Annotated in this window: 51 protein-coding genes (2 of these 51 only partly in view); 29 read left to right on the top strand and 22 right to left on the bottom strand. The window is 70.6% G+C overall.

Annotated features, from left to right (window positions below; genetic code table 11):
- From ACIQWX_RS25505 to ACIQWX_RS25490, 4 genes are all read left to right on the top strand, one after another.
- Positions 1 to 479 carry the 3' portion of a TetR/AcrR family transcriptional regulator gene (locus tag ACIQWX_RS25505; RefSeq protein WP_400875747.1) on the top strand. The gene continues 118 nt to the left of window position 1, outside the view, so 479 of the gene's 597 nt are visible here — the last part of the coding sequence; its start codon lies off the left edge, out of view; the stop codon is at positions 477 to 479.
- Between the two features lie 10 nt (positions 480 to 489).
- Entirely contained in the window at positions 490 to 1,287 is a 798-nt protein-coding gene (locus ACIQWX_RS25500; protein WP_400875744.1) for a thymidylate synthase, read from the top strand.
- Positions 1,284 to 1,742, top strand: a complete 459-nt coding sequence (locus ACIQWX_RS25495; protein WP_400875741.1) for a dihydrofolate reductase — start codon at positions 1,284 to 1,286, stop codon at positions 1,740 to 1,742. The genes ACIQWX_RS25500 and ACIQWX_RS25495 overlap by 4 nt, the downstream gene beginning before the upstream one ends.
- 111 nt (positions 1,743 to 1,853) lie before the next feature.
- The gene (locus ACIQWX_RS25490; RefSeq protein WP_400875738.1) at positions 1,854 to 3,728 is read left to right on the top strand and encodes a glycoside hydrolase family 27 protein; all 1,875 of its coding nucleotides are present in this window, start codon (positions 1,854 to 1,856) and stop codon (positions 3,726 to 3,728) included.
- A 1-nt stretch (position 3,729) separates the two neighbouring features.
- Here ACIQWX_RS25490 and ACIQWX_RS25485 read toward each other — a convergent pair whose 3' ends face one another.
- Positions 3,730 to 4,761, bottom strand: coding sequence for a LacI family DNA-binding transcriptional regulator (locus ACIQWX_RS25485; RefSeq protein ID WP_400875736.1), 1,032 nt, complete (start codon positions 4,759 to 4,761; stop codon positions 3,730 to 3,732).
- A gap of 121 nt (positions 4,762 to 4,882) precedes the next feature.
- Here ACIQWX_RS25485 and ACIQWX_RS25480 point away from each other — a divergent pair, with 121 nt between their 5' ends.
- The 8 genes from ACIQWX_RS25480 (at position 4,883) to ACIQWX_RS25445 (ending at position 17,244) form a co-directional block, all read left to right on the top strand.
- The gene (locus ACIQWX_RS25480; protein WP_400875733.1) at positions 4,883 to 6,175 is read left to right on the top strand and encodes an ABC transporter substrate-binding protein; all 1,293 of its coding nucleotides are present in this window, start codon (positions 4,883 to 4,885) and stop codon (positions 6,173 to 6,175) included.
- A 2-nt stretch (positions 6,176 to 6,177) separates the two neighbouring features.
- The gene (locus tag ACIQWX_RS25475; protein ID WP_400875730.1) at positions 6,178 to 7,107 is read left to right on the top strand and encodes a carbohydrate ABC transporter permease; all 930 of its coding nucleotides are present in this window, start codon (positions 6,178 to 6,180) and stop codon (positions 7,105 to 7,107) included.
- A complete protein-coding gene (locus ACIQWX_RS25470) occupies positions 7,104 to 7,901 on the top strand; it encodes a carbohydrate ABC transporter permease (RefSeq protein ID WP_400875728.1) in 798 nt (265 codons plus the stop codon). The genes ACIQWX_RS25475 and ACIQWX_RS25470 overlap by 4 nt, the downstream gene beginning before the upstream one ends.
- 29 nt (positions 7,902 to 7,930) lie before the next feature.
- A complete protein-coding gene (locus ACIQWX_RS25465) occupies positions 7,931 to 9,805 on the top strand; it encodes a glycoside hydrolase family 127 protein (protein WP_400875725.1) in 1,875 nt (624 codons plus the stop codon).
- Positions 9,806 to 9,836: 31 nt separating this feature from the next.
- A complete protein-coding gene (locus ACIQWX_RS25460; RefSeq protein ID WP_400875722.1) occupies positions 9,837 to 11,507 on the top strand; it encodes a carbohydrate-binding protein in 1,671 nt (556 codons plus the stop codon).
- A 106-nt stretch (positions 11,508 to 11,613) separates the two neighbouring features.
- Complete coding sequence (locus ACIQWX_RS25455) at positions 11,614 to 12,696, top strand: RICIN domain-containing protein (RefSeq protein ID WP_400875719.1); 1,083 nt, start codon at positions 11,614 to 11,616, stop codon at positions 12,694 to 12,696.
- 14 nt (positions 12,697 to 12,710) lie between these two features.
- Positions 12,711 to 15,386, top strand: coding sequence for an RICIN domain-containing protein (locus ACIQWX_RS25450; RefSeq protein ID WP_400875717.1), 2,676 nt, complete (start codon positions 12,711 to 12,713; stop codon positions 15,384 to 15,386).
- A 25-nt stretch (positions 15,387 to 15,411) separates the two neighbouring features.
- Positions 15,412 to 17,244 carry a beta-L-arabinofuranosidase domain-containing protein gene (locus tag ACIQWX_RS25445; protein WP_400875714.1) on the top strand — a complete coding sequence of 611 codons (1,833 nt, stop codon included), beginning with the start codon at positions 15,412 to 15,414 and terminating at the stop codon, positions 17,242 to 17,244.
- 6 nt (positions 17,245 to 17,250) lie between these two features.
- On the opposite strand, the gene ACIQWX_RS25440 is transcribed toward ACIQWX_RS25445, so the two are convergent.
- The 4 genes from ACIQWX_RS25440 to ACIQWX_RS25425 all read right to left on the bottom strand — a co-directional run bounded on the left by ACIQWX_RS25440 (position 17,251) and on the right by ACIQWX_RS25425 (position 21,251).
- Positions 17,251 to 18,294, bottom strand: coding sequence for a family 43 glycosylhydrolase (locus tag ACIQWX_RS25440; RefSeq protein WP_400875711.1), 1,044 nt, complete (start codon positions 18,292 to 18,294; stop codon positions 17,251 to 17,253).
- Between the two features lie 137 nt (positions 18,295 to 18,431).
- A complete protein-coding gene (locus ACIQWX_RS25435; protein ID WP_400875708.1) occupies positions 18,432 to 19,520 on the bottom strand; it encodes an alpha/beta hydrolase family protein in 1,089 nt (362 codons plus the stop codon).
- 67 nt (positions 19,521 to 19,587) lie between these two features.
- Positions 19,588 to 20,652 (bottom strand): P1 family peptidase, encoded by a 1,065-nt coding sequence (locus ACIQWX_RS25430; RefSeq protein WP_400875705.1) that lies wholly within the window; start codon positions 20,650 to 20,652, stop codon positions 19,588 to 19,590.
- Positions 20,649 to 21,251 (bottom strand): TetR/AcrR family transcriptional regulator, encoded by a 603-nt coding sequence (locus ACIQWX_RS25425; protein ID WP_400875702.1) that lies wholly within the window; start codon positions 21,249 to 21,251, stop codon positions 20,649 to 20,651. The genes ACIQWX_RS25430 and ACIQWX_RS25425 overlap by 4 nt, the downstream gene beginning before the upstream one ends.
- A 120-nt stretch (positions 21,252 to 21,371) precedes the next feature.
- On the opposite strand from ACIQWX_RS25425, the gene ACIQWX_RS25420 reads away from it, so the two are divergent.
- Together ACIQWX_RS25420 and ACIQWX_RS25415 are read left to right on the top strand one after the other, a co-directional pair.
- Entirely contained in the window at positions 21,372 to 22,748 is a 1,377-nt protein-coding gene (locus ACIQWX_RS25420) for an APC family permease (protein WP_400875699.1), read from the top strand.
- A 120-nt stretch (positions 22,749 to 22,868) separates the two neighbouring features.
- A complete protein-coding gene (locus ACIQWX_RS25415) occupies positions 22,869 to 24,548 on the top strand; it encodes an SIR2 family protein (RefSeq protein WP_400875696.1) in 1,680 nt (559 codons plus the stop codon).
- A 2-nt stretch (positions 24,549 to 24,550) separates the two neighbouring features.
- On the opposite strand, the gene ACIQWX_RS25410 is transcribed toward ACIQWX_RS25415, so the two are convergent.
- From ACIQWX_RS25410 to ACIQWX_RS25390, 5 genes are all read right to left on the bottom strand, one after another.
- Complete coding sequence (locus ACIQWX_RS25410; protein WP_400875693.1) at positions 24,551 to 24,712, bottom strand: hypothetical protein; 162 nt, start codon at positions 24,710 to 24,712, stop codon at positions 24,551 to 24,553.
- Positions 24,713 to 24,923: 211 nt separating this feature from the next.
- A complete protein-coding gene (locus tag ACIQWX_RS25405; protein WP_400875690.1) occupies positions 24,924 to 25,484 on the bottom strand; it encodes a snapalysin family zinc-dependent metalloprotease in 561 nt (186 codons plus the stop codon).
- A 125-nt stretch (positions 25,485 to 25,609) separates the two neighbouring features.
- Complete coding sequence (locus ACIQWX_RS25400) at positions 25,610 to 26,182, bottom strand: TetR/AcrR family transcriptional regulator (protein WP_400875687.1); 573 nt, start codon at positions 26,180 to 26,182, stop codon at positions 25,610 to 25,612.
- 2 nt (positions 26,183 to 26,184) lie between these two features.
- The gene (locus ACIQWX_RS25395) at positions 26,185 to 27,672 is read right to left on the bottom strand and encodes an MFS transporter (RefSeq protein ID WP_400875684.1); all 1,488 of its coding nucleotides are present in this window, start codon (positions 27,670 to 27,672) and stop codon (positions 26,185 to 26,187) included.
- 70 nt (positions 27,673 to 27,742) lie between these two features.
- Positions 27,743 to 28,006, bottom strand: coding sequence for a hypothetical protein (locus ACIQWX_RS25390; protein ID WP_400875681.1), 264 nt, complete (start codon positions 28,004 to 28,006; stop codon positions 27,743 to 27,745).
- Positions 28,007 to 28,229: 223 nt separating this feature from the next.
- Between ACIQWX_RS25390 and ACIQWX_RS25385 the strand changes: the two genes are divergently transcribed.
- Entirely contained in the window at positions 28,230 to 28,460 is a 231-nt protein-coding gene (locus ACIQWX_RS25385; RefSeq protein WP_400875679.1) for a hypothetical protein, read from the top strand.
- Between the two features lie 378 nt (positions 28,461 to 28,838).
- On the opposite strand, the gene ACIQWX_RS25380 is transcribed toward ACIQWX_RS25385, so the two are convergent.
- Positions 28,839 to 30,080 (bottom strand): ROK family protein, encoded by a 1,242-nt coding sequence (locus ACIQWX_RS25380; protein ID WP_400875916.1) that lies wholly within the window; start codon positions 30,078 to 30,080, stop codon positions 28,839 to 28,841.
- A 138-nt stretch (positions 30,081 to 30,218) separates the two neighbouring features.
- Between ACIQWX_RS25380 and ACIQWX_RS25375 the strand changes: the two genes are divergently transcribed.
- Genes ACIQWX_RS25375 through ACIQWX_RS25365 form a run of 3 tightly spaced genes read left to right on the top strand, consistent with a single transcriptional unit; the run spans position 30,219 to position 35,355 of the window.
- Positions 30,219 to 31,649 carry an APC family permease gene (locus ACIQWX_RS25375; RefSeq protein ID WP_400875676.1) on the top strand — a complete coding sequence of 477 codons (1,431 nt, stop codon included), beginning with the start codon at positions 30,219 to 30,221 and terminating at the stop codon, positions 31,647 to 31,649.
- Positions 31,646 to 34,468: a glycosyl hydrolase 2 galactose-binding domain-containing protein gene (locus ACIQWX_RS25370; RefSeq protein WP_400875673.1), complete on the top strand. Its 2,823-nt coding sequence runs from the start codon at positions 31,646 to 31,648 to the stop codon at positions 34,466 to 34,468. The genes ACIQWX_RS25375 and ACIQWX_RS25370 overlap by 4 nt, the downstream gene beginning before the upstream one ends.
- Complete coding sequence (locus tag ACIQWX_RS25365) at positions 34,465 to 35,355, top strand: ROK family protein (RefSeq protein ID WP_400875670.1); 891 nt, start codon at positions 34,465 to 34,467, stop codon at positions 35,353 to 35,355. The genes ACIQWX_RS25370 and ACIQWX_RS25365 overlap by 4 nt, the downstream gene beginning before the upstream one ends.
- Positions 35,356 to 35,402: 47 nt before the next feature.
- On the opposite strand, the gene ACIQWX_RS25360 is transcribed toward ACIQWX_RS25365, so the two are convergent.
- The gene (locus tag ACIQWX_RS25360; RefSeq protein WP_400875667.1) at positions 35,403 to 36,614 is read right to left on the bottom strand and encodes an MFS transporter; all 1,212 of its coding nucleotides are present in this window, start codon (positions 36,612 to 36,614) and stop codon (positions 35,403 to 35,405) included.
- Positions 36,615 to 36,682: 68 nt separating this feature from the next.
- On the opposite strand from ACIQWX_RS25360, the gene ACIQWX_RS25355 reads away from it, so the two are divergent.
- Positions 36,683 to 37,537: a 1-aminocyclopropane-1-carboxylate deaminase/D-cysteine desulfhydrase gene (locus ACIQWX_RS25355; protein ID WP_400875665.1), complete on the top strand. Its 855-nt coding sequence runs from the start codon at positions 36,683 to 36,685 to the stop codon at positions 37,535 to 37,537.
- A 3-nt stretch (positions 37,538 to 37,540) separates the two neighbouring features.
- Here ACIQWX_RS25355 and ACIQWX_RS25350 read toward each other — a convergent pair whose 3' ends face one another.
- Positions 37,541 to 38,536, bottom strand: a complete 996-nt coding sequence (locus ACIQWX_RS25350) for a LacI family DNA-binding transcriptional regulator (protein ID WP_400875662.1) — start codon at positions 38,534 to 38,536, stop codon at positions 37,541 to 37,543.
- 133 nt (positions 38,537 to 38,669) lie between these two features.
- Here ACIQWX_RS25350 and ACIQWX_RS25345 point away from each other — a divergent pair, with 133 nt between their 5' ends.
- Positions 38,670 to 40,331, top strand: coding sequence for a peptide-N4-asparagine amidase (locus ACIQWX_RS25345; protein WP_400875914.1), 1,662 nt, complete (start codon positions 38,670 to 38,672; stop codon positions 40,329 to 40,331).
- 53 nt (positions 40,332 to 40,384) lie between these two features.
- Positions 40,385 to 41,662: a cytochrome P450 gene (locus ACIQWX_RS25340; protein WP_400875659.1), complete on the top strand. Its 1,278-nt coding sequence runs from the start codon at positions 40,385 to 40,387 to the stop codon at positions 41,660 to 41,662.
- Between the two features lie 4 nt (positions 41,663 to 41,666).
- On the opposite strand, the gene ACIQWX_RS25335 is transcribed toward ACIQWX_RS25340, so the two are convergent.
- From ACIQWX_RS25335 to ACIQWX_RS25325, 3 genes are read right to left on the bottom strand one after another with little or no spacing between them, the layout of a single operon-like run.
- Positions 41,667 to 42,623 carry a DUF1152 domain-containing protein gene (locus ACIQWX_RS25335; protein ID WP_400875656.1) on the bottom strand — a complete coding sequence of 319 codons (957 nt, stop codon included), beginning with the start codon at positions 42,621 to 42,623 and terminating at the stop codon, positions 41,667 to 41,669.
- A 59-nt stretch (positions 42,624 to 42,682) separates the two neighbouring features.
- Positions 42,683 to 43,309 (bottom strand): alpha-ketoglutarate-dependent dioxygenase AlkB, encoded by a 627-nt coding sequence (locus tag ACIQWX_RS25330; protein ID WP_400875653.1) that lies wholly within the window; start codon positions 43,307 to 43,309, stop codon positions 42,683 to 42,685.
- A gap of 34 nt (positions 43,310 to 43,343) precedes the next feature.
- On the bottom strand, positions 43,344 to 43,919 hold the full coding sequence (locus tag ACIQWX_RS25325; RefSeq protein ID WP_400875650.1) for a dihydrofolate reductase family protein: 576 nt from the start codon (positions 43,917 to 43,919) through the stop codon (positions 43,344 to 43,346).
- Between the two features lie 215 nt (positions 43,920 to 44,134).
- Here ACIQWX_RS25325 and ACIQWX_RS25320 point away from each other — a divergent pair, with 215 nt between their 5' ends.
- The 4 genes from ACIQWX_RS25320 to ACIQWX_RS25305 all read left to right on the top strand — a co-directional run bounded on the left by ACIQWX_RS25320 (position 44,135) and on the right by ACIQWX_RS25305 (position 48,954).
- A complete protein-coding gene (locus ACIQWX_RS25320) occupies positions 44,135 to 44,713 on the top strand; it encodes a hypothetical protein (RefSeq protein WP_400875911.1) in 579 nt (192 codons plus the stop codon).
- 804 nt (positions 44,714 to 45,517) lie between these two features.
- The gene (locus ACIQWX_RS25315) at positions 45,518 to 45,934 is read left to right on the top strand and encodes a hypothetical protein (protein ID WP_400875647.1); all 417 of its coding nucleotides are present in this window, start codon (positions 45,518 to 45,520) and stop codon (positions 45,932 to 45,934) included.
- A 536-nt stretch (positions 45,935 to 46,470) separates the two neighbouring features.
- A complete protein-coding gene (locus ACIQWX_RS25310) occupies positions 46,471 to 47,673 on the top strand; it encodes an epoxide hydrolase family protein (RefSeq protein ID WP_400875644.1) in 1,203 nt (400 codons plus the stop codon).
- Between the two features lie 12 nt (positions 47,674 to 47,685).
- The gene (locus ACIQWX_RS25305) at positions 47,686 to 48,954 is read left to right on the top strand and encodes an epoxide hydrolase family protein (RefSeq protein WP_400875641.1); all 1,269 of its coding nucleotides are present in this window, start codon (positions 47,686 to 47,688) and stop codon (positions 48,952 to 48,954) included.
- Positions 48,955 to 49,089: 135 nt separating this feature from the next.
- Here ACIQWX_RS25305 and ACIQWX_RS25300 read toward each other — a convergent pair whose 3' ends face one another.
- Genes ACIQWX_RS25300 through ACIQWX_RS25285 form a run of 4 tightly spaced genes read right to left on the bottom strand, consistent with a single transcriptional unit; the run spans position 49,090 to position 51,498 of the window.
- A complete protein-coding gene (locus tag ACIQWX_RS25300) occupies positions 49,090 to 49,719 on the bottom strand; it encodes a nucleoside deaminase (protein WP_400875638.1) in 630 nt (209 codons plus the stop codon).
- 29 nt (positions 49,720 to 49,748) lie between these two features.
- A complete protein-coding gene (locus ACIQWX_RS25295) occupies positions 49,749 to 50,387 on the bottom strand; it encodes a DUF3159 domain-containing protein (protein WP_400875636.1) in 639 nt (212 codons plus the stop codon).
- Positions 50,384 to 50,791 (bottom strand): FAD-dependent oxidoreductase, encoded by a 408-nt coding sequence (locus ACIQWX_RS25290; RefSeq protein ID WP_400875633.1) that lies wholly within the window; start codon positions 50,789 to 50,791, stop codon positions 50,384 to 50,386. Before ACIQWX_RS25290 ends, ACIQWX_RS25295 begins: the two co-directional genes overlap by 4 nt.
- On the bottom strand, positions 50,764 to 51,498 hold the full coding sequence (locus ACIQWX_RS25285) for an FAD-dependent oxidoreductase (RefSeq protein WP_400875630.1): 735 nt from the start codon (positions 51,496 to 51,498) through the stop codon (positions 50,764 to 50,766). The genes ACIQWX_RS25290 and ACIQWX_RS25285 overlap by 28 nt, the downstream gene beginning before the upstream one ends.
- Positions 51,499 to 51,598: 100 nt before the next feature.
- Here ACIQWX_RS25285 and ACIQWX_RS25280 point away from each other — a divergent pair, with 100 nt between their 5' ends.
- The gene (locus ACIQWX_RS25280) at positions 51,599 to 52,207 is read left to right on the top strand and encodes a TetR family transcriptional regulator (RefSeq protein WP_400875628.1); all 609 of its coding nucleotides are present in this window, start codon (positions 51,599 to 51,601) and stop codon (positions 52,205 to 52,207) included.
- A gap of 10 nt (positions 52,208 to 52,217) precedes the next feature.
- Here the strand turns inward: ACIQWX_RS25280 and ACIQWX_RS25275 are convergent, their stop codons facing one another.
- A complete protein-coding gene (locus ACIQWX_RS25275) occupies positions 52,218 to 52,787 on the bottom strand; it encodes a TetR/AcrR family transcriptional regulator (RefSeq protein WP_400875624.1) in 570 nt (189 codons plus the stop codon).
- A gap of 107 nt (positions 52,788 to 52,894) precedes the next feature.
- Here ACIQWX_RS25275 and ACIQWX_RS25270 point away from each other — a divergent pair, with 107 nt between their 5' ends.
- From ACIQWX_RS25270 to ACIQWX_RS25260, 3 genes are all read left to right on the top strand, one after another.
- Entirely contained in the window at positions 52,895 to 53,686 is a 792-nt protein-coding gene (locus ACIQWX_RS25270) for an SDR family NAD(P)-dependent oxidoreductase (protein WP_400875621.1), read from the top strand.
- Positions 53,687 to 54,227: 541 nt separating this feature from the next.
- Positions 54,228 to 54,713, top strand: coding sequence for a DUF6301 family protein (locus ACIQWX_RS25265; protein ID WP_400875619.1), 486 nt, complete (start codon positions 54,228 to 54,230; stop codon positions 54,711 to 54,713).
- A complete protein-coding gene (locus ACIQWX_RS25260; RefSeq protein WP_400875616.1) occupies positions 54,710 to 55,525 on the top strand; it encodes a TY-Chap domain-containing protein in 816 nt (271 codons plus the stop codon). Before ACIQWX_RS25265 ends, ACIQWX_RS25260 begins: the two co-directional genes overlap by 4 nt.
- Before the next feature lie 40 nt (positions 55,526 to 55,565).
- On the opposite strand, the gene ACIQWX_RS25255 is transcribed toward ACIQWX_RS25260, so the two are convergent.
- A protein-coding gene (locus tag ACIQWX_RS25255; protein ID WP_400875614.1) for an RluA family pseudouridine synthase crosses the window boundary here: on the bottom strand, positions 55,566 to 56,414 show its 3' portion. It continues 87 nt past the right edge of the window; only the last 849 of its 936 coding nucleotides appear in the window; the start codon falls outside the window, past its right edge; it ends in the stop codon at positions 55,566 to 55,568.

Raw genomic sequence — 56,414 nt, 5'->3', positions numbered from 1 at the left:
CCGCCGCGGCCGGCGTCTCCGTCGGGACGCTCTACCAGTACCTCCCCGACCGCGACGCCATCACCGAAGCGCTGGCCGACGGCTACCTCGCCCGCCTCGAAGACCTCATGACGGCCTTCGCCGACCAGGCCGCCACCGAGACTTGGGAGGACCCCGTCGGCCTGCTGGTCGACGCGTTCGCCGCGCTCTACCGTGCCGAACCCGGGTTCCGCGCGCTCTGGCTGGGCCGCGGCCTCACCCAGGCGACGCGGGAAGCCGACGTCGCCCACAAGCGCGTGATGGCCGCCGGCGTGCACCGCGTGCTCGTCGCCCAGGGCCGGCTCCGCGACGACGAAGAGGCCGCGACGGCGTGTCGCACCGCGTTCCTCGCCGCCGACGCCGTGATCCAGGAGGCGTTCCGCGCCGACCCCGACGGCGCCGCCGCGCTGCTCGACCAGCTGAAGGCGATGCTCCGGGCCTACCTGGAGCGGCTCGTCTAGGCTCGCGGGCATGCCCGACACGCAGTACGAAGACCTGCTCCGCCACGTTCTCGACACCGGCGCCCGCAAGGCGGACCGCACCGGCACCGGCACGCGGTCGATCTTCGGGCACCAGCTGCGCTACCGCCTGGCCGACGGCTTCCCGCTGATCACGACGAAGAAGGTCCACTTCCGGTCGGTCGCCTACGAGCTGCTGTGGTTCCTGCGCGGCGACGGCAACGTCCGGTGGCTGCAGGACAACGGCGTCACGATCTGGGACGAGTGGGCCGCGCCGGACGGCGACCTCGGCCCGGTCTACGGCGTCCAGTGGCGGTCGTGGCCGACCCCGGACGGCGGGCACGTCGACCAGATCGCCGAGGTCCTGCGCACGCTGCGCGAGAACCCGGACTCGCGGCGCATCATCGTGTCGGCGTGGAACGTCGGGGAGATCCCGCAGATGGCGCTGCCGCCGTGCCACGCGTTCTTCCAGTTCTACGTCGCCGACGGCGAGCTCTCGTGCCAGCTGTACCAGCGCAGCGCGGACCTGTTCCTCGGCGTGCCGTTCAACATCGCGAGCTACGCGCTGCTGACGCACATGATCGCCGCGCAGGTCGGGCTCCGGGTCGGCGACTTCGTCTGGACCGGCGGCGACTGCCACATCTACGACAACCACGAAGAGCAGGTCCGCAAGCAGCTCGCCCGCGACGCGCGGCCGTTCCCGACGCTGAGCCTGAAGGCGGCCGACAGCCTCTTCGCCTACACCTACGACGACATCGCGCTCGACGGCTACGACCCGCACCCGGGCATCAAGGCGCCGGTGGCGGTGTGATCGGCCTGGTCTGGGCGCAGTCGGCGAACGGCGTCATCGGCCGCGACGGCACGCTGCCGTGGCACCTGCCGGAGGACCTCAAGCACTTCCGCGCGCTGACGGCGGGCGCGACCGTCCTCATGGGACGCCGCACGTGGGAGTCGCTGCCGCCGCGGTTCCGGCCGCTGCCGGGCCGGCGCAACCTGGTGCTGTCGTCGACACCGCAGGAGGGCGTCGAGACGTTCCCGGAGCTGACGCCGGCGTTGGACGCGGTGCCGGACGACGCCTGGGTGATCGGCGGCGCGGCGGTCTACCGGGCGGCGCTGCCGTTCGCGGACCGGATCGTGGTGACGGAGATCCGCGAGACCTTCGAGGGCGACACGCGGGCGCCGGAGGTGGGGCGGGCGCCGGACGCCACGGGGGAGTGGCAGGAGTCGTCGACCGGGCTGCACTACCGGTTCCTGACCTGGGGCTAGCGACCTTTCCACCATCCGCCGGTTGACGCGGGATTCGCCGGAGGTCAACAATTCACCCGTAGCCCGGAATGTTAACGCTAACACTTTCGACGACGAAGTCGGAGCCCCGCCATGAAGCTGCGCCACGCGTTGTCCGTGCTCCTGCTGCTCACCGGAACGCTCCTGAGTACGGGGACCGCAAGTGCCGCGGAAGCCCCGGTCCCGGGACCCGCGATGGGCTGGGCGTCCTGGAACACCTTCGCCGCCAAGATCGACTACGCCGTCATCAAAGCGCAAGCCGACGCGCTGGTCACGTCCGGTCTGAAGGACGCCGGCTACACCTACGTCAACATCGACGAAGGCTGGTGGCAGGGCACGCGGAACTCTGCCGGCGACATCACCGTCGACGAAGAAGAGTGGCCCGGCGGCATGAAAGCCATCGCAGATTACTTGCACGGCAAGGGGTTGAAGGCCGGCATCTACACCGACGCCGGGCGCGACGGCTGCGGCTACTACTTCCCGACCGGCCGCCCCGCCGCGCCCGGCTCCGGCAGCGAAGGCCACTACCTGCAGGACATGCTGCAGTTCCAGCGCTGGGGCTTCGACTTCGTCAAGGTCGACTGGTGCGGCGGCGACGCCGAGGGCCTCGACCCGGCGAGCACGTACCGGGCGATCAGCGACGCCAACCAGGCCGCGACCGCGCAGACCGGGCGCACGCTCACGCTGTCGATCTGCAACTGGGGCAAGAAAAATCCGTGGAACTGGGGCCCCGGCACCGCGCCGATGTGGCGCACCAGCACCGACATCATCTACTACGGCCAGACAGCCACGCTCCCGCAGGCGCTGACCAACTTCGACCAGGCGCAGCACCCCGTCTCGCAGCACACCGGGTACGTCAACGACCCCGACATGCTCACCGTCGGCCTGCCTGGACTGACGGCCGCGCAGGGCCGCACCGAGTTCGGCATGTGGGCCGTTTCCGGCGCGCCTCTGCTGGCGGGCAACAACCTCGCGACGATGAGCACCGAGACGGCCACCATCCTGAAGAACCGCGAGGTGATCGCGGTCGACCAGGATCCGCGCGGCCTGCAGGGGGTGAAGGTCGCCGAGGACGCCGACGGCCTCCAGGTTTACAGCAAAGTCCTGAGCGGCAACGGAAAACGCGCGGTGCTCCTGCTCAACCGGACGTCCTCGACGGCGACGATGACCGTGCGATGGGCGGACCTCGGCCTGACAGCGGCCACGGCGAAAGTCAGGAACCTCTGGACCGCCCAGGACAACGGCAGCCACGCCACCGGCTACAGCGTGAGCGTCCCGGCGAACGACTCGGTCCTGCTGACCGTCCAGGGCACCGACGCCGCGTCCGCCCACTACTCCTCGAACGCCGCGATCACCGCGGCGGCAACGGGTTTGGCGGTCGCGACCTTCACCTACAGCGCGACGACGACGCAGACAGCGACACTGGCGGTCAACAGCCAGCAGCCCACCGTCGTCACCTTCCCGGCGACCGGGGGAGCGGCCAAGACCGTCTCGGCGATCGTCTCCCTCGGCAAGGGGACGAACCGGATCACGGGCACCCCGCCGCAGGTCACCGACGTCGCCATCCTGCCTCTGCCCGGCACCGCCGCCGTCCAGGTGGCCGGCACGCAGTCGGGCCGGTGCCTCGACGTGAACGACAACAGCATCACCAACGGCGTCCAGACGCAGCTGTGGGACTGCGCCGCGGGCCCCAACCAGACGTGGGCGCCGGTGCGCGGCCGGCTCGTCGTCAACGGCACCAAGTGCCTGGACGCCTACAACAACGGCACGAGCAACGGCACCGCCGTCGTCATCTGGGACTGCAACGGCCAGCGCAACCAGCAGTGGACCCTGAACAGCAACGGCACCATCACGAACGCGCTGTCCGGGCTGTGCCTCGACGCGAGCGGTGCCGCCACCGCCAACGGCACGAAGATCGTCCTCTGGGCCTGCGGCGGCGGGGCCAACCAGCAGTGGACCCGGCGGTGACCTACGCCGTCGAGTCCCGGATCACCAGCCGGCACGGCCGGGTGTGCCTGCCGGGGGACGGCTCGCCGTTGATCGCCGCCAGCAGCAGGTCGGCGGCGGTCCGGCCGAGCGCCTCCAGCTCCATGTCGACGCTGGTCAGCGGCGGCTGGCAGGCCAGCGCCATGACGTCCCAGTTGTCGAAGCCGACCAGCGCGACGTCGTCGGGCACGCGCCGGCCGGCCGCCTGCAACGCGTCGGCGACGCCGCGGGCGATCTGGTCGCTGCCGCAGAACACCGCGTCGAACGGGTGGTCCGCACCGAGCAGGATGCGCACCGCCTGGCGTCCCCACGCCTCGCTCCACTCGCCGAACATCGGCGCGCCGACCAGGTCGAGCCCGTCTTCGGCGAGCCGCCCGGCGGCCGCGGCCGCGCGCACGGTCGCCGAGTGGTGGTGCTCGGGGCCGGTGACGTGGGCGACGCGGCGGCGGCCGGTGGCCAGGAGGTGGTCGACGGCCTTGCGGGCCCCACCGGCCTCGTCCGGCACGACGGAGCAGTCGTGCGGGTCGGCCGAGCTGATGAACGCGTACACCACGGGGATCGGCAGCGCGGCGCCGATCGGCGGCCGGGCCTGGGTCCGCCGGCCGGTGACGATGATGCCGTCGACCCGGCGCGACAGGAGCGTGCGCAGGTAGTACTGCTCCCGGATCGGGTCGTCGCGGGCGTCGCAGAGGAAGACCGACATCTCCCCGGCGCCCAGCGCGTCCTCCGCGCCCATCATCAGCGGGATGCTGAACCGGCCGATCGTGTCGGTGGTGATCATCCCGACGGTGTAGGTGCGGCCCGAGTTGAGCGTGACGGCCGCCCGGTTGGGCTGGAAGCCGAGCTGCTCGGCGGCGGACAGCACCCGCTGCCGGGTTTCCGCGCGCAACGACCCGCGGCCGTTGAGCGCCTTGGACGCGGTGCCGACCGAGACGCCGGCCAGCAGCGCGACCTCGCTGATCGTGGCCGGCTTGGCGACGTTTCCGGGAGTTTCCGAAAGTTTCCGCGGAGGCATGCTGCGACAGTACCTCAGGCGCTTGACTAGCTCGTGTCGAAGCGCCTAACTTGGGTCGGCAACCGGTTTCCGAATTTTCTTCTTCGATGTACCAGGTAGCGGCCTCTCGTGAGGAGAGTCGATGATTTCGCACATCCGAACCAGGGCCGCGGCAGCTCTCGCCGGCGTCCTCGTCCTGGCGGCCTGCCAGAGCGGTCCGTCCGGCGCGGCGGCCGGTGACACGGCCGGCGTGGACGACGGCACCACGATCACCATGTGGACCCGGTCGCCGACGGCCACGTTCAGCCAGACGCTGATCGACGCCTACAACGCGAGCCACAAGAACAAGGTCAAGCTGACGGTCTTCCCGGCCGACTCCTACCAGCAGAAGGTCGGCACGGCGGCCGGCGCGCGGCAGCTGCCGGACCTGCTGGCCGCCGACGTCGTCTACGCGCCGAACTACGCGGCGAAGGGCCTGTTCCTCGACGTCACCGCCCGCGTGAACCAGCTGGCGTTCAAAGGTTCCCTCGCCCCGGCGCACATGAAGGCGGCCACGTTCGAGGGCAAGCACTTCGCGGTGCCGCACGACATCGACCTGTCCGCGGTGTTCTACAACAAGGTCCTCTTCACCCGCGCCGGCCTCGACCCGGCGAAGCCACCGGCCACTTTGGACGAACTCGCCGCGGCCGCCCGCAAGATCGCCGCGCTCGGCGGCGACGTCAAGGGTTACTTCTTCGGCGGCGCCTGCCCGGGCTGCCAGCTGTTCACCAGCTGGCCGATGATCTGGGCCTCCGGCGGCACGGTGCTCAACGAGCAGGGCACCGCGGCCACCCTCGACAGCCCGCAGGCCGCGCAGGTCTACGCGCTGCTGCGGCAGCTCTACACCGACGGCGTCGTGCCCGCGTCGGCGAAGAACGAGTCCGGGCCGACGTGGACGCAGCCGTTCCTCGACGGCAAGATCGGCATCCAGCCGATGGGCGCGACCGCGTTGCAGGGCATCAAGGAGGGGCCGGGCCTGCAGGTCGGCGTCGCCCCGACCCCCGGCTTGACCGGCGGCAGCTCGTCGTTCGTCGGCGGGGACGTCCTCGGGGTGAGCAGCAACAGCGCGCACGCGGCGGCCGCGTGGGACTTCATCGCCTGGACGCTGTCCGACCAGGCGCAGGTCGACGTCGTGGCGAAGAGCAAGAACATCACCGTCCGCTCCGACCTCGCCGACAACACCTACGCGCAGCAGGACCCGCGGCTCGGCGTCTTCAACCGGCTCGCCGGCCAGGGCCAGACGCCGATCTCGGTCAACTTCGGCAAGACGTTCAACGACACCAACGGTCCCTGGACCGCGACAGTGATCGACGCGGTGTTCGGCGGCGGGGACGTCGGCTCGATCCTCAAGCAGCACAACGCGGCCGTCACCGAATCCCTCTCCAGCGGCGGCTGACGATGGTGTCGCTGCTGTCCTCGCGGGCACCGGCGCCGGAGACCCCGGCGCCGGCACCCCGCCGCCGTCGCGGCTCGATCGCGCGCGGCCGCCGCCGGCTGGGGATCGCCTACGCCGCACCGATGGCCGTGCTGGTCGCCGTCTTCTTCGTCGTCCCGCTCGGGCTGATGCTGTGGATGTCGGTCAACCACTGGCCGCTGGTCGGCACGTCCGCGCCCAACGGCGTCGCGAACTACGACGCGCTGACCGACCCGCTGTTCCTGCGCGCGGTCGGGTTCACGGTGAAGTACACCGTGGTGACGACGGTGGTGCTCGGGCTCGTCGCGTTCGGGCTGGCGCTGCTGGTGCAGCACGACCGGCGCGGCACCGGCGTGGCCAGGACGGTGTTCTTCCTGCCCAGCGCGGTCGGGCTCGCGTCGACCAGCCTGCTGTTCTACGGCCTGTTCAACACGGACTCGAGTGCGCTCAACAACCTGGTGGGCTTCCTCGGCCTCGGCCGGGTCGACTGGCTCGGCTCGGGCGGCGGCGCGCTCGGGTCGGCCGTCGGGATGATCACCTGGCGGTTCGCCGGGTTCTACATGCTCATCCTGATGACCGGCCTGCAGAGCATCGACCCCGCGCTCTACGAGGCCGCGCGGATCGACGGAGCCACCCGGTGGCAGATCCTCTGGCGCGTCACGCTGCCCCTGCTGCGGCCGACGCTCGCGCTCGCGGCGGTGCTGTCGCTGACCGGCTCGCTGCTGGCGTTCGACCAGTTCTTCATCCTCACCGGCGGACGGCACGACACGGCCACGGTCGTCATCGACATCTACCGCGAAGCGTTCCTGTCGCAGGACCTGGGCCGGGCCGCCGCGGTGTCGGTGGCGACGCTCGCCGTGCTCGTCCTCCTCAACGTCGCCCAGCTGCGGCTGATCCGCCGGGAGGGCCGGTGATCCGGGGCGCGGGGCGGCTCGTCACGAGCGCGGCGCTGGCCGTGCTGTTCCTGCTGCCACTGCTGTGGACGCTGTACTCGTCGCTCACCGGGCGCGAGGCCGGCGACTCCGGGATCGACAACTACCGGCGGCTCGCCGACTACGGCACCGGCCTCGGCACCTACCTGCTCAACACGACGGTCGTCGCGCTGGTCGCGGTGAGCGTCACCGTCGTGACGACCACGCTCGGCGGCTACGCCATGGCCCGCCTCGCCTTCCCCGGGCGCAACCTGCTGTTCCTGGTCACCCTGGCGATCCTGATGGTGCCGTACACGACGATCCTGGTGCCGCTCTACATCCTGCTCGGCTGGCTCGGCCTGCAGAACTCGCTGATCGGCCTGGGCTTGGTGCTGGCCGTGCTGCAGCTGCCGTTCGGGCTGTTCATGATGCGCAGCTCCTTCGAGGCACTACCGGTCGAACTCGAGGAGGCGGCGCTGATCGACGGCTGCTCGGTCGGCGGCGCGCTGCGCCGGGTGCTGCTGCGCGGGGTGCTCCCCGGCATCGTCACCATCGCGCTGTTCTCGTTCCTGGCCGCGTGGAACGAGTTCGTCGCGCCGCTGATCTTCCTCACCGACGGCGAGAAGTTCACGCTGCCGGTCGCGCTGTTCAACCTCCAGTCCGGCAGCCTCGGCTCGGTCGACTTCGGGGCCCTGCAGGCGGGTGTGGTCGTGTCCGCCCTGCCGTGCGTGGCGGTCTTCCTCGTCCTGCAGCGGTACTACGTCCGCGGTTTCACCTCGGGAGCCCTCAAGGGCTGAGCCATTCAACGGCGTGACAGGAGCACTCGATGACCGAACGCATCCTCGGCCCCGTCCACCCCACGTCCGCCGCGACGGCGGCGCTGCGCCCGCTCTTCCTCGGTGCCGTCACGTTCGCGCCGGGCAGCCTCCTCGGCGACTGGCAGGAGCGCAACGCGACGCGGTCGTTGCCGCACTGCATCGAGCAGCTCGACGCCGCGGGCGCGCTGGACAACCTGCGGCGCGTCACCGGCGAGGTCGACGCCGGGCGCCGGAACATGTGGTTCGCCGACTCCGACGTCTACAAGACGCTCGAAGCCGCCGCCTGGCAGCTCGGCCGGACGCCGGACGACGCCGAGCTGCGCGCGTTCCTCGACACGACCGCCGCGCTGGTGGCCAAGGCGCAGGGCGAGGACGGCTACCTGAACTCCTACTTCGCCGTGGACAAGCCGGAGCTGCGGTGGAAAGAGTTGCACTGGAGCCATGAGCTGTACTGCGCGGGCCACCTGATCCAAGCCGCCGTCGCTGCCGCGCGGGCCGGCGTGGGCGCCCAGCTCGTCACGGTCGCCCGGCGCTTCGCCGACCTGATCGTCGAACGGTTTTCGGTCGTCGACGACGTCGACGGGCACCCGGAGATCGAGACCGCCCTGGTCGAGCTGTACCGGGTGACCGGGCACCGGCCCTACCTCGACCTTGCTAAGCGGTTCCTCGACCTGCGCGGGCGCGGGCTGATCGACGGCGAGCGGTTCGGGCCGCGGTACCTGCAGGACCACGTGCCGGTGCGCGAGGCCGACGAGGTGGCCGGCCATGTCGTGCGCCAGCTGTACCTGCTGGCCAGCGTGGTCGACGTCGCCGTCGAGACGCGCGAAGACGCGCTGCTCGACTCCGCCCGCCGGCTCTGGGCCGACGCGTTCGGCGCGAAGACCTACCTCACCGGTGCCCAGGGCTCGCGCCACCGCGACGAGGCGTTCGGCGACCCCTACGAGCTGCCGCCGGACCGGGCGTACGGCGAGACCTGCGCCGCGATCGCGAGCTTCCAGTGGAACTGGCGGATGCTGCTGGCCACCGGCGAAGGAAAGTACGCCGACGAGATGGAACGCGTGCTGCACAACGCGATCGCCGGGTCGACCGCGCTCGACGGCACGCACTTCTTCTACTCCAACCCGCTGCACCTGCGGACCGGCCACGACGGTTCGCACGAGGACGCACCCTCGCAGCGCCTCGCGTGGTACTCGTGCGCGTGCTGCCCGCCGAACCTCGCCCGGCTGGTCGCGTCGCTGTCCGGGTACGTGGCGACCACCGACCCCGGCGGCCTCCAGGTGCACCTGTACGCCGCCGGCTCGCTGCGGACCACTGTGGACGGTGCGGACGTCCACGTCGAGACGCGCACGAACTACCCGTGGGACGGCCGGGTCGAGCTGACCGTGACGACGGAGGTGCCGCTCGTGCTGGCCCTGCGCGTCCCGGCCTGGGCGGACGGCGCTTCCCTCGACGGCTCGCCCGCCGAGGTCCGCGACGGCTACGCGGAGGTCCGCCGGGACTGGTCCGGCGGCGCCACGGTGACCCTCGACCTGCCGATGCCCGCCCGGATCGTCCGGCCGCACCCCAGGATCGACGCCGTGCGCGGCTGCGTCGCGGTGGCGCGCGGGCCGCTCGTCTACTGCGTGGAGCAGGCCGACCTGCCCGGCGGCGTCACGCTGGAGGACGTGCGGATCGACCCGGCCGCCCCCGTCACCGCCGGGAACGAGACCCCGGTGACCCTCAGCGCGCGGGGCAGTGTCGAGGCGCCGGCGTCGGCCGAGCTGTACCCGGCCGACCCGCACGTGACCGAGGTGCCCGTCGAGCTGACCCTGATCCCGTACTTCCGGTGGGGCAACCGGGAACCCGGCCCGATGCGGGTCTGGCTGCCGGCCGCCACCGGGTGATCCCCGTCCCCGACAACGATCGAGGTCCCCGATGTCCCGAACACCCGTGCTGGCCGCTGTGCTGGTCGTCTTCGCCGCGGTCACCGCCGCCCCGGCGGCGGCCGCCGGCCACACCCTCGTGGTCGACGCCGCGTCGCCGTTCCGGCCGGTGACGCACGCCGCCGCCGGCGGGCTGTACGCGCTGGCCGAAAACAACCGTCCGGCCGACTCGACCTTGCTGCCGCTCAAGCTGAACACCCTGACCCAGCCGCCGCCGGGCGTCGGGCAGAAGCCCAACGGCCAGCCGCCCGGTGGCGACGCGCTGCTGGTCGCCCCGCAGGCCGACCGGGTCGGCGCCGCCCAGGTGATCCGGATGCCCGACATCTACCCGGACTTCCCGTACAAGTGGGTGAGCTGGGACGACTGGCTGTCCAAAGTGGACACGATGGTGGCGAAGCGGCTGTCGGCCACCTCGGTGAGCAACGTGGCCGCGTGGGAGATCTGGAACGAGCCCGACTGGACCTGGAACACCGCCGCGGCCGGCGACTTCACCGCCGGGTGGGCCCGAACGGTCCAGCGGATCCGGACCCGCGACACCGTCACGCCGGTCGCCGGGCCGGGCTACGCCGGCTGGGACGCCACCCGGATGCGGGCGTTCCTGACCGCCGCGAAGAGCACGAACACCCTGCCGGACCTCGTCGTCTGGCACGAGCTGAACCACAGCAGCGGCGCGATCGCGGCCGACGTCGCCGCGTACCGCTCCCTGGAGGCGTCGCTCGGCATCAGCCCGCGGCAGATCTTCATCAACGAGTACGCCTGGACCGACGAGGTCGACGTGCCCGGGCGCGTCGCGAACTACGTCTCGAAACTGGAACGCGCCGGGGTGGCGGGTGCCGACCGGGCGTTCTGGTACGAGTACGGGACCGTGAACGGGCTGGTCGTCAACAACCAGCCGACCGGGACGTGGTGGCTGTACAAGTGGTACGGCGACCTGGCGGGCTCGATGGTGCGCACGACCCCGCCGGCGCAGACCGGGCTCGACGGGTTCGCTTCCTACGACTCCACCCGCAAACGCGTCGACGTCGTCTTCGGCGACGAGGCCGGGACCAACTCGGTGCGGGTGACCGGGATCAGCGGAACCGTCCGCGTCACCTTGGAGTCGACGCCGTCGTCGGGCCGGTTCACCGCGGTGCCCGCGCCGACGGTGCTTTCGACGTCGACGTACACCGTCTCGAATGGACAGATCACCGTGCCGGTGCCGAACATGTCCGCGACGAGCGCGTACCACCTGGTCGTCGAACCCACCAGCGGTACTTATCAGCAGCGCTTCGAAGCCGAGAACGCGTCGGTGTTCCGCGCGCAGCGGCTGTCGAGCGGCAGCGCGTCCAACGGCGGTTACGTCGGCCGCATCGACAACTCCGGTGACCCGCGCAGCGACAGCTACGTCGACTTCGTGGTGAACGTCCCGAGCGCGCGTGCGTACACAATGACGATCGGCTACGCGAACGGCACTGGCGCGACGTCGACCCAGGGGCTGGCCTACAACGGCGGGGCCTGGTCGACGGTGAGCTACCCGCCGACCGCGGGTTGGGGCCGGTTCGGCACGGTCTCGACGACGGTGAGCCTGCACGCGGGGTACAACACCATCCGGCTGGCCAAGGGCGCGCCGTTCTTCGCCGGCGGCACCGGCTACGCCGAACTCGACTACCTCCAGCTGAACTGACGTCGTGAGTGTGGAACAGGGTTAGAACACGGTTTCCCACTCACGAGCACGGGAGCGCACCCGGCCGGTTCTGTTAACGCTAACAACCGAAGATTGCGAGGACTCGATGACGCGTCCGCTCTTTCGGATAGCCGCCGCCGCGGTGGCGTGCCTCGTGGCCGGTCTGCTTCCCGTGGGTACCGCGCGGGCCGCGACCACCTTCACCAGCACGGTCGTCAACCAGGCGACCGGGAACTGCGCCACCGTCCCGAACGGGAACAGCGCGGTGCAGCTGACCCAATCGGGCTGCACCTCGGCCGCCGGGCAGTCGTTCCGGTTCACCCCGGTGTCCGGAGACGTCTACACGATCAGCACGTTCACCTCCGGCAGCTGCGTGGACGTCTCCGGCGCGTCCACTTCGGACAACGCCCCGGTGATCCAGTACGCCTGCCACTCCGGCACGAACCAGCAGTTCCGGCTCCAGGCCGCGGGCACCGCGTTCACGCTGGTGGCGGTCGGCTCGGGCAAGTGCGTCACTGCGGTGAACAACCTGCTCGTCCAGCTGCCGTGCGGCTCGGCGGCCGCGTGGCGGCTCGCCGGGTACCCGGCCGGCACGCCGAACCCGGCGGAGAAGACCGTACGGGTGTGGCTGCTGCGGCCGTCCGACGTGCCGTATGACCAGCGGTACCCCGACGGCATCGCGAACGTGCTGCGCGAAGCCCAGCGGTACTACGGACGGGAGCTGGGCAAGACGTTCCGGCTCGCCGACCCGGTGGTGCAGGTCGTCACCGGCGAGCACGTCAAGAGCTGGTACGAGAACACGCCCAACGGCGGTGACCGCTACTGGTGGGCCGTGTTCAACATGCAGCAGGAACTCCTGCGCCGGTTCGACGTCAAGGCGCCGGACAGCCGGTGGATCAACGTCGGCGAGGTCATCGCCGAGGGCCAGGGCGCGGGCGGCGGCGGTGGTGGCGGCTGGGTGATCCTCTGCCAGCACGACGCCGACGGCGCGGCCGGGATGAACGGCCCGATGAACCGCTGGTACGGCGGCATGGTGCACGAGCTCGGGCACGCGTTCGGCCTGCCGGACTCGACCTCGACCGACGGGACGCCGATGTCGGCGTCGTTCTACGACTACCCGGACACGCACTTCAGCCAGAGCCAGAAGACCGCGATCCTCAACGGCCCGTACGGCTCCTTCCTCTTCTGAGCTTGGAGAACGCGATGAGACGTCCAGTCCTGCTCGCCGCCGCGCTCCTGGTGGCCGGCTCCGCCGTGGTGGCCCCGGCAGCCGCCGCGGCCACCTTCACCAGCACGATGGTCGCCCCGGCGGGCGGCTGCGCCACCGTGCCCAACGCCACCAGCGCCGTCCAGCTGACCCAGACGGCCTGCACCTCCGGTGCCGGGCAGTCGTACACCTTCACCCCGGCCGGCGACGCCTACACCATCGGCACCTTCACCGCCGGCAGCTGCGTCGACATCTCCGGCGCGTCCACTTCGGACAACGCCGCCGTGATCCAGTACGCCTGCCATTCCGGTACCAACCAGCAGTTCCGGCTGCAGCCGGCCGGGACGAACACGTTCACCGTCGTCGCGGTCAGCTCGGGCAAGTGCATCACGCCCTCGGGCTCGGTGCTCGTCCAGCTGCCGTGTTCGGCCGCGAGCGCGTGGCGGCTGCCGGGCTACACCCCGGGCCCGTCGGACGCCTACGAGGGCATCCCCAACCTCGCGCCGAACTCGTGCAAGAACTCCGGCCTGCCGCGGTCGTACGGCACGAACTTCCAGACCCCCAACGACCCGTACGGCCAGGGTTTCCAGAACACCACGGCCATCGGGTGGGACGGCAACCACTGGCCCGTCTCGAGCTACCTGTCCGGTTCGTTCTTCGCGCGCGGGGTACCGACGACGTACAACGGCCTGTGCGGCGGGATGTATTCGTTCGGCGCCTACACCTACGGCGGCAATCCGGGCGCGCAGTCGGTGCAGTGGACCGAAGACAACGGGTACCTGCCCGCGATGACGACCAGCCGGACCTCCGGCAGCGTCGGGATCACGATCAAGAACTTCGCGGACAAGGTCACCATCAACGGCACCGCGGTCATGCTCGTGTACACCCGGGTGTCGATCAAGAACAACGGCTCGGCGTCCGTCACGGTCCCGCCGGGCGGTTCCGGCCCGAACCTGGTCCGGCTCACCTCGTCCTCTTTGGACACGGTCGCGGCCGGGCAGACCAGCAACCACGACTTCGTGGTCGCGGTGGACAACTTCGGCAGCGGCGTCGCGCTGCCGACCGGTTCGACGTTGTCCTCGAACGCGCCGAGCTACGACACCGCGTACAACCAGATGGCGTCCTACTGGAACTCACGGCTGGCCGAGACGAACACGTTCAGCCTGCCGAACACGACGCTGCCCAACACCGGCGGGCTCGCCAACCCGGGCACGGCGCTGGCCAACGCGTACAAGGCCGGGACGATCTACAACCTGATCATGCAGGTCGGCAAGGCGCAGTTCTCCGGCGCCAACAACTACAACTGGATCCTCAACCACGACGTCCCGGGCGAGCTGACCGCCAAGTTCGAGACCGGCGACTTCCGGGACGCACGGAACCTGCTGCTCACCGCCCGGATCTCCGAACAGGACAACTGGGACGAGGTCGGCGCGAACTGGTACTGGGACGGCGTCTGGAAGACGATGGGCGCGTGGGCGACGTACCTGGCCAAGACGAACGACACCGCGTTCGTCGGCCAGTACTTCGACGACACCGGCTCGTGGGGACCCAGCCTCCGCACCATCGCCCGGACGAAGTACCCCGCCCAGCTCGCCTCGGACGGCACGTTGAAGACCAACTTCGACAACGACTCCACCGGGCGCTGGCTGTTCAGCAATTTCTCGGCCTTGCAGATGCTGGCGTCGTACAAGTACATCGCGACCAAGCTCGGCCGGACGGCCGAAGCGACGTGGGCGAACACGGCCTACACCTCGCTGCTGACCGCGTTGAACACGGTCGTGGGCCGCAACCAGTCCGCGAACGGGTTCAGCTACCTGCCGTGTGAAGTGGACAAACCCAACAGCGCGAACCGCTGCGGCACCTTCAACGACGCCAACTGGGCATCGCCGGGCTGGGTCGGGCAGAACCAGTGGTCGACGATGCTGTCCGGCGGCACCCTGACCGGCATCATGGGCGACCCCGGCCAGATCGACCGCATGTACCAGTGGGGCTTCGGCCGGCTGTCCGCCAACGGCTACCCGTTCCCGACGTTCGGGGCGTTCACCGGGTATTCGACGGCGTACAACACGTCCTACTCGTCCGACGGGCTCTTCTCGAACACCTACCGCGACCTGCCGATCACCAGCTACGCCTGGCAGCTCAAGACCACCACGGGCGGCCCGAACGCCTGGTGGGAGGCCAACGGGAGCGGCCCCAGCTCGGCCAACCCGTGGATCGGCAGCCACGCGGGCCCGCAGTTCGGCGCGTGCCCGTACGCGTGGCCGATCGCCGGGCAGCAGCAGGGCCTGCTGGAGTCGCTGGTCGCGGAAGGGCTGGCTTCGACCGGCTCCGGGCCGTACACGTTCACGCGGCCGCTCTACATCGGACGCGGGGTCCCGAACGCCTGGCTCACGCCCGGCCAGACGATCTCGATGGGCAACCTGACCAACACCTACGACGTGGCATCGGGCAGCCGGACCACCTACGGCGTCTCGCTCGCCGTCAGCGGTTCCAGCGGCGCGCGGGTCGTCACGGTGACGCTGTCGGGCAGCCTGCCCGGCGGTGCGGTGTCCATCCAGCTGCCGGTGTTCTTTTCGACCGGCGTGAACTCGGTCAACGGCGGCAGCTACAACGCCTCGACGCACACGGTCACCGCGACCGCGAACACGGTGACCATCACCCTCGCGAGCTGAGCCCGCCCTCCGGAAAGGCACGATGATGCGTGAACCCTCCTTCGACCGTCGTCTGCTCCTCAAGGCCGTGGGCGCGCTCTCGGCGAGCGCGGCGCTGACCCCGGCGCTCCCCGGGACCGCCACCGCGGCCGCGCGGCCCGACATCGGCGTCTCGGTGTTCCCGTTCCCGCTGAGCGCGGTGCGGCTGCAACCGGGCCCGTTCCTCGACAACATGAACCGGCAGCTGGCGTACTTCCGGTTCGTCGACGCCGACCGCCTGCTGCACACGTTCCGCACCAACGCCGGGCTCGCCAGCTCGGCCCAGCCGTGCGGCGGCTGGGAAAGCCCGGCCACGGAACTGCGCGGCCACTCGACCGGCCACCTCCTGTCCGGGCTGGCGCAGGCGTACGCGAACACCGGCGACACCGCGTACAAGACCAAGGGCGACTACCTGGTCAACGCCCTGGCCGCGTGCCAGGCGGCCTCGCCGGGACGCGGCTTCCACGCCGGCTACCTGTCGGCGTTCCCGGAGAGCTTCTTCGACCGGCTGGAGAACGGCCAGTCCGTCTGGGCGCCCTACTACACGCTCCACAAGATCATGGCCGGCCTGCTCGACCAGTACCTGCTGGCCGGTAACCAGCAGGCCCTGGACGTCCTGCTGCGCAAGGCGGCCTGGACGAAGGCACGCACCGACCCGCTGTCGGCCACCCGGATGCAGCAGGTGCTGCGGACGGAGTTCGGCGGGATGCCCGAGGTGCTCACGAACCTGTACCAGGTCACTGGGAACGCGAACCACCTGACCACGGCCCGGCGGTTCGACCACGCGCAGATCCTCGACCCCCTGGCGGCGAACCAGGACCGGCTCGCCGGGTTCCACGCCAACACGCAGATCCCCAAGGTCCTCGGGGCGCTGCGCGAGTACCACGCGACCGGGACGACCCGCTACCGCGACATCGCCGTCAACTTCTGGCGGATCGTCCTGGACCACCACACGTACGTCGTCGGCGGCAACTCGAACGGTGAGTACTTCCAGACCCCGGACGCGATCGCGAGCCAGCTCTCGGACAGCACGTGCGAAGTCTGCAACACTTACAACATGCTCAAGCTGACCCGGCAGCTGTTCTTCACCAGCCAGGTGCCCGAGTACATGGACTACTACGAACTGGCGCTGTACAACCAGATCCTCGGCGAGCAGGACCCGAGCTCGAGCCACGGGTTCGTCACGTACTACACGCCGTTGCGCGCCGGTGGGATGAAGACGTACGCCAACGACTACAACGACTTCACCTGCGACCACGGCACCGGCATGGAGTCGCAGACGAAGTTCGCCGACAGCATCTACTTCTCCAGCGGCGAAACGTTGTACGTCAACCTGTTCATCGCGTCGGTGCTCACCTGGCCGGGCCGCGGGATCACGGTCCGGCAGGACACGACGTTCCCGGCGTCGTCCGCGACGAAGCTGACGATCACCGGCTCCGGGCACATCGCGCTGAAGATCCGGATTCCGCGCTGGACCTCGGGCGCGGTGGTGAAGGTGAACGGCGTGGCCCAGGGCACGCCGACGCCGGGAACGTACTTCACGATCGACCGGACCTGGGCGTCCGGGGACGTCGTCACGGTGACGCTCCCGGCGTCGCTGACCTTCCCGCGCACCAACGACAACGCGAACGTCGGCGCGGCGAAGTACGGCCCGATCGTCCTCGCGGGCCAGTACGGCTCGTCGAACCTGAGCGCGCTGCCGGTGCTGCAGCCGGGTTCGCTGGTGCAGGACCCGGCGAACCCGCTGCGCTTCACCGGCACGGCGAGCACCGGGCCGGTGACGCTGCTGCCGTTCTACGCCACGCACCACCAGCGGTACACGGTGTACTGGCGCCTGTGAGCCGACCTAGGACGCCGGCTCCCCGGACGGGACGGGGAGCCGGGTGCCCAGGGCGACCGGCGTGCCGAAGTTCGGTGTCCCGTCGGCGTTCCAGGTGAACTTCTGCGCGCGGGTCGTCCGGTTCATGTCGCAGCCACCGCTCGCGGAACTGTTGGCGTGGTAGACGATCCAGTCCTCGGTGCCGTCGGGGGACTTGAAGAACCCGTTGTGCCCCGGCCCGAACACCGCGTTCGCGGCGCTGCGCCGGAACACCGGCTGGGCGGACTTGACCCAGGACGACTGCTGCAGCGGATCACCGCCGTTGTAGGTCAGGATACCGAGCTTGTAGTCGGGGGTGGAGCAGTGGCCGGCCGAGAAGACGATGAACGTCTTCCCGTTGCGCTGCAGCACTTCCGCGCCTTCGTTGACCGCGCCGCCGACGGTTTCCCAGCTGTAGGTGGGCGTCGACAGGACGTGCCGCGTGCCGCTCGCCGTCCACGGGTTCGCCAGCGGGCGGATGAAGTTCGGCTGGGAGCCGTTGTAGAACGTGCCGAGGAGGTACAGCTTCCCGTTCAGCTGCAGGATGCTCGGGTCGAGCTCCCACGTGGTGTCCTGGACCGGGTCGAGCAGATCGGCCTTGAAGGCGTACGGCCCCATCGGGTCGGTCCCGGCGCTCTCGAGCACGTGGATGCGCTGCGTGCCGAGGTCGTAGGGTTCCCGGCCGGCGACGTAGTACAGGTACCAGCGCGGCCCGTCCGGCCCGGTGAGCAGGTGGAACTCCGGTGCCCACATCGTCCCGGCGCCGTTCGGCCTGCTCAGGGTGAACACGACGGTGTCGCGCGCGGAAGCCAGCCCGCCGAGGGTGCGCGACTTGCGCATGGTGATCGTCGAGTTCCACGTCGTCGTGGCGAGGTGGTAGTAGCCGTTGTGGTACTGCAGCCAGGGGTCGGGACCGTGCTGGCTCAACGGGTTCGTGAAGGTCGGCGCGGCCGGCGCGGCCGCTTGGGCGGGTGCCGCCGTGAACAGCCCGGTCAGGAGAAGTGCCGCAACCAGCCAGGGTGATCGCCGCATGGGAATCCTCGCATTCTCGAGGAGAAGGGAGAAACCCGGACTTTACTCCGGACGTGGTCGGCCGCAAAGGAAAAGAGCGAGACACCCACCCGATTCCCGTTTCCGCGAATCGGGTGGGTGTGGTGGCCGGAAACGGTTCAGTGCCGCAGGTACCGGTCGAAGAAAGCGCTCAACGCCGCACGCTGCCCGGCGATGCTCCGCCCCGCGTCCACGGTGCCGATGAGCGGTGCGAGCACGGCCGGGTCGAGGCCGAGCCGGGGGAGGAGCGCCTGGTAGTCCGTGTAGCTGAAGTGCTCGCCGTCCGCCAGGTGGCGTTGGTGGACCGGACCGCGCTGGTGGCTCAGGAACTCCTGCCACGAACCGTCGGACGCCGCGCTGTGGTCGCCCGCGCTCAGCAGCAGGAACGGCCGGTCCAGACCTTCGTCGGCGACGCGGCCGAAGTCGCGGGCGGACTGGGAATACGCCATGCTGCCGTCGAGGTCGGCGCCCGCGGCGATGCGGCGGTCGTGCACCATCGTCTCGCCGGTGGTGAACCCGCCCGCGGAATGGCCGAACATGCCGACCCGGGTGAGGTCGATGGACAATCCCGCGGGCAGTGCCCCGTTGCCGGAAAGCGTTTCCAGCGTGTCGAGGACGAACCGCGAGTCGGCCACCCGCGTGGCGATCAGGAGCTTGCCGTCGGTGCCGGGCGGGAGCACCCGCCGTTCGACGCGGCCGCCGGGGAACTCCACCGCCGCCGGTTCGTGGGTGTGGTCGACGGCCACGGTCACGTAGCCCTCGCTGGAAAGCTGCTCCAGCAACGCCGTCCCGACCGAACGCGGGTACTTGGCGCTCGGCGAATAGAGCACGACGGGCCGTCGTCCCGCGGCCGCCGGCGCGTCGGCGCGGGCGTGCGTCGGGAAGGTGTAGCCGAGCCGGTCGGCGGTGATGCCCAGCTGACGCGCGTCTTCCTCGGCCAGGACCTGCGCGGCTCCCGGTGCGGTGTACGGCGTTTTCGGGCCGCCGCCGGACCGCGCCGGGTACCGGACCGTCACCATCAGCTCCCGCGTCGTGCCGGCGACCCACGGGTCGGGCCGGGCGTGGTCGACGAGGTGCAGGTCGGTGCGGCCGACGGCGTACGGGCCGGTCGGCGCGGGCAGGCCGAGCCGTTCCGGTGCGGCGGCGGCCGTGGAAACCGTGGTCGCCAGGAGAACGCCGGTGAGCCCGGCGAGGAGGGTTTTTCGCATGGTTCGACCGTATTGTCGTGGCGCGGGCGCGCCATCGGGACGATCACCGATTTCGTCCCGGTCAGGGTCACCCGAGCCAGTGCGAGACCGGCAGCCCGGGCACCCGGCGGCCGCGGTGGCCGGTCGTCTCGCGGCCGGCGACCAGGGCGTTGAGCACGGCCTCCTCGACGGCCTGCACGACCGCCTCGAAGAACGGGTCGATCCGGCCCCACGGCACGAACCGCAGCGTCTCGTACGCGGCCTCCGCCGTGCGCGGGAACGTGCTGGTCAACGCGCCCGGGTTCGCCGTGCTGAACGCGAGGAAGAGGTCGCCGGAGAAGTGCGAGCCCGTTGTGCCCGTGCGGGCCAGGCCGAGCGGGACGCGGCGCGCGAGCGCCGTGCACTGGCCCGGCAGCAGGGGCGCGTCCGTCCCGACGACGACGATCACCGAACCCGCGCCCGCCGGGGCGGCCGCCCACTCCTCCATCGGGTTGTCCGCCCTCAGCTCCTGCCCGACCGGCGAGCCCGCGACGGTGAGTTCGCGCCGGCTGCCGAAGTTGGCCTGCACCAGTGCACCCACCGTGTACTCGTCCGCGCCGTGGGCGACGATCCGCGACGCCGTGCCGGTGCCGCCCTTGAAGCCGTAGCAGGTCATCCCGGTGCCGCCGCCGACCGAGCCCTCGGCGACCGCGCCCGGGCGGGCCGCGTCGATCGCCGCCACGGCGTGTCCACTGTGGATGGTCGGGGCGTTGATGTCGTTGAGGTAGCCGTCCCACGTCTCGGCGACCACGGGGAGCAGCCACTCGGCCGCGACGTCCGGGCGCTCGCGCACGACCCAGTCGATCGCGCCGCGGTGGCACGGCCCGACGGCGTGGGTGTTGGTGATCAGCACCGGCAGCGTCAGCGACCCGGTCTCGGCGAGCCACGCGGTGCCGGTCATCTCGCCGTTGCCGTTGAGGGAGGACGTCCCGGCCGCGCACGGGACGGCGAAGCCCGCGCGGCCGCGGGGGAGGACCGCGGTGACGCCGGTGCGCACCGACTCGCCCTCGGCCAGCGTCGTGTAGCCGATTTCGACGCCGGGGACGTCGGTGAGCGCGTTGTGCGTGCCGGGCCGGCCGGGCAGCGGGATGCCCAGGTCGCGGGCACGGGTCATGACAGCTCCTCCAGGGTGCAGGCCGTGCGGGCGTAGGACAGCAGCATCGCTTCGGCGGTGGCCCGCTCCAACGTGGGCACGGCCTGGGTGAGGTGCAGGCCGTAGCCGTCTTCGAGAGCGACGAGGTTCCGCGCGATCGCGACCGCGTCGGCTGTCAGGGCGAACTCGCCGGTCGCGGCGCCGGCCTCGAGGATGCCGGTGTAGATCCGCACCTGCCGCTCGTACAGCGCGATGTGCCGGGCGGCGTAGGCGGGGTCGCGGCGGGCGATCGTGCCGAGTTCGTAGAGCAGCACGCACAGCTCGTCGTCCGGCCCGGCCGGCAGGCCGCCGCGGATCGTGGCGAGCAGCCGTTCCCGGGGCGTCCCGTGCCGGGCGGCTTCCTCCCGCCGGGTGCAGAAGCGTTCGACGGCTTCGTGCTGCACCTGCTGCAGGAGGTCGGTGAGGGTGGGGAAGTAGTAGAGCACCGAGCCCGACGAGAGGCCGGCGCCGTCGGCGATGTCCCGCAGCTTGAGGTTGAGGATCCCGCGTTCGACGACGGCGCGGCGCGCCACCGCGATCAGCTCGGCCCGCCGCTCGGGCGCCCTGCTCGGTCGTGCCATGTGCGTCATTCTTCGAAGGATCGTCGAAAAAAGCAAGAGCTTGACTTGCCTGCGATGAGCGCCTTTGATGCGTGGTCACCTGGTTGTTCGAAGGAGCTTCAAAGAACTGGAGGCCCGGTCGTGACCACCCCTGCGCTGCGCCGCGGACTGCGGACCCTCGGCACCCTGCTCATCACGCTCTCGGCGATCAGCCCCGCGTCGTCGGTGTTCATCATCGCGCCGGGGGTGCTGACCGGCGCCGGCACCGGCGCGTTCCTGAGCTTCGCGGCCGCGGCGGTCGTCGGCGTGTTCATGGCGTTCGTCTACGCGGAACTGGCGTCGGCGTTCCCGCTGGCCGGCGGCGAATACGCGATCGTCGCGCGCACGCTCGGCCGGCTGCCCGGCTTCGCCGTGCTCGGCCTGATGATCATCACGCAGGTGCTGATCGTCGCGGTCATCGCGCTCGGCGTCGGCACCTACCTCGGGGTGCTGTGGCCGGGCCTGCCCGGGCCGACGGTCGCCGCGGTGACGTGCGTGCTGGCCGCCGTGGTCGGCGTGTTCGACATCAAGGTGAACGCGTGGGTGACCGGCGTCTTCCTGGCCATCGAGGTCCTCGCGCTGGTCGTGGTGAGCGCGCTCGGGTTCCTGCACCCGGCCCGGCCGGTCACCGACCTGGTCGCCCACCCGGTGGCGGCGGACGGCGGCCCGGCGACCGTCGGCGCCATCGCGATCGCGGTGGCCGTGGCGATGTTCGCCTACAACGGCTACGGCTCGGCGGTCTACTTCGGCGAGGAGACCCAGGACGCGCCGCGCGGGATCGCCCGCGCGATCCTGCTGGCGCTGGCGATCACGGTGGTCGCCGAGCTCGTCCCGGTGACGGCGGTCCTGGTGGGCGCGCCCGACCTCGGGCAGCTTTTCGGGGCGGAGAACATGTTGTCGGCCTTCATCTCCGCCCGCGGCGGCGGCGCGCTCGACACGGCGATCAGCCTCGCGGTGGCCCTCGCGATCGTGAACGCGGTGCTGGCGATCGTGCTGATCAGCGCCCGCCTGGTGTTCAGCAGCGGCCGCGACCGCGCCTGGCCGGGCGCGATCAACCGCGCGCTGGCGGCGGTCCACCCGCGCTTCGGCACCCCGTGGGTGGCCACGGCCGGCACGGGTATCGTGGCGGCGGCGTTGTGCTACGTCGACCCGAAGCTGCTGCTGGTGGTGACGAGCACGTCGATCGTGGCGGTGTACGCGGCCCTGTGCGTGGGCGCGATCAACGGCCGCCGAACGGGCGCGACGGCGCACGCGCGGTACCGCATGCCGTGGTTCCCGGTGGCCCCGGTGCTGGCGCTGGCGGTCTTGGTTTTCGTGGTCTACCAGAACCTCCTGGACCCGGCGGTGGGCCGGCCGAGCTTGATCGTGACGGCGGGGATAGTCCTGCTGGCGGCGGTGTACTACGGGGTGGTGCTGCGACGTCGCGGGGGCTGGCAGCTCGCCGAGGACGTCGTCGACGGAGACCGCGCGAGTACCTGAGTTCCCTTCCGCAGCTGGACAAAAGCGGGACAATCCTCGCGGTTGCCTTGTGTCGCCGTTCTTCCGCCGCCGATCGTGTGAGGCAGCGGAAAGACAGCGCGAAGCGCGGCGAGGACGAGCATGCACGGGAGTTTCCACTCGAAGATCGTCGATCCCGGGGTGTTCGAGAAGGGCGACACGTTCTCCTTCCGCTCCCAGCCGTACCTGCGGGAGCTGTTCGAGACCGTCCGCGACCGGGCGCTGCCGCTGACGATCGTCGTCGGCGCGGGGGTTTCGATGAACTCGAGCCTGCCGTCCTGGCGCGCGCTGATCGACAAGATGACCGCGACGATCGCCGACCCCGAGGTCCGCAACCTCGCGAGCCGCGACGGCGCCGACCTCATGCGCAAAGCCGAGATCATCCTCCAGCTGATCAAGGACGAGAACCGCAACATCCAGGACCACGAGATCATCCGCGACGCGCTCTACCAGCGCGACCTGCAGGTGATCCCGGGCGAACTGGCGAAGTCGATCGCGCGGCTGGCCTACGCGACCCGGGTGGACACCCGGTTGCTGACCACGAACTTCGACATCATCCTCGAGGAGTCCCTGCTGGCCTACTTCGCCGAGAAGGACGTCAAATCCTTCTCGATGAGGCCCGGTGGCAGCGCGGCTTGGACGGAGTGGAACGCCGACCCCGACCACGTCGGCGTGCTCCACCTGCACGGCCTGGTCCGCCAAGCCCGCAACCCGGAAGAGCCGATCATCCTCACGGAGTCCCAGTTCCTCAAGTACGGCGCCCAGGTCCGGGAGATCATCTCGGCCTCCCTCGAGAACGCGTGCACCCTTTTCATCGGCCTGAGCATGTCCGACCCGAACCTCGTGGGGCCGCTCTACGAAAGCGCGCCGGCGACCTCGCCCCGGTTCTCGCTCGTGGTGCCCCCGGCGGTGGACGACGTGTCGCCGACCCAGGCCGCCCGCTACGCCATCAGCTCCGCGCGCTACCTCGAGAAGATGCTGGGGCTCAAGCCGATCTTCCTCAAGTCCCACTCGCAGCTGAACCAGGCGATCTCCGACCTCGCGCTCGCGGTGGTGGAGCCGGACCGCTACCGGCCGGGGGTGGAGAGCGCCGATTCGCTCGTCTACAGCCGCCGGCTCACGAAGGCGCTGGACACCTGCTACACCGCGATCGGCTGCGAGCCGCACGCCGAGATCCCGGCCGGCGACGCCGCCGAAGACCTCACCACGAGGCTGCACGACGCCCTGGAGATCCCTGGCGGGCCGCTCGACGTCCTCCGCGAGCTCGCCCAGGACTACGACGAGCACGTCCTCGGCAGCAACACCGGCGAGAACTTCGGCCTGTTCCTGTGGCTGCGCACCCGCGGCCAGGAGAACGGGCGGCGGCGCTACACCATCAACCTGGTCGGCACTTCCGTCTACACCCACCGCGAGGAATGGTCGCTGCGGCACCACGTGACCGTCGACCGCGGATCGGACTTCGCCGCCGCGCAAGCCGTCTTCACCGGTGCTCCGCAGGCGGCGAACCTGACGCCGTCACCCATCGCCCAGATCTGGCGGGGAATCCTCGCCGCGCCGATCCTGATGTCGGGAACGGGGAGCGACCACGTCATCGGCGGCGACCCGGCCGACGTGCTGACGGTCGGGGCGATCACGTTGAATTCGACGTTCGTCGTCAACCCGAACGGCGACGAAGTGGCTCCCCGCGACCTGTCGTTGATCAGCAAGCTGGACTCCGAACGCACCAACCAGCTCCTGGTCAGCCTCCAGCTGGCCGCGGAATACGCCATCAACCTCGGTTGACGCTATTTCTTCGAGGATCTGGCCTTGATCTTCGGGACCGGGCCGGGCACCGACACGTAAACGGAGTTCCCGACCTTCCGCCGCGGCGACTGGTCGATGATCGACTCCCCGGGTGGGTCCGGGGAGGTGGCTTCCCGCTCGGGAGCGGCCGCATCGGTGGTCATGGCGTCAGCACCTTTCGCGTCGGGTACCTCTGCGGGGACGGTCTCACAGCGGCCTGGAAGAGTGGTCGAACGACACTCCGCGCTGTTCAGCGTACGCCGGTCGGCACCGGGGAAGTCGCGTTTCCCGCGGCCATTGTTACGGGGGGCATTTCCTGTCCGGAGAAAACGAAGCGGCCCCGGGGACGATACCCCGGGGCCGCCGCGCGTGCGATCAGAAGCCGTAGATCGTTTCGTAGACCTGCTGCTGGTTCGTCGCCACGAGGCCGTTGGCCCACAGCGAGTTCACCCGGCTGCGCTCGGCCGCGTTCGGCACCGCGTTGGTGCAGGACGGGCCGGGGCCGCCGCCCGACATCAGTTCCGAGCACGGGCCCGAGTAGTGGTCCGGCAGCCCGAGGGCGTGGCCGGTCTCGTGCGCCGCGATGCGGGTCGGGTTGTACTGGCGGGCCTGGGTGTAGTCGATGAAGATGGTGCCGCTGCCGTGCCCGTTGGTCGAGGCGTAGGAGCCGCGGGGGTCGTTGCCCTCGGTGTAGCGCAGGCTGGCGCCGGAGTTGCGCTCGACCAGCCTGACGTTGGTGACGCTGCGGTTCCAGTTGGCGGCACCGGCGTTGATGACCGACCGGAAGGTCGGCGCGCTGGCGGTGCTGTAGTAAACCGTCGTGACGGCGGCTTCCTGCTGGGTGGAGGCCGGCGCGGCGGACGCGGTGCCCGCGGCGATCGGCGTCACGGCCAAGGCCATGGCGACGGCGCCGGCCAGGGCGAACTTCCTCGACATCGGAAGACTCCTCGTGGGGGACGGAGAGATTTGCCGGATTTGCGCGCGCTGTCGAAAATTTACCGGCTGTTCGCCTCTCCCGGAGCCGACTTCCGTAGGGCGGTGAAACTGGTGATTTACCAACACTAATCGCGGGTTGACAAAGCCCCGGTCGTCAGGTCGAGCAACTGCTGTTCGAGTTCGCGGGCCGCGGTGACGTCGATGCCCGCGCCCCACAGCGGGGCCGTGCTCGCGCCGTCCGCGGCCGCGATCACCAAGGTGACCAGTGGGCCCGGGAGGCCGTCGGCGCTCAGGTCGGCGTTCCAGCGCTCGGCGTCCGCGCGGGCCAGCTCGGCGATCTCGGGGATCGAGATCAGCTGGGCGATCAGGGCGATGTTCTCGCGGATCGCGACCTCGTCGTACGAGGTGTCCAGCGACGCCCGGACGTACGCGCGCGTCAGCCTGCCCGGTGCCGTGTCTTCCGGGTCCAGCGCCGCGTGGACTTCGGCGCGGAAGGTTTCCAGCAGATCTTGCGCCAATGTGCGGACCAGCGCGTCCTTGGCGGGGAAGTGGTACAGCAGCCCGCCTTTCGACACCCCGGCCGCCTTCGCGATCTCGTCGAGCGACGCGGCGATCCCGCGCGTGCGGATGACGGTCCCGGCCGCGTCCAGCAGCGCCCGGCGCGTTTCTTCCGGGCCGCGCCCGGCTTTGCGAGGCATGGTCAGTCCTTTCCGGACGGAATCGTACGCCAGGCGATCACCGCGGCGACGGCGGTGACCGCGGCGGCCGCCAGCGACGTCACCTGCATGGCGCCGGTGAAGGCTTCGCGCGCGGCGTGGGCGAGGCCGGACGCCGGGTCGAGGGAGTTCGCCGCCGCCGCGAGGGAATCGCGGACCTCGGCCGGGACCGGGCCGTCCGGCAGGAAGGCGCGGTAGACCACGGTGACGAGCGACCCGAGGATCGCGATGCCCAGTGCCGCACCGAGTTCGTACGCCGTCTCGGAGATCGCGGACGCCGAGCCCGCCTTGTCGCGCGGCACGGCGGAGAGCACCGAGTCGACGGTGAGCGTCAGCGCGAGGCCGACGCCGAGCCCGACCGGGACGAGCGTCAGGCCGAGCCACCAGTACTGCGGCATCCGTTCGGCCACGGCGACCAGCGCCAGGCCCAGCGCGGCGACGGCCAGTGCCGCGGCGACGGCGCGTCCCCGGCCGAGCCGGCGGACGACCACGCCGACCGCGGCCACGACGACGATCGACGCGAGCGTCGCCGGCATTTCCGCGAAGCCGGCCTGCAGGGGCGAGAAGCCGCGGACCAGTTGCAGGTACTGGGAAAAGAAGAACAGCAGGCCCATCAGCGCGAAGACCGCGATGAAGCTGGCGAGGACGGCGCCGCTGAAGGCGCCGTTGCGGAACAGGGTGACGTCGATCAGCGGGTCGGCCGCGCGCTTCTGCCGTCGCACGAACAGGAAGCCGGCGGCGATCCCGACGACGGCGGCCACGGCGACCTGCGCGTCGATCCCGGTGCTGACGGCGTGCTTGACCGCGTAGACCAGCGGGACGATCGCGGCCATCGAGAGGGCGGCCGAGAGCACGTCGAAGCGGCCGGGGTTCGGGTCGCGCGACTCCGGCAGCAGGAACGCGCCCGCGACCAGGAAGACGACGACGATCGGCACGTTGATCAGGAACACCGAGCCCCACCAGAAGTGTTCGAGCAGCATCCCGCCGACGAGTGGGCCGAGCGCGATGCCGCCGCCGGACCCGGCCGACCAGATCGCGATGGCGCGGGTGCGCTCACGCGGGTCGGTGAACAGGGTGCGGATGAGGGAGAGCGTCGACGGCATGATCGTCGCGCCCGCGACGCCCAGCAGCAGCCGGGCGACGACGAGGACGCCGGCGGTGGGGGAGAAGGCCGCCAGTGCGGAGGCCAGCCCGAACGCGGCAGTGCCGAGGAGCAGCACCTTCTTGCGGCCGAAGCGGTCGGCCAGGTTGCCGGCGGTGACGAGCAGACCGGCCAGCGCGAGCGAGTAGACGTCGCCGATCCAGAGGACTTCGACGGCGCTCGGCGCGAGTTCGCGGGTGAGCGACGGGACGGCGAGGTAGAGCACCGTGCCGTCGACGGCGAGGAGGATGACCGCGCCGACCAGCACGGCCAAGGCTGCCCACCGGCGGCTTACAGCGGTGTTCCGGGAGTTCGGCGTAGTGAAGGTCATGGGCGTTACTATACCGTCTGGACGGTACAGTAACGCGGGTGAAGCCGATCACCGGCTTTTGTGGGCGCTGTTAGTTGCTTCGCGGGTTTTCGCTCAGTTCCTGGGCGAGGATGAGGTCGACGTGCACGGCGGCGTGCCCCAGGACCCGCCGCGCGGCGGCGACCGCGGTCAGGGTGACGAGCACGCCGGTCCCGACGAGCAGGCCGCCGACGGTGTCACCGGGGACGACGGCGGCGATGGAGGCGGCGAGCAGCATGGGCGGCCACCACCGCGAGGGGAGGGCGTGCCGCGGCCGCCGCACGACGGCTCGGGTGGGCTGCCGGTGCATCGCCATGGGTCGCCTCCGTCCGCCTGGGTTCTGAATCATGACTGACCGGCTCGTCCGGGTTACCGGGTATTCGCGGTCTGTACACGATCGCCCAAAATACCCGCCGAACGGCCCAATGGTGCCCTGCTGTGGGTGGTGGGGTCGCGGGTCGGCGTCACCACATCGGGGCTCGCAGTTCGGTCGATCAAGTGTTAGCCGGCGGCGCCTACGATGGAGGGTGGAGGTGGACATGACGGCGGAGGAGCTGATGGTCGAGTTCGCCTTGACGCGCTTGGACCACCCGGACCTGGACCTCGAGGACCTGGCGGCGCTGGTCGTGCGGCGGGGCGGGCTGGAGCGGGTGCTGGAGTTCGCGGCAGAGAACTTGGCGGAGCGGGGGGAGTTGCGAGGCGCGCCTTTCCCGACGGCGGTCGAGCACGTGCTGCGGGTGGTGCTCACGCTGCGGGGGCCGTCGGACTGACTTGCGGAGGTGGTTCACCCACTCGCCGGCTCGTTCCGGCTTGCAGAGGGTGACCGATCATTCTCCCTGGAGCGGACGGGTCGTTCTCTCGCGTCCATTTGCCGCCGCGAACTCGCCGGTAGAGGGTCGGCGACGGTCAGTCGAGGATGACCGATCATTCTCTCTGCAGCATGACTGGTCGTTCTCGCTCACCGAGGTTGCCGGAGCTGTCTCACCAGGTAGTGCCCTCGGCGGAGGTCGGCCGAGGGTGACCGATCATTCTTCCGGGATCGTGACCGGTCGTTCTCGCGCCGTGGACTCGTCGCATAGCTGCCTGCTGAGGCGGGCGGCTGAGGGTGACCGATCATTCTCCCCGCAACGTGACCGGTCGTTCTCCCGCTAACCCTCCCCAGCCACCCGGCGCAGGCCGCGCCGGTCGAACACCAGCTCCCGGGCCGTTCCCAGTGCCGTCGCGATTGCCCCCGCCAATACCGCGTCCTCGCCCAACTGGCCCGCCACGATCTCCGGCACCACCGGCACCGTCGCCGCGAGCGCCCGCCGCATCGGGGCGGCCAGCAAGTCCGCGTTCCCGCCGATCCCGCCGCCCAGCACGATCAACCGCGGGTCCAGCACCGCCGTCACCGCCGCGACCACGTAAGCCAGCTTCTCCGCTTCCTCCTCGACCACCCGCGAAGCCCGCGCGTCGCCGGCCCGAGCCAACCGGAACACATCCTTGGCCGACCGCACCGCCAACCCCGAAGACCGCGCCGCGTCCACGACGGCCTGTCCTGCCGCTGCGGTCTCCACCGGGCCCGGCCGGCGAGCCCCCACAGACGCACCGGCAGTCGCCCCCACGGAAGCCCCCACGGAAGTCCCCGCGGAAGCCCCGACAGAAGCCCCCGCGGCCGTCGGCAACGGATCGAACGGCAGGTCCGCGATCTCGCCCGCCGCCCCGTGGGCGCCGCGGAACAGGCGGCCCTCCACCAGCAACCCCATCCCGATGCCCGTCCCCACCGTCAAGCACACCAGCACGTCCACCCCCAGCGCCGCCCCGAGCGCGTGCTCGCCCACCGCGCACAGGTTCGCGTCGTTCTCCACCACGACGTCCGACCCCGCGCCGGCCAAAGCCGCCACCAGTTCGTGCAGCACTCCGCGCCGCTCCCAGCCCGGGAGGTTCGGCGCGCGGTGGACCGTCCCGGTGGCCGGGTCGGGGACACCCGGCGTGCCGACCACCGTCGCGACGACGTCGTGCGGCGCCAGCCCCGCCGACGCCACCGCCCGGTCGACGGATTCGCTCACCGTGCGCACCAAAGCGCTCGCGGACCGGTACCGGTTGGGCTCGTCGAGCCGCGCGACGATGCTGCCCTCCAGGTCCGCCACTGCGATCCGGATCGCGCGCCGTCCGATGTCGACGCCGACGACGTGCCCCGCGTCGGGCGCCGCCTGGTACACGACCGCCGCGCGGCCCGGGCCGGACAGGCTGCGGCCAGTGGTCCGGACCAGTCCGTGCTGCTCGAGGTCGAGGAGCGCCTGTCCCACCGTGGGTTTCGACAACCCCGTCTCGGCCGCGATCTGCGGCCGCGTCGCCTCGCCGTGCGTGCGCAGCCGGTCGAGCACGAGCCGCTGGTTCAGCGCCCGCATGCTCGCCGGAGTTCCGACCTGCGGCCCGTTTTGCCCCACTGGATCCTCCCGCGTTGCCGCAAGTTTATCGACGGAACTCTTTCGACCCCGCGCGTTCTATGTTAAGAAACTTTACTAACTACTAGCCGGAGGCACGTCGTGAGTTCACCCACTCGTTCAGGGGAGCCGCAGCCCGCCCTTGAACGCAAGATCGGCCCCCTGCAGGCCACCGCGATCAACATGACGCAGATGTGCGGGATCGGCCCGTTCGTCACGATCCCGGCCATGGTCGCCACGATGGGCGGCCCGCAGGCGATGTTCGGCTGGATCATCGGGGCGATCGTCGCGCTGGCCGACGGGCTGATCTGGGCCGAGCTCGGCGCCGCGATGCCGGGCGCCGGCGGCACCTACCTCTACCTGCGCGAGGCGTTCCAGTACCGCACCGGCCGCCTGATGCCGTTCCTGTTCGTGTGGAGCGCGGTGCTGTTCATCCCGCTGATCATGTCCACCGGCATCATCGGGCTCGTCCAGTACCTCGGCTACCTCATCCCCGGCGTCACCGACGACGCGGGCACGACACCGCTGGGCAAGATCATCGGCGTCGGCATCACGCTCGTCATCGTGGCCGCGCTGTTCCGCAAGATCGGCCAGATCGGCAAGCTCACGACGGTGCTGTTCGTGGTCATGCTGATCGCGGTGCTCACCACCGTCGTCGCCGCGTTCACGCACTTCAGCGGCGCACAGGCGTTCGCCTTCACCCCGGGCGCGTTCAGCTCGGCCGGCGAGGGCACGTTCTGGGGCGGCCTCGGCGCCGGCCTGATCATCGCGATCTACGACTACCTCGGCTACAACACGACGGCCTACCTCGGCGGCGAGGTCCGCAACCCGGGCCGGACGCTCCCGCGGTCGATCCTCTTCTCGATCGTCGGCATCATGAGCCTCTACTTCCTGCTGCAGGTCGGCGTCCTCGGCTCGGTTCCCCTCGAGGAGCTGAAGACGGCCACCTCGGTCGCCTCGACCGTCCTCGAGCAGGCGTGGGGCACCGCGACGGCGAAGGTCGTCACCGTCTTCATCGTCGTCGCGGCCGTCGGCTCGGTGTTCGCCGGCCTGCTCGGCGGCTCGCGCGTCCCCTTCGAAGCCGCGCGCGACAAGGTGTTCCTGCCGATGTTCGGCAAGCTGCACCCGAAGCTGAACCTGCCGACCGCCGGCGTGCTCACCATGGGCGCCATCACGATCATCGGCTCGCTGTTCACGCTGACCGACGTCATCAACGCGGCCGTCGCGACCCTGGTCATCATCCAGTCGCTGGCCCAGGTCGCGGCGATCGTGACGCTGCGCCGCCGCCAGCCGGACCTGAAGCGGCCCTACCGGCAGTGGCTCTACCCGGTGCCGACGCTGCTCGCGCTGGTCGGCTGGGTCTACATCTACGTTTCCGCGACCTGGCTGTCGATCGGCCTGTCGCTGGGCTGGATCGCCCTCGGCGCGATCGCGTACCTGGTCTACGCCAAGGCCGAGAACACCTGGCCGTTCGGACCCAAGGAGATCAAGGAGGCCTTCGCCTCCACCGACACCGAAGGGGCTCAGGCATGACGAAGAAGCTCGCGGCGCTCGCCGCGCTGCTGCTCGTGCCCGGCGTGCTCAGCGTCGCCGGACCCGCCGCCGCGCAGGACGCGCGGACCGAAGCGGCGAAGCCGCACGGCCTCACCACGATCGGGGCACAGGGCTGGCAGGTTCTGACGACCGCGAGCGTCAAGGACGGCGGAGACAAGGTCTCCACGCCCGGGTACGCCACCCGCGGCTGGCTGCCGGTCAAGCCGGACGACGCGGGCGCGCCCGGCACCGAGATCACCGCCCTGGTGCAGAACGGCAAGTGCCCGAACGTCTTCTACTCCGACAACATGCGCAAGTGCTTCGGGTACGTCGACAAGCTCGGCCCCGTCGTCACCAAGCCGTTCTCCGACCCGTGGTGGTACCGCACGGACTTCACCCCCGAGATCAAGGCCGGCCAGCACGCGAAGCTGACCATCCCGGGCATCGTCGGCGAGGGCGACGCCTGGGTGAACGGCAAGCTCGTCGCCACGAAGGACGTCGTGAGCGGCGCGTTCGCCGGGCACACCTTCGACGTCTCGAAACTGGTCAAGCCGGGCAAGAACACCCTTGCCATCAAGGTCTACCCCAACGACCCGCTCAAGATGTACACGCTCGACCAGGTCGACTGGGGCCAGATCCCGCCGGACAACAACACCGGCATCCAGTTCCCGCCGACGCTGCAGGTGGGTGACGCGCTCACCGGCGACAACGCGCACGTCGTGCAGGACAACGCCCCCGACCTGTCCAGCTCGAAACTGACGGTGAAGGTCGACGTCACCAACAACGCGGCCACGTCGCAGACCGGCGACGTCGCCGCCACGATCACGCCGCCCTCGGGCGCGCCGATCGTGGTCAAGCAGCGCGTGACGATCCCGGCGAACACCAAGCGGACCGTCGCGTTCGCGCCGGTGAAGATCGGCAAGCCGCGGGTCTGGTGGCCGTACTCGATGGGCGACCAGCCGCTCTACACGCTGAGCACCGCGGTCTCGCAGGGTGGCGTGCTGTCGACGTCGTCGAAGAGCACCTTCGGCATCCGCACGGTCACCTCGCGCCTGGTCGGCAAGTCCGCGCCGCTGCCCGAGGGCGCACGGCAGTTCACCATCAACGGCAAGGACTTCGTGTTCCGCGGCGGCGGTTTCGCGCCGGACCTGTTCCTGCGCTACGACAAGGCCGACACCGCGCACCAGATCGCGCTGATCAAGAACATGGGCCTCTCCGGCGTCCGCCTCGAGGGCCACGACATGCCGCAGGACTTCTACGACCAGGCCGACCGCGCCGGGCTGCTCGTCATCGGCGGGTTCCTCTGCTGCGACGCGTGGCAGCCCGAGGACGCCTCGACGCTGACCGAGCGCGACTACCGGATCATGCACGACTCCGCGTACACCATCGCGCAGATGGAGCGGAACCACCCGAGCGTCTTCAACTACGGCTGGAGCGACAACGAACCGGTGCCGCGTCAGGAGTCCGAAACGCTGAAAGCGTTCAAGGAAGCCGACTTCCAGGTGCCGGTGATCGCCTCGGCGGAGTACAAGAGCACCCCGACGCTCGGGCAGTCGGGGGAGAAGGAAGGCCCGTACGACTGGGTTCCGCCGTCGTACTGGTACGACACCTCGCACTTCGACGCTTCCGACGACAGCCGTACCAACGCGGGCGGGTCGTGGGGCTTCGCGAGCGAGCAGAGCGCCGGGCACACCGTCCCGACGCTGGACTCGATCAAGCGGTTCCTGTCGCCCGCCGAGCAGGCGAAGCTCTGGCAGGACCCGGAATACAACCAGTACCACGCCAACTTCGAGCCGGGCCACGGCGGCTACGCGTTCGGCACGCTGTACACCTTGGACCAGTCGATCTTGCAGCGGTACGGCAAGTGGAACTCCCTGAAGTCCTATGTGGACCTGGCGAACATCGCGAACTACGAGAACACCCGCTCGCAGTTCGAGGCGTTCCTGCACCACTCGACGGACAAGGACAACCCGTCGACGGGTGTCGTCTACTGGCAGCTGAACAAGGGCTGGCCGACGCTGCTGTGGTCGCTCTACAACGACGACGGCGACCAGGCCGGCGCGTTCTTCGGCGCCAAGAAGGCGAACAAGCCGCTGCACGCGATCTACGGCTACGACAACGGGTCCGTCACGCTGGACAACCTCGGCGCGGCCACGCAGTCCGGTCTTTCGGTGCAGGCACGGGTGATCGACACCGCGGGCAAGGTCCTCGACGACCAGACCGCCGGCGGGATCTCCTTGGGGAGCCAGGGCGTCAAGACCGGCGTGCTGAAGCCGAAGGTGCCCGCCGAGACGAAGGCGCCCGCGAAGGCGCAGGTGTACTTCGTCGAGCTGCAGGTGAAGCAGGGCGGGAAGGTCGTCGACCGCAACGTCTACTGGCTCTCGACGCAGAAGGACGTCGTCGACTGGGACAAGACGCTGGGCAACCCGCAGGCGACGCTCTCGCAGTACAGCAACCTGCAGGCCCTGCAGAACCTGCCGAAGTCGCAGGTCAGCGCCGTGGCGTCGACGCGGTTCAGCAACGGCGACCTCGTCTCCACGGTGACCGTGACCAACACGGCGAAGACGCCGGGGGCGGCGTTCTTCCTGCGGGCCGACGTCCGCCGCGGCACGCCGGACGGACGTGAGGCACCGGGCGACAACCAGCTCGCGAACGCGACCTGGGACGACAACGACATCACGCTGTGGCCGGGGCAGTCGCAGACGCTGACCGTCACCTACAAGGCGTCCGACCTGCGGGGCGCCGCGCCGGTGATCAGCGTCGACGGGTTGAACACGGGCCGGATCGTGGTCCGGGGGACAGGAGGGGCTGCGGAGTGAGCGGGGGAAAAATTCTCGGGATCGACTTCGGCGGCACGAAGGTGGCGCTGGGGCTCGCCGACCACGACGGGACCCTGCTGGCCACGCGCCGGCTGGACACCGACGCGCAGGCGGGGGCCGAGCAGGTGGTGGTGCGGGCGCTGGCCGGGGCGCGATCGCTCCTGGCCGACGCGGGTGCCGTGCCGACCGCCATCGGTGTCGTCAGCCCGGGGATCGTGCTGCCGGACCGCATCCTGCTCGCGCCGAACGTCCCGGGCTGGGAGGAGCTGCACCTGGCCGAGCTGGTCGCGGCCGAGTTCCCGGACGTGCCGATTTCGGTGGGCACGGACGCGAAGGCGGCGGCGCTGGCGGAGTGGCGCTGGGGTGCGCTGGAGGGAGCGGACCCGGCGGTGTTCCTGTCGCTGGGCACAGGCATCGCGGCGGCGGTGCTGGTCGGCGGGCGGTTGCTGACCGGCGCCAACGGAGCTGCGGGCGAGATCGGGTACAACCTGCTTTCGCCGCAGGACACCGAGGGTTTCGCGAGCGGAGCGGCGCCGCTCGAGGAAGCCGTCGGTGGGCGTGGGCTGGGCGGCCGGGCGAGCGAACTGCTCGGCCGCCCGGTCACCGCGGGCGAGCTGTTCGCGCTGGCCAAGGAGAACGTCGAGGCGAAGGAACTGGTGACGGCGGCCCTGGACGAGCTGTCGATGCACGTGGCCAACCTGGCGATCGCGCTGGACCCGCAGCGCATCGCGGTCGGCGGCGGCCTGGTGCGCTCGGCGGACGTGCTGCTGCCGGCACTGGCCGACCGGCTGGCGCACGCGGTGCCGTTCCCGCCGGAGCTGGTGTCGGCCCGGTTCGACCAGGACGCGGCGCTGCTGGGCGCGGTGGCGCTGGCGCTGGGCGGGTAGGCGTCCGGGTGGTGTGCCGGTGCCCCGACCCGGCACACCACCCGGCATCAAGCCTGCGCTTCGGCCATCTCGCGCTCGGTGCGGTCGAACGCCGCGGGAGACAGGGTGAACCACACGAGCACCGCGCTCACTCCCTGGATCACCGCCGCCATCACCCACACCGCGCGCAGACCCCAGTGCGCCGCCACGAAACCGCCCGTCAGCGCACCCAGCGGCGTCAACCCCCAGGCCAGCGCCCGGTGGCTCGTCAGTACCCGGCCGAGCAGCGGCGCCGGCGTGAAGCGCTGGCGGCTCGACTGCGAACACACGTTCCAGATCAGCACCGTCGCCGTCAGCAGCACCAGGACGCCGCCGACCAGCGGGGGCCACGGCGGGACCAAAGCGATCAGCAGGTTCGTCACCACGCCGAAGCTCTGCCCGAACCGCATCGACCACGAGTAGCCGATCCGGTCGACCACCTTCTGCACCACGAACGACGACGCGATCCAGCCGAACGCCAGGCACGCGAGCAGCAGGCCGTAGCCGACCGAGCCGACGTGCAGCTCCTGCGTCGCGTACAGCACGAACATCGAGTTGCCGGCGCTGGCGGCGAACGAGCCGAGGGCGACGTTGAGCGTGATCGACCGCAGCAGCGGCGTCCGCACGAGGTGCCGCAGCCCGGCCGACAGGTCCCGCAGCGGATGGGTCCGCGCGATGGTCCGCGACTCGGACGGGATGCGCCGCGCCATGAGCAGGGCGGCCAGCGCGCAACCGGCGGCCAGCCACGCGGGCGCTCCGGCGCTGGCGACGATCACGAACCCCGTCAGCGGCGGCACGATGAACTGCACGACACCCCGGTCGATCACCGTGAGCCGCGCGTTGGCGTGCGCGAGCCGGTCCGGCGGGACGAGTTCGGGCACCAGCGCGCCGCTCGCGCCATCGCCCAGCACCTGCGCGGACGTGACGACGAACGCGACCACCAGCAGCACCGGCAAGCTGAGCAGCCCGGCGGAGGCGACGGCGGCGAGCACGACAGCGGCGGCGACCTGCACGGCGTAGGCCCACGCGAGCACGGCGGTCCGCCGCACCCGGTCGATGAGCACGCCGGCGAAGAGGGAAAGCAGCAGCCACGGCGCCTGCCCGGCGACGTTGACCAGCGACACCTCGCGCGGATCGGTGGTGACGGAGACCGCGAGCAACGGCAGCGCGGCGAGCATCAGCCCTTCGGCGGACGAACCGGACACCGCGACCGCCTGCAGCCGCACCCACCTGTTGGTCACGCGCGAAACCCCATGATCGGCATGATGCCGAAAGGTCGTTCGCAGTTCAAACGATTTAAGCTCACACCGTGACGAAGCTGCAGCTCACCGTTCCTTCCCCGCTCGTCGAGCTGAGACATTCCGAATGCGGCGTGCGCGTCTTCCTCAAGCGCGACGACCTGATCCACCCCGAGCTGCCCGGCAACAAGTGGCGCAAGCTCAAGCACAACCTCTCCGACGCGGCCGGCGCCACCCGCCTGCTGACCTTCGGCGGCGCCTACTCCAACCACCTGCTCGCCACCGCCGCGGCCGGGCACCACTTCGGCTTCGAGACGATCGGCGTCGTCCGGGGCGAGGAACACCTGCCGCTCAACGACACGCTGCGGGCGGCGGCTGGCCACGGCATGACGCTCACCTACCTCGATCGCACGGCGTACCGCGCGAAAACCGATCCCGACGTCCTCGCCGCGCTGCGGCGCGAGTGGAGCGAGTTCTTCCTGATCCCGGAAGGCGGGGCGAACGCGGCGGGCGTCCGGGGCTGCGCCGAGCTGGTCGCCGAGATCGACCGGCCGTTCGACGTCGTCACCTGCGCGGTCGGCACGGGCGCGACGCTCGCCGGGATCGCCGCCGGGCTCGGGCCCGGGCAGCGCGCGATCGGATTTTCCGCTTTGAAAGGCGACTTCCCGAGCGCCGACGTGGCCCGGTTCCAGCGCGAGGCGTTCGGGCGCGAACTGGGGGAGTGGTCGGTGGAGACCGGCTACCACTTCGGGGGCTTCGCGCGGCGGACCCGCGAACTCGACGGGTTCATCGACGAGTTCGAGCGGTGCCACGGCATCCGGCTCGAGTGGGTCTACGAAGCCAAGATGATGTTCGGCCTGCGCGACCGCATCCGCGCCGGGGAGTTCCCGCCGGGCACGACGATCGTCGCCGTCATCGCCGGGTAGCGGTCACCGGCGCACGCGGGTGGACTCGCGGACGACCAGCTCCGGGGTGAACACCACGGCCCGGCGGTCGACCGTCGTGTCGGCGGTTTCCGCCAGCAGCAGCTCCGCCGCCGTGCGGCCGAGGCGCTGGGCCGGCTGGCGGACCGACGTCAGCGGGACCGCCGCCGCGCCCGCGAACTCGATGTCGTCGTAGCCGATGATCGCCATCTCGTCCGGGACGCGGACGCCCGCGCCGACCATCGCCTGCAGCACGCCCAGTGCGAGGAGGTCGTTGGCGCAGAACACCGCCGTCGGGCGGGGGATCGTGCCCAGGAGGCGGGCGCCCGCGTCCCGGCCCGAGGCCACGTCGAGGCCGATCGCCTCCAGCACCGTCAGCTCCACCGACGCGCCCGTCAGCGCCGTGCGCAGGCCCTGTTCGCGGTCGCGGCACTGGGCGAGGATCGCCGGGCCGTTGACGAACGCGATGCGGTGGTGGCCGGTCTCCAGGAGGTGGCGGGCCGCGAGCGCGCCGCCCGCGATGTCGTCGACAGCCACCGAGCTCGCCTCCGACGTCGGCGCCTTGCGGTCGACGAACACGTACGGCGTGCCGCTGCGGCGGAACGCGCGCAGCGCCTCGCTCGACGCCCCGACCGGGCTCAGCAGCACGCCGCGGACCCGCTGCTCGGCGAACATGGCCAGGTACGACGCTTCGAGGTCGGATCGCTGGCCGCTGTTGCAGGTGATGATGTTGAGGCCTTCGGCGTGCGCGGCCTGCTCGGCACCGCGGGCGACGTCGACGAAGAAGGGGTTGCCGAGGTCGAGCACGAGCAGCCCCATGATCCGGCTGCGGCCGGCGCGCAGCTGCCGGGCCGACTCGTCGCGGACGTAGCCGAGCTCCTCGATGACCGACAGCACCCGGTTCCGGGTGGCCGCGGCGACCACGTGCGGCCGGTTGACCACATTGGACACCGTGCCGATCGAGACGCCGGCCCGCTTCGCGACGTCCTTGATGCCGACCACCGCACCCCCTCGCTGAGAAGGCGTGAGCCTACCACGGTACTGAAACGTTTCAGAACGTCGGTTTCCCACCGTAAGTCGCATGATCGCGGTACTAGGCTTCCCCGCGGTGTGCCTGCCGCTGGGAGGAGTCCGGGTGCGGATCTTCACGATCGTCCTGTCACTGGTGCTGACGTGGGTGCTCTCCGGGGCGGTCGCCTCGGCGGACCCCGTGCTCGAACACGACACCGACGACCCGGTGACGGCCGCGCCCGCGGTGACCCGGCCGGACACCGCGCACTGCACGGTCACCCTCGCCGACGCCTTCCGCTCCAACACCGCCGACGGCACGCCCCAGTACTACGAAGGCACGCTCGCGCCGCCGAAGGCGTGCCCCGGCCCGTGGGCCAAGGTCGTCATGGACCAGACCGTCACCGTCAGCGGCCGCCAGTACGACCGGATCGGCGACCTGCGGATCGGCGGCACCGAAGTCTGGTGGGGGACCACGGAGGAGCCCAGCGGCGAGGGCACCCGGCCGATCACCTACCACTTCGACAAGGACCTCACGCCGTACACCGCGCTCCTGCGCACGCCGCAGCCGTTCCACGGCGGCATCGAGAACTACAACTCGCCGGTCTACACCGGTGTGTACGCCCAGACCGTGACGCTCACTTACTACCAGGCCGACCGCAAGCACCCCGCGCCCGAGACGCCCGACCACGTGGCCGGGTTCGGGCACGCCGACGCCACCCCGGCGGCGCCCACCGTCCACTTCAGCGCGAAGGACCTGCCGCGCAACATCACCCGCGCCTACCTCGAGGTCACCCTCGAAGGCCACGCCTGCGACGAGCAGTGGTTCGACGACGTCCCGGACGAAGTGAGCGCGAAGTACCCGGCCGCCGGGCTCTGCGGCAAGGGCCCGTACCGCGAAGCGAACTTCGCGCTCGACGGGACGCCCGCCGGCAGCGCGTTCACCTTCCCGCACATCTACTCCGGCGGGATCGTGCCGCAGCTGTGGCGGCCGATCGTCGCGATCGACACCTTCAGCCTGCACGCCGAAACGTACGACATCACGCCGTTCGCGGGCCGGCTCGTGGACGGCGCGGTGCACGACCTCTCCTTCTCCTTCCCGGACATCGGCGGCGAGTTCACCGTCGTCCCGACGCTAATGCTCTACACCGACAAAAACGCCGCGCGTACCTCTGGCGCCCTGGTCCAGCACGACGTCGCCGCCGCGCCGGCGCGCCAGACGACCGTGAAGGACATCAAGGACGGCGTGAACGTGACGGTGACGGCGAAGCGCCACGACGTGACCGCCGGCTACGTCGACACCTCCGCCGGCCGCGTGTACACCCGCGTCGAGCGCACCCGCGACTACCGCAACAGCGACGACGTCACCGGCGGCGGCTTCACCCAGCACGTCGTGCAGGGCGACTCGGGCCAGCAGACTTCGACGTCCACTGTGGACGGCCGAGTGCGCGCGGCGAACCGGCACACCTGGTCCTACCCGCTGACCACCGACGCCACCGCGAACATCACCGACGACCAGAACCTGCGGATCTCCGGCGCGGCGCAGATGACGCAGACCCTCGGCGACCTCACCGGCGACGGCCGGCACTGGCGGCCGGTCCGCGCGTCGACGGAGTGGCTGAGCTCGTCCGGCGTGCTGGCGCGGACGAACGGCGTCAACACGGAGGCGGACGGCCGCTCGCGCACGTCGTACGCGGGCACCGACGACCTCGGCCGGCCGTACTTCCACTACGTCGCGAGCGAGCACGGGCGGATCACCGAGAACCGGGAGCTCCCGCCGCGGAGGTGAGTCCGGTCTCGCCCCGCCTCACCCGATCGGGCTAGTGCGGTACTGTCGGGTTCATGGGGAGTCTCCGCTCACGGGTCCTGGGCTGGGTCGGGCGCCGGTACCTCGCGCGCCAGTCGAAAAAAGGCTTCGACCTCGAAAAGATGTCGGCCATCCTGCCGGACTCGGCGCTGGAGCCGCTCCGGCGCGAGGGCCTCGACCCGGTGCCCGCGATGGCCGAGCGCCGCGCCGAAGCCCCGATCAGCAAGCTCGACCTGCCGTTCGGGATGAACGCGTGGCTGGTCACGGGGTACGACGAGGCGAAGGCGGTGCTCGGCAAGGCGACCGGGTTCTCCAGCGACTTCGGCAACCTCGTCGGCAACGCCGGTGTGACCGCGGACCAGAACCCGGGCGGCCTCGGCTTCGCGGACCCGCCGGTGCACACGCGGCTGCGGAAGCTGCTGACGCCGGAGTTCACCATGCGGCGGCTGAGCAGGCTGACGCCGCGCATCGACGAGATCGTCGCCGAGCAGCTCGACGCGATGGCCAAGACCGAGGGCCCGGTCGACCTGTGGCAGGCGTTCGCGCTGCCGATCCCGTCGCTGACGATCTGCGAGCTGCTGGGCGTGTCCTACGAGGACCGTGAGGACTTCCAGCGGCTGAGCACCGCCCGGTTCGACCTGTTCGGCGGCGCGGGCGCGTCGCTCGGCGCGATGTCGGAGTCGCTGACCTACCTGCTCGACATCGTGAAGAAGCAGCGCGAGGAGCCCGGCGACGGGCTACTGGGCATGCTGATCAAGGAGCACGGCGACGAGATCGACGACCGCGAGCTGGCCGGTCTCGCCGACGGCGTGCTCACCGGCGGCCTGGAGACGACGGCCAGCATGCTCGCGCTCGGCGCGCTGGTGCTGCTGCGCGACGAGAAGGCGTTCGACGCGGTCCGCGGTGACGAGCAGTCGGTGCACCGGTTCGTCGAGGAGCTGCTGCGGTACCTGACGGTCGTCCAGATGGCGTTCCCGCGGTTCGCCAAGGAGGACATGGAGATCGCGGGCGTGCGGATCGGCGAGGGCGACATCGTGCTGGTGTCCCTGTCGGCGGCCGACCGCGACCCGAAGCTGGGCGCGGACATCGAGAAGTTCGACGCGACCCGCGAGCCGACGTCGCACCTGGCGTTCAGCTACGGGATCCACCGCTGCATCGGCGCGGAGCTGGCCCGCATGGAGCTGCGCACGGCGTACCCGGCGCTGGTCAAGCGGTTCCCGAACCTGCGGCTGGCGGTGCCGGCCGAAGACCTGGCGTTCCGCAAGGTGTCCATTGTGTACGGCCTGGACGAGCTGCCGGTCCTGGTGGACTGAGGGCTCAGTGCGGAATGGCCCGCCGCGGCCGCCGTTCGACGCGGTCCCGGTGGGCTTCGATGACCATGGCGACGTCGACGGCGGTCTCCGTGCCGGCGAGTTCGCCGAGGTACCCGACGCTCTGGGCGAGGATCGCCAGGTCGACGGTGAAGTAGACGCCCATCAGCGGGTTCACGAAGAGCTCGCTGCCGGCGGTGCGCGCGGTGAACCGGGTGTCGCCGAACTCGCCGCGCAGTGCGGCGGCGATCTGCCCGTGCACGATGCTCGGCCGATCCGGGGTGGCGCGCTGGGCATCGGCGACGGCGTCGAGGTAGGCCTCGGCTTCCGGTGACCGCGAGGGGATGGACAGGGCCCCGAGGTACCCGCCGTCCCGATCGAGGGCGGCGAGGTTCTCGAGGACGTGGGCGTGGCAGACGCCATGGAAGGCGTCGATGCCGAAGCCGAGACTGACGACGAGCCGGTCAACGCCGTCGAGGGCGGCGACGGCGGCAAGGCTGGTCATGTCTTCTTCAGGCGTACCGAGGCCGGCTTCGTCGCCGCGCAACAGGATGTCGGTGCCCCCGTCGACGAGCACGACGGCATCGACATCGAGGTGGGCAACGAGGTCTCGGTAGCCGTCGAGCACCGGCCGAACCCCGGTGCGGGGGAAGGCGTAGACGGTGGACGGCAGACCACGGGAGTCGAGCCACCGGGCGAGGGTCCGTTCGGGGAAGTAGGCGTCATCGCCGGAGCTGGACGGGCGTACGGCGGCGACCCCGGGGGAGAGCCAGTCGTCGAGATCAAGCCGGTCGAGGTCGCTGAAGGCCAGGTTGGCGAGGTGGACCTCTTTGCCTTGCGAGCGAAGAGCAAAGGCGAGGGGAAGCCCGGCGTAGACATCGAAGCCGCCACCGGCCCCGGCAACGAGAACACGCCGAGCGGAACGAAGCCGGGTGAAGAGTGGCGGCTCGAAGAGGGAGTGCACGAAGTCATCTTACGGGGCCACCGGAAGTCCTTTTTGGACTGACCGCCCCCGGAAAACCGTCAATTCACCCCGCGAGGCCGAAACTGAACCGAGATCCGAGGCCCGACAGCCTTGGCGGTCTTGGGAATCGAATGCTCCCAGGTCCGTTGGCAACTCCCGCCCATGACGAGCAGATCCCCATGCCCGAGAGGTCGAGCCAACGTCTTTCCGCCACCGCCCCGAGGCCGCAGCGCCAGGTTCCGCGCCGCCCCCACGGACAGAATCGCGACCATGGTGTCCTCGCGGGCCCCTCGCCCGATCCGGTCACCATGCCAGGCCACGCTGTCCCGGCCGTCGCGGTAGTAGCACAGCCCGGCCGTCCGGAACGGCTCCCGCAACTCCCGCAGGTAGTGCCGGCTCAACGCGTCCCGCGCGGCGGCCAGCACCGGGTGGGGGAGCGGCACGTTCTCCCGGTAGTAGCTCAGCAGCCGCGGCACGGCGACGACGCGGTCGTACATCTTCCGCTTCTCGGCCTGCCACGGCACGCCCTCGACCAGCGCCGCGAACAGCTCGTCGGCGCCCTCGAGCCAGCCGGGGTGGATGTCCACCCACGCGCCCGAGCCGAGGTCGGTCCGCTCGGGCGCGAGGGGGCGCAGCGCGATCGACCCCTGGGTGTCGAACAGTGAGGACTGGAGACCCGGGTTCATGGGTTCCACCCTACACCAAGATCGAACACCTGTTCTAGTGAATCACGTCGTAGACGAGCTTCTGGATCCCGTTGCCGTAGGTCTCGCTCTCGACGACCTTCAGGCTCTGCTTGTCCTTGTCGGTCGCGCTGAACAGCCGCTTCCCCGCGCCGAGCAGGACCGGGAAGACCAGCAGGTGGTAGCGGTCGATCAGGCCCGCGTCGGCCAGCGCGCGGTTCAGGGTGGCGCTGCCGTGGACGGTGATCGGCCCGCCGTCGGTCTCCTTGAGCGCAGCGACGTCGTCGAGCGAGCGCAGGACGGTGATCTCGCCCCAGTTCGACACCAGGTCGCGGTCGGACAGCGTCGTCGAGACGACGTACTTCGGCATCGCGTTGTAGCCGGGGAACTCCTCGGTCATGCCCGGCCACACCGGCGCGAACGCCTCGTAGCTGACCCGGCCCATCATCATCGCCGCGGATTCGCCCTGCTCGCGGCCCTTGAGCTCGTAGGCGGCCGGGTCGAACTCGATGTCCTTGAAGGTCCAGCCGGCGTTGCGGTAGCCGGGCTCGCCGCCGGGGGCTTCGACGACGCCGTCGAGCGAGACGAAGGCGGTGGCGATCAGGGTGCGCATGGGTGCTCCTCGGTGGTCGTTCCGTGCTCTCACGAGTCTGTCGAACGGCCGCGGCCGTTTTCGACACCCGTTTCGAGAAAACCTTCAGGGTCTTGTCCGCGACGGTCCGGCCTCGTACAGTCGTGCTCACGCCGGGTAAAGGTCTGAACCTTTGTCCGCCACCGCCGCCTCGAACGACAGGAGGTCGGACGGTGCGCAAACTTCGCGGCGCGGGCGTGCTCGCGGCGGTCGCGACGGGGCTCGCGGTACTCACCCCGGTCGCCGGCGCCCAGGTCGGGACCGGTCCGTGGATTTCGGACTCGCCGGGGTACTCGGAGCAGGAGCGGGGGTGCGGCGACGTCTCCGGGCTCACGTTCAAGCTGACCTGCTCCACGGCCAGCGGTGACCAGCGAGCGGAACGCCGCTACACCACCTACAGCGGTGGAACCCACCAATTCGAGGGTTCGTTCAAGATCACGAGCATGTCGGGCTCCCGGATCAGCCTCAAGCAGACGTTCCGGGACGGCTCCAGCGCCGGCCCGTACTTCCTGCTGGCGGTCGAGAAGGGCGGCCGCATGTACGCGGTGGAGGGCGGCGCGACCCTGGGCAGCGGCGCGACGGTCGGCACGTCGGTGCGGGTGAACACGATCAACCAGGTCGGCAGCTCGCACAAGGTGTACCTGAACGGCTCGCTGAAGCAGACGATCTCGAGCCCGGGCGGAAGTTACTACGACAAGTTCGGCAGCTACCGCACGAGCAGCGGCGCCGGGCCGATCACGGTGCAGTGGAGCGGCATCAAGTTCTGGCACAAGTAGGGTAGATAGGGCCTGACCTGCTGTTATGTGGCTTCTGATGGCGTCAGGCCGTCGCTAGGCCGTCTCGGGATTTTCAAGCCGTGCCGCCGCGGTGTGGCGCGGTTTGAAAATCCCGTCGGCTGCCTCTCGCGCCCGGCGATGACTTGACGGGACGAGGTGGGTATAGATCCGGAGCGTGCAACCCGGATCGTGGTACTCGGCCGGCTCCTTGACCGACACTCCGGATGCCAAGGCGATCGAGGCGTAGAAGTGCCGCATGCCGTGCATCCCGTTCCGCCGTGGTGTGTAGGCGAGCCCGGCCGCGGCGTAGGCGTGAAGGCGATCGAGCGGGGGGAACCTCGCCTACCCGCCCACGCCATCCGAGTGCGGGGCCATGCGACTGGATTTGGCCTGGTTTCGTTCCTGCGGTCGGACTGGGCGGTGGGTGTGCTGCGGGCGACGCTGCGCTTCGCGGACATCCCCTACGTCCCGAAGCCGCGCCGGCAGGCCAAGCCCGCTCGCCGGCGTCGGACCTAGTTCGAGGTGGCGGGGTGGCTGCCACGAACGCGACGTCTGAACAGCGCGTTCGTCCAGGTGACCGGCGGCAAGCGGAATCGTCGTCGTGTCCGGCCGCGTTGCCGTCGTGAGCGGGAGGCGGGCGTGGTGGTGGCCTGTCGGCGCGGGACCGAGACCGCGCTGTGTGCCGTGGCGTTGCGGTGGGTGATGAACCTTCCGGCCGGGTACCCGTGGGACGGCCGCTGCCGACCGGCTCAAGATCGATTAAGGTGGGCTGCGCCTGGGGGCCGCTGCGATGAGGAGCGACCCATGCCGACCTTGACCGAATTGCCCTGCTGGACGATCCGCACGTCCGGGGACGAGGTGACGTTCACCCACGTCGCGGCCCCGCGCGAACGCCAGGTTCACGACGCGCCGCGCGTGTGGGGCGGCCGCGGCCTGGCGCTGCACGAACACGACGTCGAAGCGTTCGCGAAGGCGCTGGGCGAGGTGATGAAGCTCCCGGCCTACTGGCGAGCCAGGGCTGGTCGTGGGGCTCCGGGTGAGTCGGTCTGGTCCGAGCCCCGCCACGACCCCGACGACGGCTTCGTCTATATCAACGGGCCGTGCCGCTCGGTCGGGGACCATGCCGGCTACCGGCCGACCGGAGAGTTCACGTTCGACCTGGCCGCCGTCCGCGAGCTGCGGGTGCGGTTCGCCGCCTACCTGCACGACCAGTGGTCCTGATCGGTCACTGGAGCTCGCGTTTGAGGACCTTGCCGGTGGAGGTCATGGGGAACTCGACCCCGACCACGGTGAGCACCCGGAAACCTCGCTCGCCGGCCAGCCGCGGTCGATGAGTTCTGCGAGCATCCGAAGCTCCCGCTCCCGGCCGATGAGCACCATCACCGGACCGCACGGCCGGCCGCCGCCCCTACGGCTTCGGTCACCCGACTGTCACCGACGGGCGGATCGGTGACCGCTGCCGGGCATCCAGGATCCGGCAGCGGCTTGCGCCGCCGAAATGGAAGTGTCGCGGTGATCCCGTTCCACGACGGCCCGGAGCTGCCGGTGCGCACTCGGGCGATTGCCGTCAGGTAGCCCGGCGACGAGAATTCGCACGCCACGTCGTAGGCGTGCGCTGCCCGCTCGTCCGAGCCCGTGAACACCCTGGGCCGGTCCCTGGTGATGCATCGACCAGGGGTTCTCACGGGCGCGATCCGCGTGTGGACACGGCCACGCTGACGGGCGTACCGAATCCCTCGTGAAAGGCAGGGTGCGACATGACCACGCTCGAGCAGCAAGCCGACCATGCGATCCGACCGTTCACCGTACGCTTCCGCCGGGAAGCGCTCGACCAGCTGCGCCGTCGCCTGGAGGCGACACGCTGGCCGACCCCGGAACTGGTCGGCGACCGCTCGCAAGGGGTGCAGCTGGCCACGATGCGAGCTCTGCACCGTTACTGGGAGAACGAGTACGACCTGCGGCGAGTCGAATCCCGGCTCAACGCGTTGCCGCAGTTCACGACCGAGATCGACGGAGTGGAGATCCACTTCGTGCACGTCAAGTCGAAGCACCGGGACGCGCTGCCCCTGATCATGACCCATGGCTGGCCGGGATCGGTCATCGAGATGCTCGACTCCGTCGGCCCGCTGACCGACCCGACTGCGCACGGCGGCGACGCGGCGGACGCGTTCCACCTCGTGCTGCCGTCCCTGCCCGGGTACGGCTTCTCGGCGGAGCCGGCCGAGGTCGGCTGGGACCTCGTACGCACCGCTCGCGCGTGGGCCGAGCTGATGCGTCGGCTCGGCTACGACCGCTACGTGGCTCAGGGCGGCGACGTCGGGGCCGGCGTCACCGACGCGATCGGACGACTGGGCCCGCCGGGGCTGGCCGGCATCCACACCAACCTGCTCGTGCCCGCGCTCAACGACCCTTCGGTGCTGCCGGACCACACCGAGGAGGAACGCGCGGCGCTCGCCGCGATCAAGGAGTTCCAGACCACCGGCAACGGCTACTTCGTGGAGATGGCCACCCGGCCGCAGACCATCGGGTACGCGCTGCTGGACTCCCCGTCCGCGCTCGCCGCCTGGATGATCGACCACGACACCGACGCCTACTACAAGATCGCCGGCGCGTTCGTCGACGGCAAGCCGTCCGGCAACCTCACCCGCGACCACGTTCTGGACAACATCACCGCCTACTGGCTGACCGGCACCGGCGCGTCCACCGCTCGAAGCTATTGGGAGGCCTACGGATCCGATGCTCCGACCGCGGGCAGCCCACCGCTTCCGGCGCCGCGGGTTCCGGTCGGCTTCAGCACGTTCCCCGGCGAGATCTGGCGGACTCCGCGCAGCTGGGCCGAAGCGTCGTATCCCACGCTCAGCTATTTCGGGGTCGCCGCTCGGGGCGGTCACTTCGCCGCTTGGGAAGAGCCGGAGCTGTTCGCGGCCGAGCTTCGAGCCGCGTTCCGAGCACTGCGATAGGAGGGGAGAGCCATGTTCACACCTACAAGACGGCAGCTGCTGCAGGGCGGAATCGCTGCCGGCCTCACCGTCGCGATGGCGAGTGCGTTCGGCGACTCCCCGGCGTACGCATCGCCGGCCGGGATCCATCCGTTCCGGGTCGCGGTCCCGCACCGGCAGCTGGCCGACCTGCGCGACCGGGTCGCCGCGACGCGCTGGCCGTCACGAGAACTCGTCGCCGACCGCACGCAGGGCGTGCAACTGGCGGCCGCGCAAGCACTCGCCCGCTTCTGGACCACCCGGTACGACTGGCGCCGCTTCGAGGCGAAGATCAACGCGCTCCCGCAGTTCACGACCGAGATCGACGGCGTCGACATCCACTTCGTCCACGTGCGCTCACGGCATGCCGGCGCGCTGCCGCTCATCATGACCCACGGCTGGCCGGGCTCCTTCGTGGAGCTGCTCGAGACCGTCGGACCGCTCACGAACCCGACCGCGTACGGCGGCACTGCCGCCGATGCGTTCCACCTCGTGCTGCCGTCGATTCCCGGCTACGGCTTCTCCGGCCAGCCGACGGGACTCGGCTGGGACACGAGCCGGACCGCGCGCGCCTGGGTCGAGCTGATGCGCCGCCTGGGCTACCCCTGCTACGTCGCCCAAGGCGGCGACGTCGGCGCCGCCGTCACCGACAACCTGGGTCGGCTGGCACCCGCTGGGCTCCTCGGCATCCACCTGAACCTGCTGGTCACCGCATTGCGCAGCACGGCAGGCCTGCCCAAGAACACCGATGAGGAGAAGGCCGCGGACGCCGCGCTCGAAGTGTTCGGCGCCACCGGTCGCGGTTACCTGGTCGAGCAGTCCACCCGGCCCGAGACGATCGGCTACGCGCTGCTGGATTCTCCCGTCGCGCTGGCGGCGTGGATGCTCGACCACGACACCGACAGCTACCACAAGATCGCCCGCGCCTTCCTGGGCGAGGCGCCGTCGGGCAACCTCACCCGGGAGCACATCCTCGACAACATCACGTTGTACTGGCTCACCGGCACGGGTGTCTCGGCCGCCCGCGCGTATTGGGAAAACGCTCACGCCGGCGGCGGCCAGACCCCGCCGCCGGTGACCGTGCCGGTCGCCTTCAGCGCCTTCCCGGGCGAAATCTTCCAGGCGCCGCGCAGTTGGGTGCAGTCCTCGTACCCGACGCTCTCCTCCTACCACCAGCCGGACCGAGGCGGACACTTCGCCGCTTGGGAGGAGCCCGGCCTGTTCACCGCCGAGCTCCGCGCCGCCTTCCGCGCTCTGCGCTGAGGAGAACCAGTCCGGCGCGGCCGCGTGCGCGTCAGCCCTTGATCGTGTCGCGGCCGCGCCGGACCGGCTCAGGCGGTTCTCCGGCTCGATGGACGAGATCCACTGGCCGCCGCTCTCGATCAGGTCAAGGCCCGGTCAACCGCCGGTGCGACGCCGGCGCCGCTGCGCCGCGTCGACGACGTCCGGCCAGATGAGGCCCAGCGCATCCGGCAGGGCCGCGGTCTGGAACTGGTGCGGTGCAACGGTGGTGAGCAGGTCGGTGGTCTCCGGCTCATGGTCGCGAGCTCGCCGGAGAATCGGAGCATCGGCACCGGAGTACGCGCGAATTCCGGTCAGGAAGAGCAGGTTGGCGACGATCAGCCACTGGTCGTCGACGCCGGTCGGATCGGGGCCGTGGCGATCGTCGGAAGGATCAGGCGCAATGAACCGAACCTGCCCCACGCCGGTGAATTCGCACGCTGCCGCGCACATCACGCACGGGTGGTGGGAGCTCCACAGCGTGGTTGTGGACAGATCCGCATCGACGGAGATGCGGGCCAGCGCGTTCATCTCCGCGTGGGCGATCGGGTTACCCTGCAAGGGGTCGTCACCACCGGGCGGGTCATACGCCCGATTGCGGCCTTCGGCGACCACGTCACCCCCAGGGCCGAGCACCACGGCGCCGACCGGCAGGCCGCCGGCGAGCAAAGACCGATGCGCGAGCTCCAGGCTCCGGGTGATGCCCACCCCGGCGTCGTGCCATGTGGCGTTCGAATCCCCAGTCACCGCGCCATCATGGCACGATCGCGACGCCCTCATGTCGAATCGCGGACGTCGTCGGAACTTCGGGGCGCTTCACGGAGAATGCGCCAGCACGCGTAAAGGCACGCGCCCGCAGCGGGGGCGCCTCCCAGCAGGGTGGCCGCTATGCCGAGTGCCGTGGTCTGCCCGGCCGTGTACAACGGCATCTGCACCGCCGTCGCGATTCCGCACTTCAGCACGAACACCGCCGTGCACAGCTGGTAGCGCCGCCGTTGCCGCGGATCGTGCCGCCAGCCGGACCGGTCGCGGCGCACCGCCCCGACCACCACCCCGACCAGCGGCCACCGCACCACCATCGACAGCAAGAACACCGCCCCCTGGGCGGCTTGGATCAGCACGGCCGGGAGGTAGAAGTTGATGGCCTGCCCGGTACTCCCCGCGAGCAACGCGGACGCACCGACGACGACCAGCCCGATCGCCGCGGACCAGAAGCGCCGGTCGGTCGCCATCCGCACGGCCGCGAGCACCGCCACGCCACCCACCGCGATCAGGGCGGCGGTCCACACCTGCCCGGTCACCAGGTAAGCGACCAGGAACACCACCCGCGACGCGACGCTCTCGGCGACCGTGCGCCAGCCACCCACCGCGCCGAACAGCGAGAGCGACTTGTCGGTCAGCACCTTCAGGCTCATGCGCTCGCCTTCGCCTCGGCGGACGGGAAACTGGTGCGGCGCATCGTTTCCTCGTAGCCGCCGATCGCGTCGAGCAGGCCGAGCCGGCCAAGGTTCGCCTCGGCCAGTGCTTCGCAGAGGCGGTGGGCGTCGCGCATCGCGAGGTTGGCGCCGAAGCCCGGGGCGAGGTGGACGGCGTCGCCGATGAGGGTCACCGCGGTGGCGGGCCAGGCGGGCATCGGCGGGATCGTCCCTATCCTCAGCGCGGTCGTGACGTCCGGCCACGCCGCGGCGACGACGGCCCGCAGGGCCGGGTGCAGGCCGCGAGCCAGTTCCCGGGCGCGGTGCCACGCCCCGGCCGCACCGATTTGCTCACGTCTGACGGGCAAGGCCCACATCACGTAGTCCTCGGCGTCGTCGGCCACCCGCGAACACAAGGCGGGCAGCAGTTCCTCCGCGCGGCCACCGGCTGCCGGGTGAACCGCAGCACGCCCAGCGCCATCGTCGTGCCGCCCGTCCGCACGCCGGCCGGACTGTCGCCGATCAGCTGCGGCAAACCGGTACCGGTCACGGCACTCAGCGGTGTCGCACCCGTGATCATGCGCCGTCCGGTGTCGACGACCCGCACGTCCGGCAGGTACCGGCGGCGGACGGCCGACCCGATGCCGTCCGCGCCGACCACCACGTCCGCCGTTTCCGTGCGGCCGTCGGCGAAGAACACCCGGACGGTGCCGTCGGGGCGTTGCTCGAACCGCGTGAACTGCGACCCGAACCTGACGACGTCGGCCAGGCCGGTCAGCAGCACCGCCCGCAGCAGCGGCCGGTGGACCTGCCGGCCGGGGCGGGCCTCCGACGGCCGGGTGCCGGCGACGGTGAGCTCTCCGTCCACATCGGACAGCGCCAGGGTCTGCTCGCGCGGTCCGCCCGCGGTCGCCTCCACCATGGCGACGTGCGCCGCGGGCAGGCAGCCGCGCAGCGCCGTCATGCCCCGGTCGTCGACGTGCAGGCTCACGCCTTGCGGACGGCCACGCACGCCGTCCCGCTCGTGCACCGCGACGTCGATCCCTCGCCGGCGCAGCCCGTGGGCCAGCGTCAGCCCGCCCGGCCCGGCGCCGATCACGATCACCTTCATCCCCGCCACCTTTTCTTCACCGCCTGGTGAAGAACACGCTACGCGGGATCGGAGCGAAACTCCACCGAGCGATGAAGAAAGGTGTTAGGCTCCGGCCGTCATGACGGAAGACAGCACCCCCCACCGGTCCGGCCGCTGGCGGTCCGGCGCGGAGAGCAAGCAGCGGATCCTCGACACCGCGCGCGAACTGTTCGGCGAGCACGGCTACGGCGCCACGACGGTGCGCGCGATCGCCACCGCGGCCGGGGTCGACCCGGCGATGGTGTTCTACTTCTTCGGCACCAAGCAGCGCCTGTTCGGTGCCGCGGTGGACATGTCCGGCGACGTCGCGCCCGCCATCGCGTCGATCTTCACCGGCGGTCTCGAGGGCGTCGGCGAGCGCATCGTCCGGACGCTGGTCGAAAACCTCGACCGGTCCGGCCGCACGCCGCTCGTGATGCTGACCAGGTCGGCGCCCACCGATGCCCAGTCCGAAGCGCTGCTGCGCGAGTTCGTCGACCGCGAGATCACCGAGCGGCTCGCGGCGCTGCTCGGCACGCCGGACGCCGCGGTGCGGGCCGCGATGGTCAACGTCCAGATCCTCGGTCTCACCGTCGCGCGGTACATCATGCGGATGGAACCGATCGCGTCCGCCTCCGTCGACGAACTGGCCGGCCGGTTCGGCCCCCTCGTGCAGCACTGCCTGACCGGACCGGCGACAGCGCCCTGAACGTGACCCGTCAGAGGCGGGCCGAGGGGGAGCCGACGCCGCGCAGGAGCGTGTCCACGACCGCCGTCGCCAACGCGTCCGGGTCTTCGGCGTCGTTGTCCGGGTGGCAGACCTCCTCGATGAGGGCGCGGTAGACGCGGGTCGCCCAGCGGGGGTCGACGTCTTCGCGGAGCAAGCCCGCCTCCCGGGCCCGGCCGAACAGCTCGTCGCAGCGGGACAGCAGGCTGGGCATGCCCGGGTGGGTGTGGCCCGCCCGGTTCATCGCGAACGCCCAGCTTCGCTTGACCCGCAACACGTTCGCGGTGACCTGGTACAGGCCGATCAGGGGTGGGGTCGTCTCGGGACGGGCCGCGTCCACGGCGGCGTTGAACTGCTCGTTGGCCCAGGTGGACAACGCGTCGAGCAGAGCTTCGCGGGTGGCGAAGCGGCGGTGCACGGTCGACCGGGCGACGCCGGCGGCGTCGGCGACCTGCTCGATGGTCGCGGCCGGGTTCGCGCCGTAGACCTGCTCGGCGGCTTCGAGGATCGTGCGCATCGTGCGCGCGGAGTCCGCTCGATGCGGCCGGTCCTGGTTCGTCACGGGCGTCAGGCTACGCGACGGTCTTACCCCTGCCCCGACTTGCGACATTGATGACGCAAGTTGTGCTTCGATGGCATCACGGACGAAGCAAGGCGGAAGGAGCAATCGTGGATCTGCAGCTGACGGGAAAGACCGTGCTGGTCACGGGAGCGAGCCGGGGGATCGGGCTGGCCATCGCGCAAACCTTGGTCGCGGAGGGCGCGACGGTGATCGGCGCGGCGCGCACGGTGTCCGAGGAGCTGGCCGCCAGCGGCGCCCACCCGGTGGTGGCCGACCTCTCGACGCCGTCGGGCCCGGACGAGCTCGTGACGTCGGTGGCGGCCGAGCACGGCGACCTCGACGTCCTGGTCAACAACGTCGGCGGGGGCAACGAGCAGGACCAGCGGGACCTGCGGGACTTCTTCGGGTACGACGACGCCGCGTGGCAGCGCCAGTTCGACTTGAACTTCTTCTCGGCGGTGCGCGCGTGCCGGGCCGCGATCGCCGGGTTGACCCGCCGGCGCGGGTTGATCGTGAACATCTCCTCGATCGGGGCGCGGGTGCCGCACGACGGGCCGGTGCCTTACACCACGGCGAAGGCCGCGCTGACCGCGTTCGGCAAGGCGCTGGCCGAGGAGGTCGGCGAGCAGGGCGTGCGGGTGGTGACCGTGTCGCCGGGGCCGACGAGGACGTCGTTGTGGACCGACCCCGAAGGGTTCGGCGGGGCCGTCGCCGCGGCGCAGGGAGTGGCCCACGCCGACCTGCTGGCCGGCCTGGCCGCGGCGTCCGGCATCCGGTCGGGCCGGATGGTCGAACCCGACGAGGTCGCGTCGCTGGTCGCCTACCTGGCCTCGCCCCGGGCCGCGAGCATCACCGGACAGGACTACCTGGTCGACGGCGGCGCGGTGAAGACCGCCTGACCGGGCGTCCCCCTTCTTCGGCGCCGTCTCCGGCCGTGCTCACCGACCGGAACTTCGCGGCGACGGACGGGGTCAGCGGCACGTCGAGGCTGCCTGCGACGAGCTCGGAGCGGAGGCGGTCGGTCGTCTTCCAGCTGGCCAGGGCCCGCTCCGGGTCCGTCGCCGACACCGACAGCAGCACCGCGTGCACGATGTCCTCGAACCTGCCCCGCCGGCCCAGTGACACCGTCGTGAACGGCTGGACGCGCGGGCCCGATTCTCTGCCGTGGCCTTCAGGTAGTCAGCGGACCGCATGCGCATGGGGAGCGGCAGGAGGCCAGGCCGTCACACGTCCGGCCCGGATCGGCCTTAGTCAGCCTCAACCGGCCCGAAAATGCAGGTCAGGCCCTATCTGACCACGAAAGGTGCCAGCTCGGAAAAACGATGCCCTAAGTTTTGGCACAAATAGGCGAGGTGGGGCCCTGACCCGCTGTTTGTCGTTGTTGATCTGGTCAGGCCGTCTGCGAACCCTGCCGCAAGATCGACATGAGACGATCACGAAGTGAGCTGGAAGGCGATGACGCCCGTCGAGGTGTGTGACCTCATGGAGTTCTGGGAGGTCGCGCCGTGGCCGCTCACGCGTGAGCAGGTGCACCAGCTGGCCGTCGAGTGGTTCGGCTGGACGATCGAGGTCGAGGACGGCGTCTCCTACCTCATGAACACCGTGTCCGGGTTCACCTTCGCGGACGTGATGACCATCGGCTCCAAAGGTGACCTGTCCTACGTCAAGCTCGACGTCTCGGACACGATCCGCGAGGTCACCGCCGCATCGAGGCGGTTCCTCGGGGACGCCTTCGCCCTGGTGGTGCGCGAGGCGGAAACGCGGTGGGGGGCGCCGGCGATGCGTGACTTCGAGGGGACGTCGTCCGCGACCTGGGACACGGCGTCCGGCGCGCGGATCTCGTTCGACAACGCTTTGAAGGGCCTCGGTGCGAAGTTCGAGACCCCGCAGGGCGTCGAGCTCGACCGGAAGGCCGGACACCGGTGAACCCGGACCCTCGGGAGACCGGGCGATTCGTCCGGTACCGGGATGTCGAGTACCGGCTGCGGCACTCGGCCGGGAAGTGGTGGATCGCGGCGGACCACGCGGTCGACGAGTCGTTCGCCAAGGAAGGGCGCCGCTACTTCGTGCGGCCGATCAAGCACGATGACGTGCTGGACTGCTACGACGTGTCCTGCCCCGGCACCTACCGCGGTCTGCCGGTCGAGGTCGGTCAGGGCGCGCCGGGTGGTTACTGGGTGACCGCGCACGACCCACGGGCGGTCGCCGAGGGTTTCGAGCGGGCCGATCATCGCGGGCCGTTGCAGAAGCACGTCGTGTTCGGGGACCCGGAGCTGCGGTTCACCACCACGGTCACCCCCGTTTCGATGCCGTGGAAGGTCGCGTACGACTGGGAGCAGTTCACCGAACGGCTCACGGACACGTTCCGCGACGTGACCGATGGTGTGGTCCTCATCGTCCACGCGGCGGCGGACCCGAGGCGGTACGTGCAGTTCGCCGGCTCGCCCGACCGGCTCTACGCGGAAGCACCGGGGACGGACGTCGTGGCGGACGCCGACGAGTTTCAGCTGCGCAGGTTCGACTGGGTGGCGCCGGACGCCGGGCAGCCGAACTGGACGTCGTCGCTTCGGCGCCCCGCGCTCACCGCCGAGTTCGCGCAGCTGGCACGGCGTTGTGTTGCGGCGCTTCGCCAGGCGTACGGCATCGTCGGCCCGGATGAACTCCGGTACCGGGCGTGGCGCCAACCGCAGGGTGCGGAGGCCACCGCGGTCGAGTTGCCCGGACTCGGGCTCGGCTGATCCGCCGTCCCGACCCGGGTGACGCACGCGGCGTCCCGGTTCACGCCGGGCGCGCCGCCCACGCGTCGAGGTCGTCCCAAGCCGTCAGGTGCAGGCCGCTCGTGAACCGGCGGGGCGTCCCGGTCACCGGGTCGTCGAACGCGACGACCCGCGCCAGCAGCTGCAGCGGTTTCGTGAAGTCCCCCAACGGCTTTTCGCGCAGCACCGGGTAGAAGTCGTCGCCGAGGATCGGGATGCCCAAGCCGCTCAGGTGCACGCGCAGCTGGTGCGTCCGGCCCGTCGACGGCACCAGCCGGTAGCGGCCCAGGCCGTGGCGGTGCTCGGCCAGCTCGACGTACGTCTCCGCGTTCGGCTCGCCCGGCACCTCCTGCGCGGCCAGCACGCCACGCTCCTTGACGATCCGGCTGCGCACTATCCGCGGCAGCTCCAAAGCCGCGTCGAACGGCGCGATCGCCTCGTACTCCTTGTGGACCTTCCGGTCGCGGAAGAGCGTCTGGTACTTCCCGCGCAGCTCCGGCGTGATCACGAACATCACCAGCCCGGCGGTGACGCGGTCGAGGCGGTGGGCGGGGGAGAGGTGCGGCAGGTCGAGGTCGCGGCGCAGGCGCACGAGCGCCGTCTCGAGGATGTGCTGCCCGCGCGGGATGGTCGCCAGGAAGTGCGGCTTGTCGACGACCAGCAGGTGCTCGTCGCGGTGCACGACGCGGATTTCGAACGGCACCGGCACCTCGTCGGGGAGGTCGCGGTGGAACCAGATGAACGAGCCGGGCGCGTACGGCGTGTCGACGCCGAGCGGGCCGTCGGAGCCGTGGATGCGTTCCTCGCGCAGCATCTGCTCGATGCGGTCCGGCGTCACCCGCGGCAGCCGGTCGACGAGGTGCGCCAGCAG

The sequence above is a fragment of the Amycolatopsis sp. NPDC098790 genome (assembly GCF_044759945.1).
Taxonomy (GTDB): domain Bacteria; phylum Actinomycetota; class Actinomycetes; order Mycobacteriales; family Pseudonocardiaceae; genus Amycolatopsis.
Note: the sequence above shows the minus strand (reverse complement) of the source record. Positions and strands in the feature narration are given on the sequence as shown.

What these genes read in the sequence shown, in the direction of transcription:
- ACIQWX_RS25370 (WP_400875673.1), top strand. Translation starts at nt 31,646, where the DNA reads ATGACGAAGAAGCTCGCGGCGCTCGCCGCGCTGCTGCTCGTGCCCGGC.
- ACIQWX_RS25405 (WP_400875690.1), bottom strand. Translation starts at nt 25,484, where the DNA reads ATGTCGAGGAAGTTCGCCCTGGCCGGCGCCGTCGCCATGGCCTTGGCC.
- ACIQWX_RS25385 (WP_400875679.1), top strand. Translation starts at nt 28,230, where the DNA reads ATGACGGCGGAGGAGCTGATGGTCGAGTTCGCCTTGACGCGCTTGGAC.
- ACIQWX_RS25305 (WP_400875641.1), top strand. Translation starts at nt 47,686, where the DNA reads ATGTTCACACCTACAAGACGGCAGCTGCTGCAGGGCGGAATCGCTGCC.
- ACIQWX_RS25315 (WP_400875647.1), top strand. Translation starts at nt 45,518, where the DNA reads ATGCCGACCTTGACCGAATTGCCCTGCTGGACGATCCGCACGTCCGGG.
- ACIQWX_RS25450 (WP_400875717.1), top strand. Translation starts at nt 12,711, where the DNA reads ATGAGACGTCCAGTCCTGCTCGCCGCCGCGCTCCTGGTGGCCGGCTCC.
- ACIQWX_RS25455 (WP_400875719.1), top strand. Translation starts at nt 11,614, where the DNA reads ATGACGCGTCCGCTCTTTCGGATAGCCGCCGCCGCGGTGGCGTGCCTC.
- ACIQWX_RS25395 (WP_400875684.1), bottom strand. Translation starts at nt 27,672, where the DNA reads ATGACCTTCACTACGCCGAACTCCCGGAACACCGCTGTAAGCCGCCGG.
- ACIQWX_RS25425 (WP_400875702.1), bottom strand. Translation starts at nt 21,251, where the DNA reads ATGGCACGACCGAGCAGGGCGCCCGAGCGGCGGGCCGAGCTGATCGCG.
- ACIQWX_RS25445 (WP_400875714.1), top strand. Translation starts at nt 15,412, where the DNA reads ATGCGTGAACCCTCCTTCGACCGTCGTCTGCTCCTCAAGGCCGTGGGC.
- ACIQWX_RS25285 (WP_400875630.1), bottom strand. Translation starts at nt 51,498, where the DNA reads ATGAAGGTGATCGTGATCGGCGCCGGGCCGGGCGGGCTGACGCTGGCC.
- ACIQWX_RS25435 (WP_400875708.1), bottom strand. Translation starts at nt 19,520, where the DNA reads ATGCGAAAAACCCTCCTCGCCGGGCTCACCGGCGTTCTCCTGGCGACC.
- ACIQWX_RS25490 (WP_400875738.1), top strand. Translation starts at nt 1,854, where the DNA reads ATGAAGCTGCGCCACGCGTTGTCCGTGCTCCTGCTGCTCACCGGAACG.
- ACIQWX_RS25465 (WP_400875725.1), top strand. Translation starts at nt 7,931, where the DNA reads ATGACCGAACGCATCCTCGGCCCCGTCCACCCCACGTCCGCCGCGACG.
- ACIQWX_RS25430 (WP_400875705.1), bottom strand. Translation starts at nt 20,652, where the DNA reads ATGACCCGTGCCCGCGACCTGGGCATCCCGCTGCCCGGCCGGCCCGGC.
- ACIQWX_RS25485 (WP_400875736.1), bottom strand. Translation starts at nt 4,761, where the DNA reads ATGCCTCCGCGGAAACTTTCGGAAACTCCCGGAAACGTCGCCAAGCCG.
- ACIQWX_RS25310 (WP_400875644.1), top strand. Translation starts at nt 46,471, where the DNA reads ATGACCACGCTCGAGCAGCAAGCCGACCATGCGATCCGACCGTTCACC.
- ACIQWX_RS25440 (WP_400875711.1), bottom strand. Translation starts at nt 18,294, where the DNA reads ATGCGGCGATCACCCTGGCTGGTTGCGGCACTTCTCCTGACCGGGCTG.
- ACIQWX_RS25380 (WP_400875916.1), bottom strand. Translation starts at nt 30,080, where the DNA reads ATGCGGGCGCTGAACCAGCGGCTCGTGCTCGACCGGCTGCGCACGCAC.
- ACIQWX_RS25400 (WP_400875687.1), bottom strand. Translation starts at nt 26,182, where the DNA reads ATGCCTCGCAAAGCCGGGCGCGGCCCGGAAGAAACGCGCCGGGCGCTG.
- ACIQWX_RS25340 (WP_400875659.1), top strand. Translation starts at nt 40,385, where the DNA reads ATGGGGAGTCTCCGCTCACGGGTCCTGGGCTGGGTCGGGCGCCGGTAC.
- ACIQWX_RS25475 (WP_400875730.1), top strand. Translation starts at nt 6,178, where the DNA reads ATGGTGTCGCTGCTGTCCTCGCGGGCACCGGCGCCGGAGACCCCGGCG.
- ACIQWX_RS25280 (WP_400875628.1), top strand. Translation starts at nt 51,599, where the DNA reads ATGACGGAAGACAGCACCCCCCACCGGTCCGGCCGCTGGCGGTCCGGC.
- ACIQWX_RS25295 (WP_400875636.1), bottom strand. Translation starts at nt 50,387, where the DNA reads ATGAGCCTGAAGGTGCTGACCGACAAGTCGCTCTCGCTGTTCGGCGCG.
- ACIQWX_RS25415 (WP_400875696.1), top strand. Translation starts at nt 22,869, where the DNA reads ATGCACGGGAGTTTCCACTCGAAGATCGTCGATCCCGGGGTGTTCGAG.
- ACIQWX_RS25480 (WP_400875733.1), top strand. Translation starts at nt 4,883, where the DNA reads ATGATTTCGCACATCCGAACCAGGGCCGCGGCAGCTCTCGCCGGCGTC.
- ACIQWX_RS25390 (WP_400875681.1), bottom strand. Translation starts at nt 28,006, where the DNA reads ATGGCGATGCACCGGCAGCCCACCCGAGCCGTCGTGCGGCGGCCGCGG.
- ACIQWX_RS25330 (WP_400875653.1), bottom strand. Translation starts at nt 43,309, where the DNA reads ATGAACCCGGGTCTCCAGTCCTCACTGTTCGACACCCAGGGGTCGATC.
- ACIQWX_RS25325 (WP_400875650.1), bottom strand. Translation starts at nt 43,919, where the DNA reads ATGCGCACCCTGATCGCCACCGCCTTCGTCTCGCTCGACGGCGTCGTC.
- ACIQWX_RS25500 (WP_400875744.1), top strand. Translation starts at nt 490, where the DNA reads ATGCCCGACACGCAGTACGAAGACCTGCTCCGCCACGTTCTCGACACC.
- ACIQWX_RS25460 (WP_400875722.1), top strand. Translation starts at nt 9,837, where the DNA reads ATGTCCCGAACACCCGTGCTGGCCGCTGTGCTGGTCGTCTTCGCCGCG.
- ACIQWX_RS25410 (WP_400875693.1), bottom strand. Translation starts at nt 24,712, where the DNA reads ATGACCACCGATGCGGCCGCTCCCGAGCGGGAAGCCACCTCCCCGGAC.